We start from the raw sequence: 57,671 nt of genomic DNA, 5'->3' as shown, positions 1-57,671 counted from the left end.
TTTTTAAAAAGGTCCGCAAAAGCATCCCGGTTTTTTATGGGGTGCTTTTTTGCTTTACAAATGGCTCCTGTTTCACCATTGAATGATGATTTCCACGAGAATGAAATGTGTATAATAACAGGACTTTTAAATGATTATCACTTGGAAACATTGGTAAATAAGGCTTTTCCAAGCTAAAAAATCTTTTTTTAGATTTTTTAGAAAAAACTGGTGACAAATTTATACAACGTGTTATATAATACAAACAGGAAATAAAACATCTGTATTATAACATAAAAGAGTTGGAAAGGGTGTGGAGAGGCAATATGATTACGGAAGCAAAAGGCTTACAGATTACAGGCAATATTAAGCCAGGATATGAACAAATACTTACAGCGGAAGCTCTTCAATTCATCGAAAGGATGGAACGGCATTTCGGTGGAAGAAGGGCAGAACTTCTAGAACGGCGGAAAAGCGTTCAGGAAGAACTGAATCAAGGCATGCTTCCTGATTTCCTTGAAGAAACGAAGCATATTCGTGCAAGTGATTGGACGATTGCGCCCCTCCCGAATGATTTGCAGGATCGCAGGGTTGAAATCACTGGACCTGTTGATCGTAAAATGATCATAAATGCCATGAACTCAGGTGCCAATGTATTCATGGCTGACTTTGAAGATGCCAATTCACCCACTTGGGAGAATTGCATCGATGGCCAATTGAATCTGCGCGATGCAATCCGCGGAACCATTTCATTTAAAAATCCAAATGGCAAAGTGTATGAATTAAATGAAAGAACAGCTGTGCTAAAGGTAAGGCCACGCGGCTGGCATTTGGAGGAAAAACATGTCCTTTTGGATGGACAGCCTATATCAGCCAGCATTTTTGACTTTGGACTGTACTTTTACCACAACGCAAAAGCATTGGTTGAAAAACAAAGCGGTCCATACTTTTACTTACCGAAAATGGAAAGCCATCTCGAAGCAAGATTATGGAATGAAATTTTCGTATATGCACAGAACGATTTGAGAATCCCGCAAGGAACCATCAAGGCAACGGTCTTGATAGAAACAATTCTTGCTGCATTCGAAATGGACGAAATTCTGTACGAGCTGAAAGAACATTCGGCAGGCCTGAACTGTGGCCGCTGGGATTATATCTTTAGTTTCCTGAAAAAATTCCGTAACTCGGATGATGTCATTTTCCCAGATCGGCAGCAGGTCACGATGACCGTCCCGAACATGAGGGCGTATTCCTTACTGGCGATCAAAACATGCCACAGCCGTAATGCTCCTGCAATTGGCGGGATGGCCGCACAAATTCCCGTTAAAAATGACCCGGTTAAGAACGATGAGGCTTTTGCGAAAGTTAAGGCAGATAAAGAACGCGAAGCAAGAGACGGTCATGATGGAACATGGGTTGCCCACCCAGGTATGGTAAGCACGGCAAAAGAGGTTTTTGACCTGCTCGTTCCAAAACCGAATCAAATTTTCCGGAAACGGGAAGATGTCCATGTAACAGCACAAGAGTTGCTGGCTGTACCGGAAGGAACGATCACAGAGGCAGGCTTAAGGACGAATATTAATGTAGGCATCCAATATATCGCCTCATGGTTAAGCGGCAGAGGTGCGGCACCTATCAATAACTTAATGGAAGATGCTGCAACCGCTGAAATTTCAAGGGCTCAAGTCTGGCAATGGATCCGTCATCCAAAAGGCATTCTCGAAGATGGCAGGAAAATAACCGAGGAATTATTCCATCAAATCAAAGAAGAAGAATTGGCGGTCATTAAATCGGAAGTAGGGGAAGAAACTTTCAAATCAGGAAAGTTTGAAGAGTCTACTAAACTATTTGAACAATTGATTGAAGCGGATGACTTTGCAGATTTCTTAACTAACGCGGCATATGAAGAATTATCTTAATATTCAAAATATATGATGAATTAGGAGGAAATAATGATGATGAATGAGAGAGCGCAAAAATTACAACAAAGCTGGGAAAATGACTCACGGTGGACTGGTATTAAACGTCCTTATACGGCCGAGGAAGTCATTAAACTGAGAGGTTCCATCGATATTGAACAAACATTGGCACGCCGCGGTTCCGAAAAACTATGGAATCTATTAAAAACAGAGGATTTCATCAATGCATTAGGAGCATTGACCGGTAACCAAGCCATGCAGCAGGTGAAAGCTGGTTTAAAAGCAATCTACTTAAGCGGCTGGCAAGTGGCGGCAGATGCTAACATCGCAGGGCAAATGTACCCTGACCAAAGTTTATATCCAGCCAACTCCGTGCCGCAAGTCGTTAAACGCATTAATCAGACACTTCAGCGTGCAGACCAAATCAGCTTTGCTGAAGGGAAGAATGATATCGATTGGTTCGCTCCAATCGTGGCGGATGCTGAAGCAGGTTTTGGCGGTTCCCTTAACGTCTTTGAATTAATGAAAGGCATGATCGAAGCTGGAGCGGCTGGCGTTCACTTCGAAGACCAGCTTTCTTCCGAGAAAAAATGCGGTCACCTAGGCGGTAAAGTCCTTCTTCCTACCCAAACGGCAGTGCGTAATTTAGTTTCCGCCCGATTGGCAGCAGATGTAATGGGGACACCGACCATTTTGATTGCCCGTACGGATGCTGATGCTGCAGATTTGATCACGGATGATATTGATCCGGTCGATGCACCATTCATCACTGGTGAAAGGACTCCAGAAGGATTCTACCGCACGAATGCAGGTCTTGACCAAGCAATTGCAAGAGGCCTTGCTTATGCGCCATATGCCGACCTTATCTGGTGTGAGACTTCTGAACCTAATCTAGCGGATGCTCGCCGCTTTGCCGAGGCCATCCATGCAGAGTTCCCGGGAAAATTGCTTGCTTACAATTGTTCCCCATCATTTAACTGGAAAGCGAAATTAAGTGATGAAGAGATTGCCAATTATCAAGTGGAATTGGGTAAATTAGGTTATAAATTCCAATTCGTTACACTTGCAGGCTTCCATTCATTGAATCATAGCATGTTCAACCTTGCTCTTGGTTATAAAGAACGCGGCATGGCTGCATACTCTGAACTTCAACAAGCGGAATTCGCTAGTGAGCCGGATGGCTATACAGCAACACGTCATCAGCGTGAAGTGGGAACGGGTTACTTTGATGAAGTGGCACAAGTCGTTTCTGGTGGAACATCATCCACAACAGCACTTGCAGGTTCCACTGAAACAGAACAATTCGAGACGTCAAAATAATTCTAGTTTAAAACCAAAAATCCGCCTTGTACCCGAGGCGGATTTTTAAGTTAAAAAGAGTGAATGCTAATGGAAGTCAGGACCTTAAGTGGTTTTCTTTGTATCCCCGATGATGAAAGTCCATATGGCCTTGAAGACTTTGGCACGCTGAAGTGTATTGAATATGACAAGTACGACAGGTCCGGCAATCAAACCTAGGAAACCGATCAATTTGAATCCGATGAACAAGGCGATGAGAGTGGCAAGCGGATCCAAACCAATACTGGATGAAAGTACTTTTGGCTCTATTAGCTGACGCTGGACAACGACGATTATGTAAAGGACGGATAAACCGATTGCGAGACTTGTATTCCCGGCAATGAATTCAAAGATGATCCAAGGAATGAAAATCGTACCTGTCCCTAAATAGGGAATGATATCGACCAGTCCGCATATCAGGGCAATGGTAATTGAATAATTCACCCCTAAAATGAGAAATCCGATTAAAATCGTGACAGTCGTCAATGAAACAAGAGTGAATTGTGCCCGGATGAACCCGAATAAAGCCCGTTTTAAATCCCTGAATAAACGCTTTGCACCCGCAAAAATCTTATCAGGCAACACTTTTCCGGTCATGCGGCCGAAGGTATCCCAATCTTTGCTGATGAAGAATGTGCCAAGCAAAGTAAAAAGGAGTGCCGTTGCTGTAGTTGGAAACCATCCGATGATTGTGGGGATGTTCTTCAAGAAGGCTTGAATGAAGCCGCTTACTCCCGTCGTGATGGATTCACCGATATTTTGGATATTCTTGAGGATTGTGTCTTGCTGTTCGGTATCCAAATTATTGAACATGGCAGCTATTTGATTATATAAAGGGATGACGGTGGTAGCGATGTATGTTTCTATATAATCCACGATGGTTTCAATGTGTTTCGGGATGACTCCGGCAAGGTAATTGGTCCCTGAAATGATCTCGGTGACCAGTAAGGTGATAAGACCCGCAAATAAAAGGAAAATGAGTAAAAGGGAAACGAATACAGCCAACCCCCGTGGCAGCCGCCCTTTCCTTTCGAAAAAGATGACCAGGGGATTCATCAAGAAAGCGATGATCATGGCAATGATGAATGGATATGTATATTTAGATAAATAAAACAAGGCAATTCCACCTAATATTATCCCTCCGACGACCAGTAAAGAACGAATGAAACGATACATATATACCGGATTCAAGTCATATCCTCCTTCAACCATTAAGTTTGTATTATAATTGTAACGATGATGGAAAAGAAAGGAAAGATTCTTTCATCTTTCGTTTTGAATTTTTTCTGCAGATGCATCGTTCCTTAAATCATTTTTCTCCCAAGAACAAGGGAGTTTGTTATGTTAAAATAACAAAAAACAGAAGGAAGAAGGTGAAGGGATAATGATCAACGGTCCTGTCGTATTTTTAATTCTGCTTGCTGCAATCGGTTGGTTTGGGAAAAATACCTCACTGATCATGGCTGCGGGTTTTCTTTTAAGCATGAAACTGATTGGCCTTGACGCTAAAGTGTTTCCATACCTGGAAGCGAAAGGGATCAACCTGGGTGTCACGATCATCACGATCTCCGTACTCATTCCCATAGCAAACGGAGCGATTGGTTTCAAGGAACTAGGAGACGCGATAAAATCCCCTTATGCCTGGATTGCACTTGCATCCGGAATAGCCGTTGCACTCATAGCAAAAAATGGGATTACACTGCTGTCGCATGATCCGCACATTACCACCGCTCTTGTATTTGGGACGATTCTTGCGGTCGCCTTATTCAAAGGTGTGGCTGTCGGCCCGTTAATCGGGGCAGGAATTGCTTATTTATGCATGCAGATCTTTAATTTTTTTAAATGAAGTGAGAGGCTAAGGGGAGAAAACCCCGTCAGTACTGGAAATGTAAATTTTCTATTTAATGTTTCGTTTATTCTGCTTTGAGACATTTTTTTTGAAAAAAACGATTTTAAACGCATGAATAAAGCAAGAGAATATGTAGCTAATTTTTCTAATAAAATAATAATTTTTTCACATTTTAAGTGCTTTTCATTCCCAAAAAAGTGTTTATTGTTTATAATAATCATGTAACTGCTCTGATTTATTAAAATTGGGATTCAGAATATCATTGATATTTTTGAGGAATCTTAAAAAAAGATGTAGTTATTGAGCAAGCGCTCACTAGGAATAGCTACAAGCATTATTTTTAGAATTTCTTAATTAAAGATTATCGTACATTTTACTATTGTTGGGGTCATATTCTGTGAACGCTTCCAATACAAGATGTATGTCTTCTGCTAAAAAATAGATGGTTGTTTACAATAGCTAATTTCTTGGAAGCGCTACATTTATACGCTAATAGCAAGGGCATAGGGGAATATCTAGGAAAAGGAGAGATTTAGTATGACAGCAACAAAAGGTCTTGAAGGTGTGGTAGCAACAACTTCATCAGTAAGCTCCATTATCGATGACACATTAACGTATGTAGGTTATGACATCGATGATTTGGCTTCGAACGCAACATTCGAGGAAGTAATCTATCTTTTATGGCACGGAGCTCTTCCGAACAAAAGCCAACTAGAAGAATTAACTAAACAACTTGCTGAAAATGCTGAAATTCCAGCTGAAGTGGTTAATCACTTCAAAACATACCCAATTGATAAAGTACATCCAATGGGAGCTCTTCGCACCGCAGTATCTCTTCTTGGTCTTTATGATGAAGAAGCAGATGTAATGAATGAAGAAGCTAACTATCGTAAAGCAATCCGCATCCAAGCAAAAATCCCTACATTGGTAACAACTTTCGCTCGCGTCCGTCAAGGGAAAGAAGCTGTTGCTCCACGTACAGATTTAAGCTTTGCTGCTAACTTCTTATATATGTTAAGCGGTAATGAACCAACGGCAATCGAAGAAGAAGCATTCAACAAGGCATTGGTTCTTCATGCTGACCATGAATTAAACGCTTCTACATTCACTGCACGCGTTTGTGTGGCTACATTAGCTGATATCTATTCTGGTGTAACTGCTGCCATCGGCGCTTTAAAAGGCCCACTTCACGGCGGAGCTAACGAACAAGTCATGAAAATGCTTACAGAAATTGGTTCAGTTGATAACGTTGAGCCATATATCAACGAAAAATTAGCCAATAAAGAAAAAATCATGGGCTTTGGCCACCGTGTATACCGTAAAGGTGATCCTCGTGCTAAACACCTTAAAGAAATGTCACAAAAACTGACTGAACTTACTGGGCAACCTCAATATTATGATATGTCCATCAAAATTCATGAAATCGTAACCGGTCAAAAGAATCTTCCGCCGAACGTGGATTTCTATTCTGCTTCCGTATACCACAGTTTAGGCATCGAGCATGACCTATTTACACCAATCTTTGCTGTAAGCCGTGCTTCAGGCTGGATCGCTCATATCCTTGAGCAATATTCAAACAACCGCCTTATCCGTCCGCGTGCAGAGTATGTTGGACCAGGTATGCAAAAATATGTACCGATTGAAAACCGCTAATTAAAAGTTTTTTCGAAAATCATTTTTTATTTCATCGAATTTGTAGTAAATTAATAGATGTGAGTAAAAAAGGTTAGTGGTTCTGCCTTATTTATTAAGCAGGCCATCTAACCTTTGAATTTGAATCGGAGGTAAGAAACATGACACAAAGCCAAAAAATCACAGTTACTAACGGTGTTCTTAACGTACCAAACAACCCAATCGTTCCTTATATTGAGGGAGACGGAATCGGTCCTGATATCTGGGCTGCAGCATCCCGCGTTTTAGACGCAGCAGTTGAAAAAGCTTACAATGGCGAAAAGAAAATCGAATGGAAAGAAGTTTTAGCTGGACAAAAAGCATTTGACCAAACGGGCGAATGGCTTCCACAAGAAACTCTTGATGTCATTAACGAATATCTAATCGCTATTAAAGGACCTCTTACAACTCCAATCGGTGGCGGTATCCGCTCATTGAACGTTGCATTGCGTCAAGTATTGGACTTATTCGTATGTCTTCGTCCAGTACGTTACTTTGATGGTGTACCTTCACCAGTTAAACGTCCAGAAGACACTGACATGGTCATCTTCCGTGAAAACACTGAAGACATCTATGCTGGTATCGAATATGCAAAAGGTTCTGACGAAGCTAAGAAATTAATCGAATTCCTTCAAAATGAATTCGGTGTTCAAAAAATTCGTTTCCCTGAAACTTCAGGTATCGGAATTAAACCGATTTCCGAAGAAGGAACAAAACGTCTTGTTCGCGCTGCACTTAACTATGCGATCAAAGAAGGCCGTAAATCATTAACGCTTGTTCATAAAGGTAACATCATGAAATTCACTGAAGGTGCATTCAAAACTTGGGGTTATGAAGTTGCAGAACAAGAATTCGCCGATAAAGTGTTCACATGGAACCAATATGACAAAATTAAAGATGCTGAAGGCACTGAAGCTGCTAACAAAGCACAATCTGCTGCTGAAGCTGAAGGCAAAATCATCGTTAAAGATTCCATTGCCGATATCTTCTTACAACAAATCCTGACTCGTCCTAAAGAGTTTGATGTGGTTGCAACAATGAACTTGAACGGAGATTACATTTCTGATGCATTAGCTGCACAAGTTGGCGGAATCGGTATTGCTCCAGGAGCAAACATCAACTACGAAACTGGACACGCCATCTTCGAAGCAACTCACGGAACGGCTCCTAAATATGCTGGTCTTGATAAAGTTAACCCATCTTCAGTTCTTCTTTCAGGCGTTCTTTTACTTGAGCACCTTGGTTGGAACGAAGCTGCAAACAGCATCACTAAATCAGTGGAACAAACAATCGCTTCTAAAGTTGTTACATACGACTTTGCCCGCCTAATGGATGGTGCAACGGAAGTTAAATGTTCTGAGTTCGCTGACGAGCTTATCAAAAACCTTAAATAATTCATTATATGCTTTCTGGAAAAGTGCCTGAACGGGCTGCTTTTCCAGGAGGCTTATATATATTTTCAGAGGATGTTAAAAGTATTCCAAAAGTATTTATATATTTTAAGGAGGAAATAACATGTCTAAACGTAAAAAAATCACAGTTGTAGGTGCTGGATTCACTGGTGCTACAGCAGCATTCCTGGCAGCTCAAAAAGAGCTTGGTGATATCGTTTTAGTTGATATTCCGCAAGCTGAAAACCCTACAAAAGGTAAAGCCCTTGATATGGCGGAAGCAGGACCTGTTCTAGGTTTCGATGCTAACATCATCGGTACATCCGACTATGCAGAAACAGCTGATTCCGACGTGGTGATCATCACTGCAGGAATTGCCCGTAAGCCCGGCATGAGCCGTGACGACTTAGTTCAAACTAACCAAAAAGTTATGAAATCAGTAACTAAAGAAGTCGTTAAATATTCCCCTAATACAACAATCATCGTTTTGACAAACCCTGTAGATGCAATGACTTATACTGTATACAAAGAATCCGGTTTCCCTAAAGAACGCGTTATCGGACAATCAGGTGTACTTGATACAGCTCGTTTCCGCACGTTCGTGGCTCAAGAATTAAACTTATCGGTTAAAGATGTAACTGGATTCGTACTTGGCGGACACGGAGACGATATGGTTCCTCTAGTGCGTTACTCTTATGCAGGCGGAATTCCTTTGGAAAAATTGATCCCTCAAGATCGTTTAGAAGCAATAGTGGCTCGTACCCGCACTGGCGGCGGGGAAATCGTAAACCTTCTAGGAAACGGAAGCGCCTATTATGCACCGGCTGCATCCTTGGTGGAAATGGCTGAAGCGATCCTTAAAGATCAACGTCGCGTTCTTCCGTCAATCGCTTATCTCGAAGGTGAATACGGATTTGAAGGCATTTACCTTGGAGTGCCGACTGTACTTGGTGCAAACGGCATTGAACAAATCATCGAACTTGATTTGACTGAAGGAGAAAAAGCGGCACTTTCAAAATCTGTTGAATCGGTTAAAGCAGTCATGCAAGTCCTTCAATAAAAGATCATAATCGGACTGCCCGGATATTGGAAGAAAAGGCCAAGGCGCCTTATTCCGACTCCGGGCAGTTTTTTAATCCGTTCAAAAGAACCCTGGAGCGTATAATCTACCTGCTGAAGATAGGAATAACTTTATTTCCGTTTTTTTTATGTGTAAATTTCATATAATATTCTTTATAATGGAATTGGATGAGTAGACCAAGAAATTGGTCTTTTGGGTAATACATAATTCAGGAGGATCTAATGTCAAAGAAAATTCTCGTAGTGGATGATGAGCAATCAATAGTTACCTTACTTCAGTACAATTTAGAACAATCAGGCTATACGGTGATCACAGCTTTGGATGGAGAACAAGGGCTGGAGGCTGCCGTGGATATACGACCCGATTTAGTGGTATTGGATTTGATGCTGCCTAAAATGGACGGGCTTGAAGTATGTAAGCAGCTTCGCCAGCAAAAAATCAATATACCGATCTTGATGCTGACAGCTAAGGACGATGAATTTGACAAGGTGCTGGGACTGGAACTGGGGGCGGATGATTACTTGACCAAGCCATTTAGTCCGAGGGAGGTAGTGGCCCGGATTAAAGCCATTTTAAGAAGATCCCAGTTGCAATCGAACGGAAGTGAGTCAAATCAGGAACAGGAAGAGGGTCTCCTGAAATTAGGGGAATTGAAAGTGTTCCCGGAACGATACGAAGCATTCTTTGATGAACAGCAATTAGAATTGACTCCAAAGGAATTTGAATTACTTTTATATTTGGCGAAGAATAAAGGAAGAGTGCTGACCAGGGATCAACTTCTCAGTGCGGTATGGAATTATGATTTCGCGGGAGACTCACGGATCGTCGATGTCCATATTAGCCATCTTCGTGAAAAAATAGAGAAAGATACAAAAAAACCACTCTATATTAAAACGATAAGGGGCTTGGGGTATAAGCTTGAGGAGCCTAAAAAGGAATGACGACCTATCGTAAAAAGCTCTTATATACCCTCATCACTTTGGTGATGGTCGTCCTGATGGCCGTGGGCTTTTTATTAGGGCACTTGTTCAAAAGTTACTATATTAAAACGTTCAATGAGCGTATACAGAACGAAACATTTTTCATTTCTACATATATTAAGGAGCATGGCGGGATCGAGTCCTTTTTGGAAAAAGGGAAGACGGCAAAACTGACACCCCTTTTAGATTCTAATTTAACCATTCTTTCCACGAGTGGGGAAATATTATACGATTCGACATCATCCAATGAAATACTTAAAAGCCATGCCAATGTCCTTCGCAAAATAACTTTGGAAAAAGGGCTTAAGAATGGGGAAGGGTATGAAGTGGTCGAAGGCGAATCGGACCTCCATTATTATTGGAAGACGGTTGAAAAGGACGGCGAGATCGAAGGCTTTGTCGTCCATAGCAATGAAATAGAGGCCATCCATCAAGTGAATAAACAAATGTGGCAAATATTGATCATTTGTTTAGGGGTTGCCTTGATCATCATCCTGATGCTTGCGAGTAAAATCACTTCATATTATACCCGTCCGATCGAAGAGGCGACGATGGCAGCCATTGAACTGGCAAAAGGGAATTACGGAACCCGGACATTCGGGAGGCATTCCGATGAAACGGGAATGCTGACAACTTCCTTGAACATACTGGCGAGGAATCTTCAGGAAACAGAGATAGCTAGGGAAATGAATCAGGATCGTTTGGAAACTCTTGTTGAGAATATCGGTAGCGGGGTCTTGCTGATAGACAGTAAAGGGTATACGACCTTGATCAACCGGGAATTCAAGAAAAGCTTCCGTGTGAACGCTGCTACGTTTTTGTTTCAGGAATATTATTCGGTCATTAAAGACCAGGAAGTGATAGCCATCATCGAAGAGATCTTTCGAACGGAAAAAACGATAAAACGGCAGGTGAAGATACCGCTTGCCATAGAACGAAAGCATTTTGAGATTTACGGCGCTCCAATAATCGGGAATCACGACGAATGGAAGGGGATCCTCCTCATTTTCCATGATATCACCGAATTGAAAAGGCTCGAGCAGATGCGGAAGGATTTCGTGGCCAATGTGTCCCATGAATTGAGGACTCCGATCACTTCCATTAAAGGCTTCTCTGAAACATTGTTAGATGGCGCCTTAAAAGATGAAAAGACCTTAAAGCACTTTTTATCGATTATCTTGAAAGAAAGTGACCGGCTGCAAGAACTCATTCAGGAGCTGCTTAATTTATCCAAAATGGAGCAACAGGAATTCGTTTTAAACGCAGGGGTCGTGGATATTACGAAAGTGCTTGGCGAAATACAAGAGATGCTTATAGGCAAGCTGAAGGAAAAAGAAGTATCCCTTGAAATTAAAACATCACCGGAACCAGTTTTCATTGAAGGGGAATCTGACAGGATCAAACAGGTTTTCATCAATTTGATTACGAACGCATTGACCTATACACCAAATGGCGGCAGGGTCACCGTTGACATCATTGAAAATGAACAGACCGTCGATATTACAGTTCAAGACAATGGGATCGGCATCGAAGAAAAAGAACTGCCAAGGATCTTTGAACGGTTCTACCGGATCGATAAGGCGAGGAGCCGCGATTCAGGAGGAACGGGCATTGGACTGGCAATCGTCAAGCATATAATAGAAGTCCATAAAGGTAAAATCAACGTGGAAAGCACACCTGGAACCGGGACGACTTTTACAGTCACTTTAAATAAAAGCTTAAAAGGGAAAATGTAGCGGGCATTTTATTTACATGTACTTTACAATTCCTTAAAACGGACTTCATAATGCAGGGGTACAATGGTTGTACAACCCCTCATCCAAGGAGTTAAACATTGACAGAGACATAGTCTCTGTTTGATTATTTAGAAGTTCAACCAAAATTTTAAAGCAAAGATGATTGGAACAGGCAGACAAAACTCCTGTAGGAATTGCGTCTAAGCTGCAACAACATTCAAATCGTACAAACCTTAAAAAACTTAGGCAGAGACATGGTCTCTGTCTTTTAATTTTGGCTATATTCCCCGTATACCATTCATCTATCCTATTTTTCTAGGAAAATATTTGATTTTTATGAAACTTTAGGCCCTTTATTGCGTAAATAAGATATAACTGCAAAGAAGGGGTGATACATATCGTTAGCTTAAAAAGGATATATACAATTACAGGACTTGTCTTTCTTATTTTAATTTTGGGTGTAGTTGCGATATCGACCTGGTACACGGTTGATGAATCCGATCAAGCTGTCATAATGACGTTTGGTAAAGTGGAGGAGACGATAACGGAACCAGGACTTCACTTTAAACTGCCTTGGCCAGTTCAATCGGTCGAGAAATTATCCAAAGAAACATTCAGTCTTAAATTTGGATATAAGGAAGAGGATGGAGAGGTGACGGATTACCCGAGTGAGACCAAAATGATTACGGGTGATGAAAATATTGTGCTGGCCGACCTAGTCGTTCAGTGGAAAATCACCGACCCTCCAAAATATCTATACAATGCAGAAGATCCAGAAAAAATATTATACGATACGACTTCTGCTGCATTACGGAGCATAATCGGCAGCACGAAAATCGATGATGCCCTTACATCTGGTAAAGCGCAAATCGAAGCGGATGTACGCGATTTATTGTCACAGCTAATGGAGAAGTATGATGTCGGGATTTCCATATCTGCGGTTAAACTCCAGGACGTGGAGTTACCGAATGAAGAAGTGCGGAAAGCATTTACCAATGTAACGGATGCCCGTGAAACGGCAAATACGAAAATCAACGAAGCGGATAAATATGAAAATAAGCGTATGAATGAAGCGGAAGGGGAAAAAGATGCCATCATTTCACAGGCCAATGGGGATAAAGCTGCGCGTACGGAAGCTGCCCGCGGGGATGTAGCGGTCTTTGAAAAATTACTCAGTGAGTATAAAGGCAATAAGGGGATTACGAAGGACCGTCTAATTATTGAGACCCTTGAGGAAGTATTGCCGAATGCTGAGATTTATATTATGAATGATGATGGAAACACAATGAAGTACTTGCCGCTTCGCTCGCTTGAAAAGGAGGAAACGAAAAAAACTCCTGCCCCTGATGAAGCCGCCATACCTGAAGAAGAAACGAAAAAAGGGAATGCATCGGAAGAAAAAGCGACAGGGGAAGGGGGCACTAAACAATGAGTGGAAAAATAATAGATTTCTCTGAGTTGAAAAAAGGGGATTTTCATTGGAGGGGCTATGTGAGAATCGGCATTTTTCTGATTATTTTCATCGCGCTGCTGCTAATCATCTTCACCAATGTCTATATCGTCAAAGAGGGCGAATACAAGGTCGTCCGCCAATTCGGTGAGGTGGTAAGGATCGATAAGACTCCGGGATTGAAGGCGAAGGTGCCATTCATTCAGAGTATCATGACCTTACCGAAGTATCAGATGACTTCCGATGTTTCCGAAGCGGAAATCAATACGAAAGATAAAAAGCGGATGCTGATCGATAACTATGCAGTTTGGAGAATAGAAGATCCGAAGAAATTGATTACAAATGCAAGGACACTTGAGAATGCCGAAACGAAAATGGAAGAGTTCATCTATTCGGCAGTTCGTTCAGAGCTGGGCCAGCTGAATTATGATGAAATCATCAATGATGAGAAGTCATCCAGGGGAAGTTTAAACGACCGCATAACCGAAAAAGTCAACGATTTGCTGCAAAAGGACAGTTATGGAATCAGCTTGACGGATGTCCGGATCAAGCGGACTGACCTGCCTTCCGAAAACGAAGCATCCGTCTTCAAGAGGATGATTTCCGAGCGGGAATCGAAAGCGCAAGAATACCTGTCCAAAGGTGATGCGAAGAAAAACCGTATCATTGCGGATACCGATCGGAAAGTGAAGGAACTGCTTTCTACTGCGGAGGCTGATGCAGAAGTGATCAGGGCAGAAGGGGAAGGGGAAGCAGCGAAAATCTATAATAAATCGTTTTCCAAAGACCCCGAATTCTATAAACTATACCGGACTCTTGAATCCTACAAGAAAACGATTGGAGATCAAACGGTCATCGTTCTGCCTTCTGATTCCCCTTATGCCAGCTTGTTAATGGGAAATACTAAATAACCTTGATGCCGTCATTTTTCTTTCCGCTTCTACTCATGGTAGAATAGAGAAGGAAAATGAACGGCTTTTTGCGTTTTTATATAGAAGCTATAACTACATAAACCTGTATGACTGGAGGAAGACGGATTTGGATAAAAAGCTAGTGCTCATAGATGGAAACAGCATTGCATACCGTGCGTTTTTTGCGCTTCCACTCTTGAATAATGATAAGGGGGTCCATACGAATTCCGTGTACGGATTCACCATGATGCTCAACCGCATTCTTGAAGAAGAAAAGCCAACGCACATACTTGTGGCATTCGATGCGGGTAAAACGACATTCAGGCATGCATCATTTAAAGAATATAAGGGGGGGCGCCAAAAAACGCCGCCAGAATTATCCGAGCAATTCCCTTTCATTCGGGAGCTGCTTGATTGTTTTCAAATAAAAAGGTATGAACTGGAGAACTACGAAGCCGATGATATTATCGGTACGCTGTCTTTACAAGCGGAAAAAGATGGTTTTGAAGTGAAGGTCATTTCCGGTGATAAGGATTTAACGCAATTATCCTCCCCTAGTACGACAGTTTCCATCACGAAAAAGGGGATTACTGAAATTGAGGAATACACTCCAAAGCATATACATGAAAAATACGGTCTATCCCCTTTGCAAATCATTGATTTAAAAGGGCTGATGGGAGATGCTTCCGACAATATCCCCGGTATTCCGGGTGTTGGTGAAAAGACTGCCCTTAAATTATTGCATCAATTTGAAACGGTTGAAAACCTTCTGCAGTCGATTGATGAGGTAAGCGGACAAAAATTGAAAGAGAAAATTGAAGAACATAAAGACCTGGCCTTATTAAGCAAAGAGCTGGCTACGATAACGAGGGAAGCGCCGCTTGAAGTTTCCGTTAACGAGACCGAGTACACTGGCATGGATCAGGATCGAGTCATCTCATTCTATAAGGAGCTTGGTTTTTCGACTTTACTCGATAAATTGGATGTAACGGAAAGCGCACCGCTTGAACAGGAGAAGATAGAGGTGCACACTGCTGAAATGACAGAAGGAATGTTTGCAGATGAAAGTGCCTTGTATGTTGAAATTTTAGAAGATAATTATCATCGAGCCGACATAATAGGGATCGCCATCAGTAATGAACAAGGTCATTTTTACTTCCATGGAGAGGATGCTCTGAGTTCCGATGCATTTAAATCCTGGGCGGAGGATGAAACAAAAAAGAAAACGGTTTTCGATGCGAAGCGTACGGTCGTGGCACTGCGTCATCGGGGAGTCGAAATAAAAGGCATCGATTTTGATGTGTTTTTGGCATCCTATATCCTTGATCCGGCAGAGTCAGTGGACGAAGTCGCAGAAATCACGAAAACCCAAGGTACTATCCGGCTTGAAACAGATGATGTTTTTTATGGAAAAGGTGCAAAACGCAAAATACCTGAGGAAGCGGAATTGAGGGAGCATATCGCCAGAAAATCGAAGGCGATCTTTTCTCTGAAAGAACCGATGATAGATAAGCTGCAAGAGTTCGAGCAGTATCACCTTTTTACGGAACTGGAGCTGCCATTGTCGATCATCCTGGCAAATATGGAATGGCAGGGAATCAAGGTGGACATAGGCCGACTGAAAAACATGGGACAGGAATTAGCCATTCGCTTAAGAAATATCGAAGCGCGAATTTTCGAATTGGCTGGAGAGGCGTTCAATATCAATTCACCTAAACAGCTTGGGGCCATCCTGTTTGAAAAGTTGGAGCTTCCGGTCATGAAGAAAACCAAAACAGGTTATTCGACTTCGGCCGATGTATTGGAAAAACTGGAGAGCAAGCATGATATCGTTAAGGAAATACTGCTGTATCGCCAGCTTGGTAAGCTGCAATCCACTTACATTGAAGGATTGCTTAAAGTGGTCAATGGCAAAACGGACAAGGTGCACACCCGGTTCAACCAAGCATTGACCCAGACCGGCCGGTTGAGCTCTACAGATCCCAATCTCCAGAATATCCCGATCAGACTGGAAGAAGGAAGGAAAATCAGGCAGGCCTTCATTCCTTCCGAAAAGGATTGGATCATTTTTGCTGCCGACTACTCCCAAATCGAATTACGTGTCCTGGCGCATATCGCCAATGACAGCGGATTGGTGGAAGCATTCCAGGCCGGGATGGACATCCATACAAGGACAGCCATGGACGTATTCCATGTATCGGCAGATCAAGTCACCTCGAACATGAGGCGCCATGCAAAAGCGGTCAACTTCGGAATCGTTTATGGTATAAGTGATTACGGACTATCGCAAAGTCTTGGAATCACGAGAAAAGAAGCTGGAGAGTTCATCGAGAAGTATTTACGAAGCTTTCCAGGTGTTCAGGAATATATGGAAGAAAGCATACATGAGGCCCGTCAAAAAGGATATAGCACGACTCTGATGCAAAGAAGGCGATATATACCTGAGATAACAAGCAGGAATTTCAACATCAGGAGTTTTGCCGAACGGACTGCGATGAACACGCCGATTCAAGGCAGTGCCGCTGATATCATCAAGCTTGCCATGATCAACATGAATAAACGCCTGAAAAGGGAAGGGCTCAAAACGAGAATGCTTCTACAGGTTCATGATGAATTGATTTTTGAAACCCCTCCTGAGGAACTCGAAATCCTTAAAGTGATCGTTCCCGAGGAAATGGAAAATGCCATTGAATTGAACGTGCCCCTTAAAGTGGATTATGCTTTCGGGCCAACATGGTTTGATGCCAAATAATAAAAGATAGGTGATTGCAATGCCAGAACTCCCAGAAGTGGAAACAGTCAGAAGAACGTTAGAGCAGCTCGTACTCGGAAAAGAGATCAAGGAAGTGTCCGTTTTCTGGCCAAAGATCATTAAAGCGCCTGAGCCTGTCGAACAGTTTCAGGATGCCTTAAGGGGGCAGACGATTTCTGCAATAGGCCGTCGGGGCAAATTCCTCATTTTCACCTTGGATGATTATTCGATGGTTTCGCATTTAAGAATGGAAGGGAAATACGGCGTTCATCCAAAAGAAGAGCCGTATGATAAGCATACCCATGTGATCTTCACTTTCACGGATGGCAGTGAACTTCGGTACAGGGATGTCCGGAAATTCGGAACGATGCATCTATTTGCCAAAGGGGAAGAATTTGAACAGTTGCCCCTGTTGCACTTAGGGCCTGAACCGTTATCCGAAGATTTTACTGTCGAGGGGCTTCGTGCGAAGTTGGCAAGAACCAACAGGAAAATCAAGCCCGTTCTCCTTGATCAAACCGTTGTCGTCGGGATTGGGAATATATATGTGGACGAGTCGTTATTCCGTTCCGGTATCCATCCGGAGAGAATGGCATCTTCACTCTCGTTGCAGGAAATCGAAACGTTGCATGCTGAAATCATTGCGACGTTAGGTGAAGCTGTGGAAAAAGGCGGAAGCACGATTCGTTCATACATTAATTCCCAAGGGCAAATCGGCATGTTTCAGTTGGAACTGAATGTTTATGGACGAAAAGGCGAGAACTGCAAAACATGCGGCACGCCACTTGAAAAACTGGTTGTTGCAGGACGCGGCACACATATTTGCCCGTCATGCCAGCCGCTAAAATAGGTCATGTTTTTTCAAACACATCGGATGGGCTCCTTCCATATACTAGGGTAGCAACGAGTAGGGAAGGAGTAATATTCCGATGTGGCTACAAATTATTTTTCTCGCTTTTGCAGTTAGTATTGACGGATTTGGCGTCGGTTTGACATTCGGTATGCGGAAGATGGAAATCCCCTTAAGGTCAATAGCGGTCATCTCATTTTGTTCTGCATTGAGTTTAGGTATAGCGATGGTCATCGGACAATTCATCAGTCAGCTCATATCTATCGGGGCGGCTGAAAAAACAGGCGGCATCATCCTCATTTTTCTTGGTGCCTGGATGGTATACCAGTATTTTAAGCCTGAAAAGGATTTGAAAGATGATAGATATCATGAAAAGATCATCTTTAATTTTGAAATTAAATCACTTGGGGTAGTCATTAATATTTTACAAAAACCATTGAATGCCGATTTTGATAAATCAGGTACGATAACAGGTGTTGAAGCGCTTGTTCTGGGGTTTGCACTTTCGCTGGATGCGTTCGGGGCCGGAGTTGGAGCGGCTATGATCGGGATTTCACCGATCATCCTCGCAGGGTGCATCGCTGTTATGAGTTCGATTTTCATTTGGAGCGGAATTCAAAGCGGAAAATTGCTTTCAAATAATAAAGTTGTCCAGCATTTGACCTTTCTCCCAGGTGTATTATTGATCATCATCGGTTTATTCAAGTTATGATAAGGTTAAAAGGGGGGAGCTTATGGGACAAATCATCGGAATCACCGGAGGCATTGCCAGTGGGAAAAGCACCGTCAGCCTCTATTTACAGGAACTCGGATTCACGATTGTCGATGCAGATCTGGCTTCCCGTGCTGTCGTTGAGCCAGGTGAAGAAGCCTATCACCAAGTTGTGGAGGCATTTGGAGAAGATATCTTATTGACGGATGGGAATATAGATCGCGTAAAGCTTGGATCGATCATATTTAATGATCAAGAAAAGAGATTGCTGTTGAATGGCATCGTGCATCCTGCCGTCAGGAATTGGATGCGGGTGAAAACGGAAGCGGCACTATCATCAGGAGAAGAAACGGTGTTCATGGATATTCCGCTCCTATTCGAAAGCAAGCTGACATTCATGGTGGATAAGACCCTTTTGATCTATGTGGATGAGCAAGTACAATTGAAGCGATTAATGAATAGGAATGGTCTTTCGGAGACGGAGGCACTTGCCAGGATCAATTCGCAAATGCCCTTGGCCGATAAAAAGGCCTTAGCGGATGCCGTCATCGATAATAATGGTGACATTAATGAAACGAAGCGGCAAGTGAAGGCCATACTTAGCGAATGGTATGTCATATAATCATGATAAAAAGAAGAAACCGCCCGGTTTCTTCTTTTTATGTTGAAAAAATAAGAACAATCCGCATTTTTATTAGCACAATTCCTCTGAATTATGTTATACTAATTACATGTGAAAGGTAATAAGTATAACACTAATATTTCTGGAGGGTCCGAACAATGAATTCAAGAATAGCGATTAACGGATTTGGGAGAATTGGAAGAATGGTTTTCCGAAAAGCCATATTAGACGAGAGTTTGGACATTGTTGCCATAAATGCAAGCTATCCAGCTGAAACTTTAGCACACTTACTAAAATATGATACGATACATGGTAAATTCGACGGTATCATTATAGCTGAAGATGATTCACTAGTAGTGAATGGCCGCCGAGTAAAACTAATAAATAACCGCGATCCAAAGCTATTGCCTTGGAAAGAGATGAACATAGATATTGTAATTGAAGCCACTGGCAAATTCAATGATCGTTCTAAAGCGGCTCTTCATTTAGACGCAGGAGCAAAAAGAGTAATATTATCAGCCCCAGGTAAAAATGAAGACGTTACCATTGTAATGGGAGTGAATCAGGAGGTGCTGGAAATTGACAAGCATTTCGTCATATCCAATGCATCTTGTACAACGAACTGCCTTGGACCTGTTGCAAAAGTGCTTGATGAAAAATTCGGCATAAACAACGGTTTAATGACAACGATACATTCTTATACAAATGATCAAAATAATATCGATAACCCGCACAAAGACTTGAGACGTGCCCGTGCCGCTGCGGAAAGCATGATCCCTACGACTACAGGAGCTGCAAAAGCCATCTCACTAGTGTTGCCGCAATTAAAAGGCAAACTTCATGGAATGGCGATACGCGTACCGACACCAAACGTATCTTTAGTCGATCTTGTTGTGGATTTAAACCGTGATGTCACGATTGAAGAAGTGAACCAAGCCTTCATCGATGCTTCAGAAAATGAACTCAAAGGAATCATGGAATTCACGATGGAACCTTTAGTTTCCAGTGATTTCAAAACGAATCCACACTCTGCAATCATCGATGGATTGACAACGATGATGATCGGGGACAGGAAAGTGAAGGTCCTTGCTTGGTATGATAATGAGTGGGGTTACTCCAACCGTGTAGTGGACCTTGTAAAATTGGTTGGCTCCGAGTTGAAAAAAATGTCCGAAGTCGAATTATCAGTAAAATAAAATGAAAAACCCGGGCCTGCTAAAATTTTTAGCGGGCTATTTTTATTTTTTATTGAATTTGAAGCAGTTATAGAAAATGGTGACCTAACGCATACCATACTTTTCTTTTGCATCTGCTCCTGATTTTCCAACTTTCTCAATCACTAGTTCAACCAGAAGCTCTAAGATATGATTATCATGCGTATTTCCGGGTGTTACTATCGTCCCTAACACAAATCCATTGTGTATGATGCCGCATGAAACGAATAGGCAAACTTATTTTGTCCGTTCATCATTCACATAATAGTAGCTACTCTCAGTATCAGTTGAACTGCCCTTAATCTCCTTGGTTTCTTCCTTAAATAGACTGTAGGTAAAAGGAGTTCTATCTTACTGTTAAAACAAAGTTGATTGGAGCGGGTGTTCGAGACTACTGCGCGGAAAGCGAGTGCCCTACGTTCCAATCAACGGCCTAATATACTTTAGACAAACTCAATTATTATTGAGTTTGTCTAAAGTCAGAGCCTGCTAAAATTTTTAGCGGGCTATTTTTCATGCAGTGATCCATCAAATCCCTGCTGCTTTATGGCGCTGAATAAACCGATGACGGAATTTGGTCCACATTGGAACCTTCGCTATATCCCCATTACATATACAGTTTATCTTTCCAAAAATTCAATTTGGAGTTGCAAAAAAAATTCAAACCATATATACTATGAATCGTGAACTTCTTCAAAACGGTTTGCATGATGGCTACTTAAAGGGTTAGGACCTCTTTGGACTAACTTTCCCCCGTGGTAGTTATCAGAACTTATTTTTAAATCATGGTAAGGGGGAAGCTTAATATGGAAACAGCTTACACTATGGAAACAATGGGTAGACATGTCATTTCTGAACTTTGGGGTTGTGACTTTGAAAAACTGAACAATATCGATTTAATTGAAAAGATTTTTGTTGACGCTGCTTTGAAATCAGGTGCAGAGGTACGAGAAGTTGCCTTTCACAAATTTGCTCCACAAGGAGTCAGCGGGGTTGTCATCATTTCTGAATCACACTTAACGATTCACAGTTTTCCAGAACACGGCTATGCGAGCATTGATGTCTATACATGCGGTAACTTGGATCCGAATATTGCGGCAGATTATATTGCAGAAGCTTTGAATGCGCAAACACGTGAAAACATAGAATTACCACGTGGATTAGGTCCTGTACAAATGAAAAAAGCCAATATAAGTGCCCTATAAAAAAATGTATACACAGAGATGCCATGGGTGCATCTCTTTTTTAATGCAATGAATCGGCAGTCTGATTCACTTTATTGGAGAGGATTGCCTTGTAGCACAATGCCCTTGGCAACGGTGCTTCAACGGCAGAACAAAAAGTGCCTGCTGCCGGAAGTTACACTTTTTACTTGTACTGTCCGTTCCTTTTAATATAAGATTAAGATAGAGAAGTAATTCCTTGGGGAACATTTAGATAGGGGAGTCCTACATAAAATACGGAGCTGATAATGATGAAATGCCCATCATGTCAATATAACGGAACAAGAGTGCTCGATTCCAGGCCAGTCGATGAAAGTAAATCGATTCGACGACGCCGTGAATGTGAGGCATGTGGTTTTCGATTCACGACATTTGAAAAGGTGGAGGAAACACCGCTTATTGTAGTGAAAAAGGGCGGGACACGTGAAGAGTTCAGTCGTGATAAAATCCTGCGTGGCTTAATCAGGGCTTGCGAAAAACGTCCGGTTCCCTTGAAAGAACTAGAGCAAATTACCAGTTATGTAGAAAAAGAACTACGCAACCAGGGCATATCGGAAGTGAAAAGCGACAGTGTCGGCGAAATGGTAATGGACAAGCTGGCAGAAGTCGATGAGGTTGCCTATGTAAGGTTCGCATCCGTCTATCGACAATTTAAAGATATCAATGTCTTTATTGATGAACTGAAAGATTTAATAAATAAAGAAAGAAAGTAGAGCTGAAGATTCACTTTGGCTCTTTTTTCACTACATCTTTTGAAAGGTTTGAATGGAGATGTCAATGCATTGGCAAGAATTGCTCCCAGCTGATTCATATTTGGTCTCATCTGCGGGGCTGCTTCATGATTATGATCGGAAAATACTTACCCGACTATATCAACCTCTTATTGGACCTATCTGCATTAGCCTATATATGACGTTATGGAGTGAGTTGGAGGAAAACAGGCTATGGTCGGAAACCTCCTCGCATTATCAATTAATGAATACCATCGGCCTTAAGTTGGGTGATATTTACGAAGCGCGCCTTTTACTTGAAGGAATCGGCCTGTTGAATGTATATAAGAAATCGAAAAATGAAACGAAGGAATTCATTTATGAGTTAAACCCGCCGCTTTCACCCCAGCAGTTTTTCACGGATGGAATGCTGAATATTTACTTATACAAAAAAATCGGTAAAGCTCAATTCAACCGGTTAAAGAGGTTCTTTTGTGATGACCATATCTTAACCGATCAATATGAAGGTGTGACTAAATCTTTTGCGGAAGTATTCTCATCAGATCATTTGGACTCTTTATATGTAACGGATGAAGCGAAAAACGAATGGAAACCGGTGCCTGAACAGCAATACATCGATCGTGCGGAAGGCGTTGAGCCATCGGGGTTTGATGACTTATTCGATTTTGACCTTTTATTTGCCGGGATGAAATCCTCGATCGTGCCGAAAAAGGCTTTTACTCCTAAAATAAAAAGTACGATTGCCAAACTCGCTTTTTTATATGGCATTGATCCGCTGGAAATGCAAAAACTAGTAATGGATGCCGTTTCATTGGATGATGAGATTGACGAGGAATTGCTTAGAAAGGCGGCAAGGGACTGGTACCAGATCGAACGGCAGGCCGATATGCCTTCCCTTGTCAATCGGGTGCAGCCAATTCGTGAACGGACACAAAAAGAAGAACCGAAAACAAAGGAACAAGAGTTAATCCGTCATTTGGAGACGATTTCCCCGAGGGAGCGGCTGATGCAATTGTCTGGCGGTGCAGAGCCGTCAAGCGGTGATTTGAAAGTGGTTGAGGGCGTGATGATCAATCAAAAGCTGAATCCGGGTGTCGTCAATGTCTTGATTGAATATGTCATGCTCAAAACGGATATGAAGTTCACGAAGGGTTATGTGGAAAAGCTGGCAGGCCATTGGGCACGGCTGAAGGTCTCAACAGTCGTCGAGGCGATGGAATTGGCCAAAAATGAACATAGGAAATATCAGGACTGGGCTCAAGGAAGCAGGAATGCTGCGAAGGGCAGCCGGAAAAAGGCGATACGGGAAGAAGTGGTTCCGGAGTGGCTTGAGAAAAAAGAAGAAGCACAGCAGGAGCAGAATGCGGATCAGCCTGAATTGGATGCCCAAAAACGCGAACTTCTGGAGAAATGGAAGCTGTGGAAAGCGGGAGGTGAAATGAACGATGGAAAAGATTAATAGGTCCCTTAATAAATTGGCCAATACAAATCAATTTCAACAGCGTTATGAAAAGCTGAAACAGGAGATTTTTGAAAACGAACAAGTGCGGTTATTCATGAATGCCAACAGCTCGGCGGTCACGAAGGAAATGATTGATAAAAACTTGGGGAAGCTTTATGAGTTCACTTCACAGAGCAATAAGTGTGATAAATGTCCGAGCTTGGATGGCTGCATCAATATGATGCAAGGGTATTATCCTAAATTGGTGGTGCAAGGAAAAGCCCTGAACCTGCATTATGAAGTCTGCCCGAGGAAATTGGCAGAGGATGAAAAGCGGAAACGGGAAAAGCTGATCCGCAGCCTGTATGTACCGAAGGATATTTTAAAGGCCAGCATTGAAGACTTTACCCAAACGGATAATGAAAACAAACGCTTGTCTGTCTTAAGTAAAGCGATGTCGTTCATTATGGAATATGAGCCGGGTAAAAGGCAAAAAGGCTTGTATATATATGGGAAATTTGGTGTTGGGAAAACGTACTTATTAGGTGCGATCGCCAATGAACTTGCAAAAAGGCAAATTTCCTCCCTTATAGTCTATGTACCTGACTATTTGAGGGAACTTAAGGGATCGATAGGTGATAATACAGTCAATGAAAAAATTGAAATGGTGAAAACGGCACCTATCCTCATGCTTGATGATATTGGAGCGGAATCCATGACGAGCTGGGGACGCGATGAGGTTTTTGGTCCGATTTTGCAATTTAGGATGCTGGAAAACCTGCCGACGTTTTTCACTTCGAATTTTGACTTGAATGGCCTGGAGAACCACCTGACCTTTTCACAGCGCGGTGAGAAAGAAGAAGTGAAGGCGGCCCGGGTACTGGAAAGAATTCAATATTTAGCTGAGCCGGTCAAGCTTGATGGCGTGAATCGGAGAAGATGAAGAAAAGTGGTCTCTTAATGGAGGTCACTTTTTTCTTCTTACAAGGCCCATCCTACTTCTAAACACGTCCCCATCCCCATATACATGAAAAAAGAAGCAAGGGGGAAGGGGGGATGTCGTAGTGCAAATTTTGTTTCAAAACGATTCAGAGGCATTGAAATTACTGAATTTCGTTTCTGTCCATCCACTGGGGGCAGAATTTCAAGCATATATTCGATTTATTCCGCAACAAGGCATGCATGTGGATATGACGGAATCTTCAGGTGATGAATGGCTAATTCTGCTTCGTGATGCATTCCATTCTTTTTTATTGGAAGAAAAGACGCTTCCTGTTCTGGAGCAAATTATAGTCGGTAAATTTTTTTATAGGGAACGGGAAGAAATTGAAGCCATCATTGAAATTGCATCATCCATCATCGAGGCGGAAAGAGCCAGGAATCAAGATGGAGCATTCAGTACGGAGAAACGATTGATTGAGGAAGGACTTCAAAGCATCTTGGCTGGAAAGGTATCTTTTTCATTCGATTCTTTTACGACCTTCCGTTTAAAATCGTTTCAGCATACTTTGGAAAAGTATGTCGTCAAGGCGATTGATGAATATAAGCTGGAACAGGACTATCAAAATTTCATTGCTACGCTCCGTGATTGCCTTCAAGGGCAGGAGTCGAAATTAAGAAAGCTTCACCTGGTCAACCGGGACGGTTTTCACTTCTATGATCAGAAATTCAGCAAACTCGACCGTCCAAAAATCAATAGTATGATCGACAGGAGGCTTCTTGCCAAAAGCTCACTTTTTCTCGATACGGTGATACTTGCCCCGCTTTTATCGATTGCTCCTGAAAACTTGTGCATATATACCGATGACAAGGAAGAGGGGCTCATCCAGACCATTTCAAGGATTTTCGAAGAACGGGCGACTATCTTGCCACTTTCGTCATTTTCTATGCAGTTGAATGAACTTTCGTGGAAAAAAGAAAATTAACCTTGATTTTCACCGTATAACAAATTATAATTTCCTACATACTATTAAAAAACTAAAAGTTATGATGAGGACAAGGGTATTCTAGTCGCTGATTATCAGAGAGGGAAGCCAACAGGCTGTAAGCTTCCTATTCGCATGGAACACTTACCACCTTTAAACTTCGGCTCGGAAAGCAGGCATACTGCGAATATGAGCTGACGGGAAGCTGCCGTTACCAAGTTACAAGTGCCATTTTGCCGTGAAAAGCAAGCTGGAACGAGGGTGGAACCGCGGGTTAATGATATTTATTACTAAGCTCGTCCCTGTTTTATACAGGGGCGGGCTTTTTTGTGTTGTAATGGAATCAAAAACCTGTAATTTGTTCGAACAAATAAGAAGGAGTGAAACTGAATGTCAGAACTACTGAAAATATCTTTTCCTGACGGAGCGGTCAAGGAGTTTGCTAAAGGCACAACAACTGAAGACATCGCTGCATCCATCAGTCCTGGTTTAAGGAAAAAATCCATTGCCGGAAAATTCAATGGTGAATTATATGATTTAAAACGTCCGATTGAACAAGATGGTACAATCGAAATCGTCACACAGGACGCAGCGGATGCTCTTGAAGTATTGCGTCACAGTACAGCGCACTTGATGGCACAAGCGATCAAACGTTTGTACAAAAATGCTAAATTCGGCGTAGGGCCAGTCATTGAGGGCGGCTTTTACTATGATATGGATCTGGAGGAATCATTGACTCCTGAAGACCTTCCATTGATTGAAAAAGAAATGAAGAAAATCGTCAACGAAAACTTGGCAATCTCCCGCATCGAAGTGAGTCGTGATGAAGCGATTTCCCGTTTTAAAGAAATCGGCGACGAGTATAAATTGGAGTTGATCGATGCGATTCCTGCCGATCAGCAGGTAACACTTTATGAGCAAGGGGAATTCTTTGACCTATGTCGTGGAATTCATGTTCCATCAACTGGGAAAATCAAAGAATTCAAGCTATTGAGCATCGCTGGAGCATACTGGAGAGGCGATAGCAAAAACAAAATGCTTCAACGCATTTATGGTACGGCTTTCTATAAAAAAGAAGATTTAGCCGAACACCTGCGTTTCCTCGAAGAAGCCAAGGAACGTGACCATCGTAAAATCGGCAAAGAATTGAACTTGTTCATGAGCTCACAAAAAGTGGGGCAAGGGCTGCCGATGTGGTTGCCAAAAGGCGCGACAATTCGCCGTACAATCGAAAGATATATCGTGGACAAGGAAGAACGTTTAGGTTATGACCATGTCTACACACCTGTAATGGGAAGCGTGGACCTTTATAAAACATCCGGACACTGGGATCATTACCAGGACGGCATGTTCCCGGTCATGGAGATGGAAAACGAACAGCTTGTCCTGCGTCCGATGAACTGTCCGCATCACATGATGGTCTATAAAAACAGCATCCACAGCTACCGCGAACTGCCAATCCGGATTGCCGAGCTAGGCTTGATGCACCGCTATGAAATGTCAGGTGCCCTTTCAGGCCTTCAGCGTGTACGTGGGATGACATTGAATGATGCACACATTTTCGTTCGCCCTGACCAAATCAAAGAAGAGTTCAAGCGTGTTGTGAACCTAGTTCTGGAAGTATATAAAGATTTCGATATCAAGGATTATTCATTCCGTCTGTCTTATCGCGATCCTCAGGATACAGAAAAATACTTCGATGATGATGACATGTGGGAAAAAGCGCAAAGCATGTTAAAAGGCGCCATGGATGAGCTTGGGCTTGATTACTTTGAAGCGGAAGGTGAAGCGGCATTCTACGGTCCTAAGCTTGATGTTCAGGTGCGCACTGCCTTAGGGAAAGATGAAACGCTTTCCACTGTTCAGCTTGATTTCTTGCTTCCTGAACGTTTTGACCTTAATTATGTCGGTGAGGACGGCAAGCAGCACCGTCCGGTTGTTATCCACCGCGGCGTCGTTTCCACAATGGAACGTTTTGTCGCTTACTTGATTGAAGAATACAAGGGGGCATTCCCGACTTGGCTTGCACCTATCCAAGCACAAGTGATCCCGGTCTCACCTGAAGTGCACTTGGATTATGCGAAAGAAGTACAGGAAAAGCTTAAAGCGCAAGGCATTCGTGTCGACCTGGATACACGTGACGAGAAAATCGGTTACAAAATCCGTGAAGCGCAAATGCAAAAAATCCCGTATATGCTGGTTGTTGGAGACAATGAAGCCAAAGAAGGCAGCGTGAATGTACGTAAATACGGTGAACAAAAATCCGAAACGATCGCATTTGAAGATTTCGTTTCAGCGATTAAGGCGGAAGTGATCCGTTAATAGCAAAAAGAGGGGCACATATAGTTGTGTCCCTCTTTTTAATCATGGCATGATAAAATGAAACCATCATGTGAAAATATGTACAGCAATGAAAAGGAGGGGCAGCATGAAAAAGAAATTTACTTATCTATTCGGACCGACATTCCTTGTCATCATCATCTTTTTGTTATTGGATGATTATCGACAATATGCCATCGTCCCGGTCCTGTTTTTTTGGATAGCGCTATTTTCTTGGGACGCCATTGAGAAAAAGAAAAAGGCGAAAGAAGACTCTTAACATGTGATGGCTTCGGCCAGTATGGACTGCAACTAAAGGGGGAATGGGGATAAATGGAGATTAGAAAGGCTTCAAGGAAAGACGCGGGTAACTTGGCTGCTCTGTTCAATCATGTAGAAGATTCCGGGTATATGCTGTTTAATCCTGGGGAAAGAAAAGCTACGGCGAAACAAATGGAAAAGCAATTGGAGCAAATCGAAAAAAATCCCCCTTCCATTGTTCTCGTTTCCGCTAGCGGCAATGAGTTGAATGGTTACCTAATCTTATTGGGCAATCAAATGGGCCGAACGAGGCATTCCGCCAAAATCGTCATCGGCATCCATGAAAAGGGTAGAGGAAAAGGCATCGGTACGAAGCTATTTCAGAAAATGGAGGAGCATGCACGGACTAACGAAATACGGCGCCTGGAATTGTCCGTGATTGCAAATAACGCCCCTGCGCTTTCCTTATATCGAAAGATGGGGTTCGAAAAGGAAGGAATAAAGCGGGAATCACTGTTTTTTGATGGAAAGTATCATGATGAATATTTTTTGTCCAAATTACTTTTAAAAACGTATTGTCAAATAACTGAATGTCTGATAATATTAATTTTGTTGTAAAAAACGAATAAATTAGCATTTGACAAGTCATCAGTGTTTATGATATATTTCTAAAGTGAATTGAATACGTGTTTGAGGAAAAGAAGAAGCACCCGCTTCTCACCTGGTTGACGCAAACAATGCAGTTAACAGGTCATGATTTGATTATTTGGATCTTTCTGAATGAGTCTATCAGTGTGGGTGCAACATGCATCCACACTTTTTTATTATGATTATATCCTGTAAGCGAGTTGTGAGCGTGACCGAATTTATTCAAATATTCGTATTCGCCAATATCTTTGGAGGTGGCTAACTATTAGTAAAGACGCGATGGTAAACGAGGGCATCCGAGCCCGTGAAGTTCGTCTTATTGACCAAAACGGAGAACAACTTGGAATTAAAACGAAATTCGAAGCATTGGAAATTGCCGCTCGTGTAAATCTTGATCTAGTTTTAGTTGCTGCAAATGCAAAGCCTCCGGTAGCCCGGATCATGGACTACGGAAAACACCGCTTCGAGCAGCAAAAGAAAGACAAGGAAGCACGTAAAAATCAAAAAGTCATCAGTCTGAAAGAGGTTCGTTTGAGCCCGACGATTGAAGAGCATGATTTCAATACGAAGCTTCGCAACGGTATTAAATTCCTTGAAAAAGGCGATAAAGTAAAAGCTTCTATCCGATTCAAAGGACGTGCCATTACGCATAAGGAAATTGGTCAACGTGTACTCGTTCGTTTTTCTGAAGCATGTAAAGAAGTGGCTACAATCGAGCAACACCCAAAAATGGACGGGCGCAGCATGTTCATTATCTTAGCACCGAAAAACGAAAAGTAATTGTAAAGTAATTTGTAATGAGGAGGAATACCTTATGCCTAAAATGAAAACTCACCGCGGATCTGCTAAACGTTTCAAAAAGACTGGATCCGGCAAACTTAAGCGTTCTAACGCTTACACAAGCCATTTATTTGCTAACAAATCTACTAAGCAAAAGCGTAAGCTTCGCAAAGCTAGCCTTGTAAGCAAAGGTGACTTCAAACGTATTCGTCATATGCTAGACAACATTAAATAAGTTCGATTTATCGAGTTAAATAGGAGGGAAATAACATGCCACGTGTAAAAGGCGGTACTGTTACTCGCAAACGTCGTAAAAAGGTAATAAAATTAGCTAAAGGTTACTATGGCGCGAAACATATTCTTTTCAAAGTAGCTAACCAACAAGTAATGAAGTCAGGAAACTATGCTTTCCGTGACCGTCGTCAAAAGAAACGTGATTTCCGCAAACTTTGGATCACTCGTATCAACGCTGCAGCACGCATCAACGGTCTTTCTTACAGCCGTTTAATGCATGGCCTAAAGCTTGCTGGTATCGAAGTGAACCGCAAAATGCTTGCTGATCTTGCTGTTGCTGACGAACAAGCTTTTGCTCAATTAGCAACTGCTGCTAAACAACAATTAGACAAATAAGTCTGACTGATACAGCCACTCTCTTTTCAAGAGGGTGGCTTTTTACATATTTAAAGGAGGGAATGGAAATGCAAGGAGTATGGTTCATTGCTGCTTATATGATCATCACGAACATCATCGGCTTTGCCTTAATGGGAATCGACAAAAGGAAAGCGCGTAACGGGGAGTACCGGATCAGCGAAAAGACACTTTGGTTTTGGGCAGTCATAGGAGGAGGGACTGGGTCCTTTTTGGGGATGAAGCAATTCCGCCATAAGACGAAGCATGCCGCTTTTAAGTGGGGTCTGCCTATATTGATGATTCTTCAGATAGGCTTATTGATTAAGGTATTCATTCAATTGTAATAAGTAGCACGTATAATGTATATGCTTGTAGAAGCAGCAAAGAGTAGCTGGAGGGAGAGCATGAATGATAAATTGACACTTGTGATGAGCTACGTTCAATCTGGAAGCGTGTTTGCACCGTTGATTTTTATCACTTTTCATTTATTAAGGCAATTTTTATTCATTCCCGTCATTGTGGTTTGCGTGTCTGGAGGAGTATTATTCGGGGCAGCTTTTGGAACCATCTATTCGGTAATCGGTTTGACGCTGTCCAGCATGGCCTTTTATTTCGTGATAGGCAAATTTCCGAAAACAAAGGATAGGCTGCTGCGGCTTAAGAATAAGCTGTTTGGTAACCGAAAGCTGAACAGCCGGCAAATTGCAGTACTCAGGCTAATACCATTCATACACTTTTATTTACTGTCGCTTTGTTTATTGGAATCCAATAAAGGGCTGAAAAATTATTTTTACCTATCCTTCATGACCAATCTTCCTGTAGCATTCGTATACACGGTTTTTGGCCACTATATTGCAGATTTCAGTCCCACGCTGATCGTCATCATTTTATTATCCTTAACCTTATTGATCTATTTATTGAGAGAGAAGCAGACGGTCGTCCCCTGGAAGGAATTTTTTCGTTCAGATGATTAATATAGAGCCTTGAGTCCATTTTCCTCAAGGCTCTTCATTATGCGTGATTTTTTCAATTTTGTAAGAACTCCTTGACCGGGCTCTTCCAATCAATAACGGCATCCGGGTATTGTTTTTTTAAGGCTGCCTCGATTTTCAAGAAATCATTTCGCTTCAAGCCTTTCAGGCCTGCCACTTTTTTAGGCCAAATGAAGATGGAGATGACCTCGAAGGAGCGTTCCGTCGTCCCTAAATACTTTTCCCCTTCAAACATCACCCCGTTGTACGTCAATAAAAAATTCTTTCGTATATTGGCTGTATCGTCGAGCAGAAAGAATTTTTTCTGTTCATGTGCCAGCTCTAATTTTCTTTTCGGATTAAATAGGTATTTAATGACTGTATAGATTAAGAAAATGATGAGAGCCAAAAGAATGAACCGCATGATCAATACCATGGAGATACCTCCTTAAACAGAGTGATTCCCTTTCATTTACGTATGGGTTTTTAATAAGTTTCATTTATTTGATATAATTTAGGGGAAGACGAAGGAAAGAAGTGATGAAAATGAACATAAGTAAATTAATGGAAATGCAGGCGGCTTTGGATGAGCATATACAGTCCAAGCATGATTTGGGTGCGGAAGACTTGGTGGAACGAAAGATACTTGCTCTTTTAGTGGAGCTTGGAGAGCTTGCCAATGAAACAAGATGTTTTAAATTCTGGAGTCTTAAAGGACCCTCTGATAAAGAAACGATTTTGGCTGAATATGTGGATGGCATTCATTTCATTTTGTCACTCGGGATCGAACGGGGTTTTGTACCGGAAGTTCCATCTGCCCTAAAGTTCCATCAGGAGGATTTGACGGTTCAATTTACTTCCATTTACGGCTACATCAGTGAATTTCGCACACAGCTGACAGAGTCATCTTACCAAAAGGTTTTTACTGCGTATTTACATTTAGGGGAGTTGCTCGGATTTTCGGCAGCGGATGTGGAAAAAGCATATGTAAGCAAAAATGAAGTCAATTACGAAAGGCAAAAGCAAGGCTACTGATTGTTTATGAAATCGATTGTCTGTATAATTATTCTTGTAATGTAAGTTATAAGGAGGTAAGGGAATGGCTCAATTGGATGAAACGTTAAAGATGCTTGCTGACTTAACGGATGCTAAAGGCATTGCAGGAAATGAAAGTGAAGTAAGAAAAGTGATGACCGAATACATAACACCATTTGCGGATGAAATATCGACAGATGGCCTGGGAAGTTTGATCGCCAAGAAAACGGGAGATGAAAACGGACCGAAAATCGTCGTTACCGGGCATATGGACGAAGTCGGTTTCATGATCACCCAAATTGATGATAAGGGATTTTTGCGTTTTCAGCCGGTAGGGGGCTGGTGGTCCCAGGTAATGCTGGCCCAGCGCGTGACGATCGTTACGGGTAAAGGTGATATAACGGGCATTATCGGTTCCAAGCCGCCACATATCCTGTCAGCGGAAGCGCGGAAGAAGCCGATTGATATTAAGGATATGTTCATTGATATTGGTGCATCCAGCAAAGAAGAGGTTAAGGAATGGGGCGTCAAGCCGGGGGATATGGTTGTGCCATATTTTGAATTCACGGTTATGAATAATGAAAAGATGCTGCTCGCCAAAGCCTGGGACAATCGAATTGGCTGTGCAATCGCCATTGATGTGCTTAAACAGCTGAAAGACAGCGACCATCCTAACATAGTTTATGGAATTGGCGCAGTGCAAGAAGAGGTCGGCCTGCGTGGCTCCAAAACATCCACATTCAAAATTCAGCCGGATATCGGTTTTGCCGTCGATGTCGGCATTGCTGGTGATACACCGGGGGTTTCCGAAAAAGAAGCGATGAGCAAGATGGGGGAAGGCCCGCAAATCGTCATCTATGATTCATCGATGGTGGCACATAAGGGATTACGCGATTTCGTCACCGACACGGCTGATGAAATGAATATTCCTTATCAATACGAATCGATTCCGGGCGGCGGGACAGATGCCGGCTCCATCCATTTAACGGCAAATGGTGTTCCCGCCCTGGCGATCACGATTGCCACACGCTACATTCATTCACACGCAGCAATGCTTCACAGGGATGATTATGAGAATGCAGTTAAGCTCATTGTCGAAGTGATTAAACGACTCGATCGCGAAGCGGTTGACCGGATCATTTACGAGTAATATAGTAAGTTAAAAATGGAGAGGCCTAATATAGGTCCTCTCCATTTTCTTTTTTCTACTTGTCTTCGACGATTATATAGACGGCTTTGATCGGTCCATGGACGCCGACGACTAGGTCCATTTCGATATCAGCCGAATTGCTCGGCCCTGTTATGAAATTGATGCAGGAAGGAACGACTTCGCCCCGGGTAACCTTTGAACGGATGGCCGCAGCAGCCTGGGTCATTCGCGGAACGATGGTGCTTTTTGGAATGATGGAAACATGGCAGGAAGGAAGGAAGCTGATGGAACGGCCGTGGTCCTTGTCGCTGAACAAGACGACGGTCGCTGATTCTGCTAGTGTCATCTCACTGAATGTGATTCCGATGTTAGCACTTTCTGCTTTTTCGATATTTTCATTCCCGGCTTGGTGATCCCATATATGGACATCATTTTCCTTTAAGATGCCCTCTAACCCATACTCGGTAAATCGACCGTCCTTAGGGATGATCACGGGTCCGTTTCCAAGTTCCTCGATCACCTTTGTTAAGCAATGCACCACTTGCTTGGAGTCGGTAACGTGAAATTGAGTATGCACCCGTTTACATTGCTCCTTCAATTCCGCGACAAGATCATTTTGTGTCGCATGTTTCAAAACTTCTTTTTGGGGGGCGTGCTTCCATTCCGGAACGGAGATGCCTTCCGTAATAGGAGCCCTTCCCAGGTTTTTGGCTATATTGTTTAAAAATGCCCCTTCATTATGGATGGTTCCATTCATGATGGTTTCCCTCCTTTTTCCCGATTTTTGAACCAGTCCCGAAAGCTCTCTTTCCCTGGAGCAGGGAACTCGCGGCTTTCTGTCCAAGTTTTGAGCGGTCCCGGGCCTTTCGAGATGATATCCCCCGTTTTAAAAGGTGACATCGCTGATGGGGCCATTTTGGAGCCGAATTTATAAAGCATAGGCGATGCCGCACCAATCCCAAAGGCCTTCATGGCCATCTTTTCTGAAAACGGCGCCATTTTTTCCTTTTCAACGATGACTTCACGATGCTTCCTCAGTAAATCATGGAGAGGAATCTTTACCGGACAGGCATCTGTACAGGCTGCACAAAGAGTGGAGGCATACGGCAGTTCCTTGAAATCATCATATCCTCCGAGTAAGGGTGAAAGCACAGCGCCGATTGGTCCGGGGTAAATTGAACCATATGAATGACCGCCAACCTGGCGATAGACCGGGCAGACATTTATACAGGCAGCACAGCGAATGCATTGAAGAACGGATTGAAACTCAGTTCCTAAGATGGAGGAGCGTCCATTATCCACGATCACTAGGTGAAACTCCTCGGGTCCGTCTACATCACCTTTATCACGCGGACCGGTAAGTGCGGTGATGTAACTGGTCAATCTTTGACCGACAGCGCTTCTTGTCAATAAGCTGACAAGGACTTCGAATTCATCGAATGTAGGTACAAGCCGTTCCATTCCCATCACGGTGATTTGCGTTTTTGGGAGGGCAGTGACCAAATCGGCATTTCCTTCATTCGTCACCAATCCTATCGAGCCCGTTTCCGCAATCGCAAAATTACAGCCGGTAATGCCCACATCGGCGCTTAAGAAATCTTTCCGCAAAATGCCCCGCACATGGGCGGTAAGCTCTTCCGGTTTTTCGGTTTGCGTATAGGCAAGCTTTTCTTTAAAAACATCCCTGATCTGTTCTTTATTTTTATGGAGCGCAGGTGCGACGATATGGGAAGGGGGATCATGATCATCCACTTGTAAAATGTATTCTCCAAGGTCCGTTTCAACGACATCGAGGCCAACTGCCTCAAGGGTTGCATTCAAATTGATCTCTTCCGTGACCATCGATTTGGATTTAACGACCTTTTTGGCATTCTTTTTTACAATGACATCCTTAATGTAGCCGCTTGCTTGTTCAGCGGTTTCAGCGAAGAAGACATGACCGCCCCTTTTCGAAACGTTTAGGGCAAGCTGGTGCAAATAGAAATCAAGGTTACTGAGCACATGCTGCCGGATTTCTTCCCCAAGGGAACGCCAATCCTCCCAGCTTCCCAATTCATCAACGGCAGTCAGCCGCCGTCCGTGTAATCGTTCTTGGGCACTGGATACGGCCAATCGCATAAAGTCATTATGTATTCCTTCATCCACCCGGTCTTTAAATTTGGCAGAGCTGGTTTTCATAGCCATAAGTTTTTCCCTCCTCGCTTTCTTTAAATGCTATTCAGGACTTCCGCAATGTGAAGGACTTTCACAGGTTGCCCCTTCCTTTGGATCCGTCCGCCGATATTCATCAAACATCCTGCATCCCCGCCGATTAAAAAGTCGGCACCGGTTTCTTCAATATTGCATACCTTCTCCTCGACCATTTGTCCGGAAATGTCACCCATCTTAACCGAAAAGGTCCCCCCGAACCCGCAGCAGTTTTGGGCATCCGGAAGTGGTGTCATTTCCAGCCCCCTGACATGGCTTAATAAAATGGCAGGTGCTTCCTTCACCTTAAGCAGCCGTGTCATATGGCATGAAGTATGATATGTGGCCTTTCCCTTGAGGGTAGCCCCAACGTCGGTCACTTTTAAGACATCCACGATGAATTGGGACAATTCATATGTTTTAGCCGCTAATGATGCCGCTTTCTTTTCCCATACGGCATCACCTTTGAAAAGTACCGGATATTCCTTGAACATCGCTGCACAGGAACCGGAAGGGGTTACGACGTATTCAGCATCCGCGAACGTTTTAATCATCTTTTTCATGGCTTCCTTCGATTCCTTCGTATACCCGCTATTATATGCCGGCTGTCCGCAGCATATCTGGGACTCCGGGAAATCGATCTCACAGCCTAATCTCTCGAGTAGCTCCACTGTCGCTTTGCCGACATTGGATTGAAACAAATCCACTAAACATGTTGCAAAGAGAGTAACTTTCAATCTGAATTCCTCCTTTTTCAAAATAGGTTAACAGGTCATCTGATGACTAGAAAGTGGAAAAAGGAAATGGCTAAGAGAAGATACCAATTTCCAAGATTTTTTAAATGAAGTAATCGTTTTCAAAATAATATATCAATTTAATCCTTTTTTGTATAGGGTATTTTTGAAATTTAAAGGAATATCAATGACTCTTTTGCTGATTTTTTTGGATGATCCGGTCCAGCGATTCCTCGACGCTTTGAAGATGAAACAGCATGGCACTGCGGGCTCCGTCTTCATCCTGTGCCACGATTGCATCATATATCCTGACATGCTGCTGGTAAAGCTGCTTGAGTGTCATCTCTTCGGAATAAAGCGCAGCCCGACGGATATCACGCATCTTTTCCGTCATTAATTCTGAAACATGATTCATCAATGTAATCAGCAGTTCATTTTGTGATGCATTTGCCACGGCAACATGGAAGGAGATATCCGCTTTATCACTAAGTTCTTCATCATCCGAGACCTTTTCCATATTAAAAAGCATGTCCTTAAGTTCGATAAGGTTTTCTTCCGTTCTCTTCTTCGCTGCCACTTCCGCCGTACCGGACTCAAGGATTTTCCGGACTTCCAGTAAATGCTTGATATTGTCTTGATCCATCAAAAGGGCGGCAGACAAGGGGTGGTTCATGATGGCGGGGTCGAAGGTTTTGACGAATGTTCCTTCACCTTGTTTTATTTCAATAAGACCCATTGAACTCAATGCACTTAATGCTTCGCGGATGGCCGGGCGCCCGACTTGGAAATTTTCCGCAAGCTGCTGAATGGAATCCAATTGTTCACCTGGTTTCAGGCTGCCTGACCGAATCATTTCATAAAGTTCATCGCTGACTTCTTCATAAATTTTTTTCGGCTTTATTTTTTTATATACCAAGTAGTAGCACCTCTATTTTCTATGAGTTTCCCTAGTTAATATTATATAACACAAATGATCTTTGACACTTCCAGAAGAGTTAAAAAATCAACAAAAAATAAAAAAAATCTTGATTTTATATTTTCAATCATTTAATTTAAATGAGTATTCATCAAGTCATCTGATGACTTTGAATATTTGAATATGTAAGGGGTTTCAATTAGCGTTTGATTTCTGAATTTTTTTAAAATTTATAGAAAAAGGAGTCGAAATGAATGACATGGACACAAAACTTTACGCCGATCACCGATAATTTAGTTTTATCATCTCTTGCAGCACTCATTCCAATTCTTTACTTCTTCTGGGCGCTTACCATCAAACGCATGAAAGGTTACATGGCAGGTATAACCACGTTGCTTGTAGCTCTTGCAGTGGCTGTATTGATATATGGGATGCCTGCAGGAAAAGCAGTGATGTCCGCTTCACAAGGAGGCGTATATGGGCTGCTCCCAATCGGATGGATAATCATCACTTCCGTATTTTTGTACAAGATGACTGTTAAAAGCGGACAATTCAATATCATTCGTTCTTCTGTGCTTTCGCTTACGGAAGATCGGCGGCTCCAGGCATTATTGGTGGCATTTTCTTTCGGGGCCTTTTTAGAAGGTGCTGCGGGATTTGGAGCACCGGTCGCCATTTCAGCTGCGCTTTTAGTCGGTCTCGGCTTTAACCCGCTATATGCAGCAGGGATTTGTTTGATCGCTAATACCGCTCCGGTAGCGTTCGGGGCGGTTGGAATACCGATCATCGCCATGGAAGGCCCTACTGGCATAGCCGCCATGGAGATTTCCAAAATGGTCGGCCGCCAATTGCCATTCCTTTCGGCTTTCATTCCGCTTTATCTCATTTTAATAATGACCGGGTGGAAAAGGTCGCTTGAGGTCTTGCCGGCAATTTTGGTTTCCGGAATTTCCTTTGCCATCACACAATACTTAAGTTCGAATTTTCTTGGGCCCGAATTACCGGACATCCTTTCCGCGTTAGTGTCACTGTTTGCTTTGGCGATTTTCCTTAAATTCTGGAAACCTAAGACGATCTTTCGCTTTGCATCAGAGGAAACGGCAGCTGCTGTCGAACCATTATATACAGCCGAAGCGGAAACAAAATACACGAAATGGCAGATATTCCATGCTTGGTCACCATTCCTTCTGTTGACGCTTTTCATCACAATATGGGGGATGAACCCAATAAAGCCGGCACTATCCGGACATTATGAAGGCAACAATGTGCTGCTTGGCGGAATCAATGAAATCGGGAAACTATTAACCTTCCAAATCGAAGTGCCAGGTCTGCATAATGAGATAATCGGAAGTAATGGATTGCCGATTGCGGCTTTCTATAAAATAGAACTGCTCGGAGCAGCCGGGACGGCCATTTTACTGGCTGCCATCGTAACGAAGTTCATTGCACACATGTCTTCAAAAGACTTTTATGGCACCTTTGTTGAAGCGATGAAAGAGTTGGCCAAACCAATCTTGATGATTTCTACCGTGGTCGCTTTTGCTTATGTGACGAATGCTTCAGGCATGTCGACAACATTAGGGATGACCCTGGCAAAATCGGGTGATTTATTTCCGTTCTTCGCACCTGTTCTCGGCTGGCTGGGTGTGTTCATTACCGGATCGGATACATCAGCCAACCTCTTATTTGGCAGTCTGCAGAAAGTGACTGCGCTTAAAGTGGGAATGGAACCGGTCCTGGCACTGGCGGCGAACTCTTCTGGAGGGGTCACCGGAAAGATGATTTCCCCCCAATCGATAGCGATAGCTTGTGCTGCCGTAGGATTGGCGGGCAGGGAATCGGAATTATTGAGATTCACGCTTAAACATAGCTTATTTTTATTGCTGCTTGTTTGTGTGATTACCTTCTTGCAAAATGGCGTCCTTTCCTGGATGATTCCATAAGTAGAATGAGGCTCCCTTTTCATCGGGGAGCCTCGAAATATTTTCAAGTCCATTCAAAAAAGGAGGACATATCATGCAATTGGCAGCTGTTGCAGGAAAATTGGTGCATGAGGTTCGAAAACTGATTGATGAGGAGATCATCATTATTGATCATGCCGGCATGATTACCGCCAGCACCGATGGCAGCCGCATTGGATCTTTTCATGAAGGAGCCATCCACGCTTTCAACAATCGTGAGAAATTGATCATCAATAAACAGGATGAAAAAAGTTGGAAAGGAGTGAAGGCAGGGATAAACCTGCCTATTTTCTTTAATCAGGAAGCCGTTTGTGTCATTGGAATTACAGGTGACCCCAAACATGTTTCCCCATATGCGGAACTATTAAAAAAGATGACGGAGATGTTCATTCAGGAAAGTTATCATATTGAACAAGCAGAATCCCAATCACGACTGATGGAATTCTTTGTATTTGAATGGCATCAGCTGCAGACGTTCAATGAGCAATTCCTTCAGAAGGCCAAGTTGCTTGGGGTCGATGTTCATGCGGACCGGATCATCACCCTTGGTGAATTCAAGACTGAGGAAATCATTGAACCTCATGTATGGAGAACGCTTCAGATATTCATAAGACAACAGCATTCCAATGACATCGCAGTACGTTGGGGGAGGAACCAATTCGTCATTCTTTCAATGGCCGATTTCATCGGTTCAAAAAACCAGCAATATAAGAAACTAAGTAAACTGCAAAAAAAGCTGGAAGAGAGTTCGGGCTATAAAGTGTGTGCAGGAGTTAGTTCGCGTGCATCAGGGGCCGCTTTCAGGTCAGCGTTTTTTAAAGCGGAACGTTCCTTGAAAATCACGTCTCCCTCATCGGCGATCATATTTGACGAGGACTTGAAACTTGAGGTCCTTCTTGATGAAGTTACCGCTGAAACTAGACAGGAATATTTATCCCGGACGATTCAGGAGTTGCTTCCTAATGAGGAACTGCTTAAAACCCTTTCCATGTATTTTGCATGTGATCTATCTTTAAAAGAGACCGCTAGAGCCCTGCATATCCATATCAATACCCTCCATTACAGGCTCAAGCGCATAGAGGATTTGACCCGGCTGAATCCTAGGAAGCCAGCCGATTTAGTCACGATGTATCTAGCATTAAGTGTATTGGATAAACATACAAATTAATTCTATGTAAAGCTCAAAACTTTATATGTTCATACATAGAAGGCCGAGTGTTTTTTTTCTTATACTTACATCATATAAAAAATCTAGAATTTCCTATGTTTATATGAGGAGGATGTACATGTTAACAAAGCAGGTTAAGCAGCTACTTCTTGCCATTGTCGGTCAGGAGAATTACGATGACTCGAAAGTGGAATGTCTAGTCCATTCATATGATGCAACGCCTGGGTTTCAAGCGTTGCCGGATGCTGTCATCAAACCGGGCAGCACAGCTGAAGTCGCAGCCATCGTCAAAGTTTGCAACGAATACAATGTTCCGATCGTTCCGCGCGGTTCTGGGACGAATTTAAGCGGAGGCACATGCCCGACAGAGGGGGGGCTTGTCCTTTTATTCAATCGAATGAATTCATTACTTGAAATAGATGAGGAGAACTTAACGGCGACCGTACAGCCTGGGCTCATCACTTTGGACTTGATTTCAGCAGTTGAAGAGAAGGGATTGTTTTATCCGCCGGATCCAAGTTCGATGAAAATCTCCACGATTGGCGGCAACATTAATGAGAATTCTGGTGGACTGCGAGGTTTAAAGTATGGAGTCACCCGTGATTATGTCATCGGGCTTGAAGTCGTCCTTCCGAATGGGGACATCATTCGAACAGGGGGCAAGCTTGCCAAAGATGTAGCCGGATATGATTTAACGAAACTATTTGTCGGATCGGAAGGGACCTTGGGCATCGTTACGGAAGCGACCTTAAAGCTGATTCCAATGCCGGAAACGACTAAGACGATGCTTGCCTTATATCAAGATTTGGATGCTGCAGCCCAGTCAGTGGCCAAGATCATTTCAAATAAGATCATTCCTGTGACATTGGAATTTCTGGATCGGCCGACTTTGATCGTTGTTGAAGACTTTGCGAAAATCGGTTTGCCTACCAATGTGGAAGCCGTCCTGCTGATTGAACAGGATGGTCCGCCTGAAGTGGTGGAACGTGATATGAAAAGGATGGCCGATATCTGTCTAGAGGAAAAGGCGGTTTCCGTGGAAATTGCCGAAACGGAATCTGACGCTGTCGCCTTGAAAACGGCAAGAAGAACAGCACTTTCCGCATTGGCACGCCTCAAGCCGACGACCATTTTGGAAGATGCCACCGTTCCTCGCTCGGAAATTGCCAAAATGGTTAGAGCGATTAATGAGATCGCTGACAAGCATAACGTGGACATTTGCACCTTTGGTCATGCTGGGGACGGGAACCTGCATCCGACATGCATTACCGACGCTCGTGATCATGAGGAAATGGAGAGGGTGGAGCTCGCTTTTGCCGACATTTTTGCCGCGGCTATCGACCTTGGCGGGACGATTACCGGTGAACATGGTGTAGGAGCGATGAAGGCCCCGTATCTTGAATGGAAGCTGAAGAAAGAAGGGATTGATGCCATGAGGGCGATTAAACAGGCTTTCGATCCCAATAACATCATGAATCCCGGCAAAATATTTGCCAAGGAAACCAGGAAAAGGGTGGTGGTTTCTTCATGACGACAGTTCAAGAAAGGGAAACCATTGCCATTCAATTCGCGGAAAAAATGAATGAAGATGAATTGTTGAATTGTATGCGCTGCGGCTTTTGCTTACCCCATTGCCCGACATACATAGAATCGGGGCTGAAGGAATCCCACTCACCAAGGGGCCGGATTGCGCTTATGAAAGCGGTGGCGGATGACGTGATTGAGCCAGATAGGGATGTAGAACGTTCTTTGAGTCTTTGCCTCGGCTGCAGGGCTTGTGAACCTGTGTGCCCTTCAGGTGTGAAATACGGACACCTTCTTGAAGAAGCAAGGGATATCATCCATCAGAATAAAAAACACAGCTTCCCTGTAAAAACGATCCGCAAGGCCGTTTTTAGTGGACTATTCCCGCACCAGGAGCGAATGCAGACCATGACAAATTTGCTTGGCTTCTATCAGAAATCAGGCCTGCAATACATGGCCCGTAAAACGGGAGTCCTCAACATGCTTCCGGATAATTTGGCAGCCATGGAAAAAGTGCTGCCGAAAGTCCCGAAAAAAGCAGAAATGAAAAATAGGCCAACCGAGCTGCCTGCAATCGGAACGCCGCTCAAAAAGGTGGCTTTCTTTTCCGGCTGCTTGATGGATACGATGTTTTTGGAAACGAACAAGGCCACACTAAAGCTTCTTCAGCTGGCCGGATGTGAAATCGTGATACCGAAATCCCAGGCCTGTTGCGGTGCGCTGCATGGTCACAGTGGTGAAAAAGCAGGTGCAAAGCAACTGGCCAAGCGTAACATTGAAGCCTTTGAAACGGAGGAAGTTGATTATATCATTACGAATGCCGGTGGCTGCGGCGCTTTTCTCATAGATTATGATCATCTGCTCCAAGATGAACCGGAATGGCACGACCGTGCAATCTCATTTAAAAATAAGTTGAAAGATATCAGCCAGATCCTTGTTGATTTGCGTTTTCAAGAAAAAGTTCGCCTGAAACTGCCAGCTCAAACCGTAACTTTCCAGGATTCCTGTCACTTACGGAATGTGATGAATACCTCCTCGGCTCCGCGAATCCTTCTTCAATCAATAGAAGGAATCGATTTCAGGGAAATGAAGGATGCCGATCGCTGCTGCGGCTCAGCTGGGATATATAATATTGTTGAATCAGAGATGTCCATGAACATTCTTGACTCTAAAATGGAGCACACGAAATCGACACAGGCCGATATTGTTGTCACGGCAAACCCTGGCTGCCTGTTGCAAATGCAATTGGGGATCGAGCGGGAAAACTTGGGGGAATGCACAAAAGCGGTGCATATCGCGGACCTGCTAATAAAGGCTGTGGCTTTATGATAGAAGAAAAAAAAGAACACAAGCATTATTTGAAAAAACGAAATAGCAGGATTTGGTTAAACATTACATTTTTATAAAGAGGGAAACCCTTGTAAAGCTTGGATTTCAATTAAAAATGCGTTCTATGCTGAGAACAAATTGTAAATGATATAACAAAAATGAAATATGGATTCCTCGTTTACTTAGGAACATGTCGGGTATTGTTTATATATAGCATCCACTAACAGAAACAACAAAACCTAAGGAGGAATGTAAAATGAATAAAACAGTATATGGAGTATATGAATCAAATGCAGAAGTGATCCAAGCAATTAATGCACTTAAGGCAAAGGGTTTTGAGGGGGACGATATTACGGTCGTCGCAGATAAGGAAGAAACATTGGATTTCACGAACCATCAACGTGAAACGGATGTTCACACAATGACGAATGTTCCTAACGACGAATCGTTTATGGACAAGGTGGCACGGTTCTTCATGCCGGAAGACACGGCAGACCTTTCAACAAGATTGGCGAATGCAGGCCTTTCGAATAGTGATGCGGCTGAACATGTCTTTGATGTAGAAAATGGAAAAGTCCTGGTTCTGGTTGAAGAAGGTGAAGGCCATCTTGGAACGGCAAGAGATAAATTCACGACCGGAACAATGGACACTGCCGGTACAAGGCTTGATACTAACTCCACCAACCCACTATATAATGGTACGGAAAAAACCGATGCATTAAATAAAGAAGATGTTTATGGAGTCAACGGACAAGGCCGTGAATTGCCAGAAGATGAAAGGACGCTTAGACTTCGGGAAGAACAGCTGAACATTGACAAAGAAAGAGTTCAGACAGGAGAAGTCGTCATTAATAAAGAAGTAAATGAACAGCATAAAACGATCAATGTCCCTGTTGAACACGAAGAAGTGACAGTTGAGCATAGATCGGTTTCAGGACGTGAAGCGAATCGGGAAACCGGAACCATTGAAGATGGGGAAACATTACGAATCCCGGTTGTTGAAGAAAAACTGGAAGTTTCGAAAAAACCGGTTGTCACCGATGAAATTGTCATCAAGAAACATGCTGTACAAGAAACGGAGCAAGTTCAGGATACTCTTAAAAAGGAAGATATCCAGCTTGATAGTACAGATGAATCGATCGTGAATGAGAAAAAGGCAACTGAACGTAGAACCGACCGCTTCTAAGAGTGAAGGAAATGGCCTGCAGTTTTAAAACTGCAGGCTTCCTTTTGGTTTTTTAGACTGATTAAAGGTCCGAGCTTAGGGAAGGCAAACCTTTTTGTTTAATTGGCACCCATCAGGGTATAAATACACATAAGAAGAAATATCGAAAAAAAGGAGGAGGAATATGCATGGGAAAAACGTTATATGGTGTTTTTAATACGGAAAGAGAAATGATCCAGGCTATACAATCCCTCAAGGAAAAGGGGGTTCATGAAGGGGAAATAACGGTAATGGCTGATAAGAAAGAAGATTTGGATTTCGTTAATGATAAGCATGATCCGGATGTCGAAGTCGTTACTAACTCTAACGAGGAATCCTTCATTGATAAAATGAAACACTTTTTCCTGAACGAGGGTTCTGAAGATATAAGGAACCGTCTAGGTGAGCTAGGGCTTGCCGATAGTGAAGCAACCGCTTATATAAATGAAGTGGAGGCCGGAAAATTCCTCATTCTTTTAGATGAATCGGAAACCGTAACGGCACGTGAGAACATGACTTCCAATCGCATCGAGGATACGGACGCACCTGCAGAGAATCCGCTTAAAACAGGGGTGGTGAACAATCCGGACCCGAACCTTTTTCCGGAAACAACCGCGAATGCCTATCAAACAAGGGAAATGGAAGCACAGCCGGGAAGAAGCGAAGAGCTTCACGGAAATTCCGCCAATATCTATGAAAATGAAGAGCTGGATATGAAGCGAGCTCAAGAAAGGGAAATCTGGGGGAATTCCACAGAAAAATTCAAGAAGCAAAAACCAGGGATTCATGAAGGAACACTGGCAAGCGACCCGTTTGCAGACGATGCTGACAAAAACCTGGACGCTCAAGGATCACTGGATCGGACCGCGGGACCCACAGCGAGCGGACAGCAAGAGGAAGGCTTACAAGATGAATACATCAAAAATCGAATCAAAACCGACAATTTGTAATACCGCAACAAGAGCAGCCTGCATAAGGCTGTTTTTGTTTGTTTACTTAGATTGAAGAAATTTGCGACACTCCTGCCGAAATCACTGGCTAGCTGAGACACGCAGCCGTTTGCTTTGGCTTGTAAGACAGTCGACGGAAAGGGTGTGGAACGTTTTTAATGGCTCTTTTCGTAAAGATTGTTGTTTTTAAAACGAAACTATTTAAGGTTGATTGGAGCGGAAGTGCGAGACTCCTGCGGAAGCAGCGGGACAGGTGAGACCCCACAGGCGTTTACGCCGAGGAGGCTCACCGCCCGCACCAAGGAAAGCGAGCATCTGGAGGGGAAATCAACCACAACTCACTACCTGGTAAATAGCAACAAAGTATGTGAAAACAGCCTTTTTAATAGGACCGCAAGCAACCTTGATTTTCTTAGAGTTTGCTACAGGCTGTTATTTTTAAAAAAACCTTTAGGCAGAGGGTTCCCTTGTTCGTCTCCATAGACTATTTGCTTGTTTATTGATAAAGCTGCAAGGTATAATGACAAAGGAATTTTATTTTAAGTAGAGTAACAAGGAGGGGGAGAAACATGGAAAAAAACGTATATGGTGTTTTTGACTCTAATCCGGAACTACTTGCTGCAATTTCAGACTTAAAAGCAAAAGGCGTAACTGGCACCCAAATGACAGTGGCAGCTGATATAAAAAATTATGTGCAGCTTGGAAATGAACATACGGATATACTGATCATCGCCAATCAGGATAAGGAGGACACTCTTTTTTTGAAAATCTTCCATTACTTCACAGATGAAGGATCTGGAGATTTACGCAGCTTTTTCACGAAATACGGCTACTCTTTTGCTGAGACAAAAGCGATGCTTGAAGAAGTGAAAGCAAAGAAATTCATCTTGCTGCTTGATGAAGAAGTCTCCATCGAAGAACTGAAGGCTGGCGAGGCGAGATTAAAAAAATAACAGCCTTTGAAGGCTGTTATTTTTTTAATCCTGCTTCGAGGGCAGTGATCATTTCCTGTTTTTCCTGCTCGGATGAATTTTGCCAGATGACCTCGAATAATACTCCCAATCCAGGAAGCATTTTTTCCTCGCCATTTTGTATGGCATCGACAATCGTGTCTTCCAGCTGCTCTTGCGTATTTCCAGATACATTTTGGATGATCGCATTACGTAAGTTTAAATTCATAATTATTCCTCCTCTAACACATAATGACTGACATTAATAGCATTTCACAAACTCGCATGCAATATGTATGTGAATTGCGTTATAATAGGAAAATCAGTGTGAAGTTAAAGGAGCGTTTACCCTTGAAATATATCGAATCCGTAAAAAACCCGCAAGTTAAGCAATGGAAAAAACTTTTGACGAAAAAAGAACGAGATAAAACAGGTAAATATTTAGTCGAGGGTTTTCACCTAGTTGAAGAAGCCTTAAAAGAGGAAATCGTCCTGGAAGTGATCATCAATGAAGAAACTGAAATGCCTGCCCATTTTAAGGTGGAAGGCACAGAACTCATTTATGTAAAAAATGATATTATGAAGGCGATTTGCGATACCGAAGCACCGCAGGGAATTGCTGCGGTTTGTGAACAGAAATCAACGAGCATGGCGTCCATCAATCCGGAGAAATTATTGTTGATGGATGCCGTCCAAGATCCTGGGAATATTGGAACGATGATCAGGACAGCGGATGCAGCGGGAATCGATGCGGTCATCCTTGGGGAAGGGTGTGCTGACTTGTATAATCCCAAAGTGGTCCGTTCGACGCAAGGGAGCCTCTTCCATATGCCTGTCATTAAAGGGAACCTATCCGAAATCATCGATGAGCTTAAGCAAAGTGGCACACCGGTTTATGGTACGGCATTAGAAGGGGCATCGCCATTTGAAGAAGTCGAAAAGTCTTCCCGATTTGCCCTGCTGGTCGGTAATGAAGGCCAAGGGGTATCGAAGGAATTACTGGAGAAAACGACTAAAAACCTCTATATTCCCATCTACGGAAAAAGTGAATCTTTGAATGTGGGGATTGCTGCCGGGATTTTAATGTACCATTTACGAAAATCGATTTGAAACGGCCGAAGAATTATAATATAATAAAACAGAATTTTATAATGAAAACAACGATGACAAAGAGTAGTAGCTTAAAGTTAACCATATCCAGGGAGAAAATGCCTTGACTGAAAGCATTTTTATGGCACTGCTTAAGTGAATTCACCTTTCGAGTTGGCATTGGGAAGACAGGATGTCCGAAAAATGTTCCGGTGAAAAGCCGTTATTTTTAATGAAGTGAGTGCAGAAGTTTTTTTGTTTATGCACTAATAAGGGTGGTACCGCGATACATAAACCTCGTCCCTTTAGGGATCGGGGTTTTTTTGTGTTCATTTTTACAAAAGGAAAATAAAGGAGGAAGACATGATGCAGGAACGTTTACTAGAACTGCAGGAAGAAGCGTTGCAAAAAGTTGCCGCCGCTTCCGAATTAAAAGAACTGAATGAAGTCCGTGTTGCTTATTTAGGGAAAAAAGGGCCAATCACTGAGGTATTGCGCGGCATGGGTAAATTATCTGCCGAAGAGCGCCCGAAAATCGGGGCACTAGCCAATGAAGTACGCGAAGCGATCGCAACAAAGATCGAGGAGAAACAAAAAGCGCTTGAAACCGCGGCAGTCAATGCAAAGCTGGCAACTGAAACGATTGACGTCACACTTCCAGGACGTCCGGTAAACAAGGGGAATCTTCACCCATTAACACGAATCGTGGAAGAAATCGAAGACTTATTCATCGGGATGGGTTATACGGTTGCGGAAGGTCCTGAAGTCGAGAGCGACTACTACAACTTCGAGGCACTTAACTTGCCAAAAAGCCATCCGGCACGTGATATGCAGGACTCCTTCTACATCACGGATGAAATCCTGATGCGGACGCACACTTCACCGGTTCAAGCCAGAACGATGGAAAAACATAAAGGTCAAGGCCCTGTTAAAATCATTTGCCCAGGAAAAGTATATCGCCGGGATAACGATGATGCGACACACTCCCATCAATTCCAGCAAATTGAAGGCTTGGTCATCGATGAGAACATCAGCATGAGCGACCTGAAAGGAACGCTAGACGTATTTGCGAAAAAAGTATTCGGGCAAGACCGTGAAATCCGTCTTCGTCCAAGTTTCTTCCCATTTACTGAGCCTTCCGTCGAAGTGGATATTTCTTGTAAGATCTGTAGCGGTAAAGGCTGCAGCGTATGTAAAAAAACAGGCTGGATCGAAGTGCTTGGCGCTGGGATCGTTCATCCGAACGTCCTTGAGATGGCTGGCTTCGATTCCAAGAAATACTCTGGATTCGCATTTGGAATGGGCGTGGAACGGATTGCCATGTTGAAGTACGGTGTGGACGATATCCGTCATTTCTATACGAATGATGTTCGATTCTTAAAACAATTCAACCATCACGAAGCATAAATTTTTATTTTAAAAAGGAGGACCTACCATGTTTGTGTCATATAAATGGTTACAAGATTATGTTGACCTTTCAGGCATCAATGCGACGGAGCTTGCTGACAAAATCACGAAAAGCGGCATTGAGGTTGAAGGGGTGGAAAAGAAAAGTGAAGGGCTAAAAGGGGTCGTCATCGGGCATGTCTTAGAACGTGAACAACATCCAAATGCGGATAAATTGAATAAATGCCAAGTTGATATCGGGGCCGAAAATCCCGTTCAGATCATCTGTGGAGCACCGAATGTCGATAAAGGCCAAAAAGTCGCAGTCGCTACTGTTGGCGCAGTCCTTCCAGGTAATTTCAAAATCAAGAAAGCGAAACTTCGCGGAGAAGAATCGCACGGAATGATTTGCTCGCTTCAAGAATTGGGCTTCGAATCCAAGCTTGTTTCCAAGGATTATGCTACAGGAATCTTCGTCTTCCCTAATGATGTGGAAGTAGGGAAAGATGCATTGGAGGAACTTGGTTTAAGTGATGAAGTTCTGGAACTTGGGCTGACTCCAAACCGCTCCGACGCGCTAAGCATGCTTGGTGTTGCATACGAAGTGGGAGCCATTCTAGGCCGGGAAGTGAAATGGCCGGTAGTCGAGAAAGAAGAGGCAGCTGAAAAAGCAACTGATTATATCAGTGTCAAAGTGGAAGCGAAAGAAGATAACCCGATATACATGGCTAAAATCATCAAGGATGTTAAGATCGGACCCTCACCGCTTTGGATGCAGACTAGGTTGATGTCTGCAGGTATCCGACCTCATAATAATGTGGTGGATATCACGAACTACATTTTACTTGAATACGGCCAACCGCTCCATGCCTTTGATTATGACCGCTTTGGTTCAAAGGAAATCGTCATCCGTAGAGCGAAGGATGCTGAAAAAATCGTAACATTGGATGAAGCGGAACGCACTTTGACACCTGACCATTTAGTGATCACGAATGGCAGTGAGCCAGTTGCGATTGCTGGTGTGATGGGCGGAGCGGATTCCGAAGTCAAAAATGATACGACGAACATCATTATTGAAAGTGCATATTTTGCAGGTACAGTAGTTCGCAAAGCTTCAAAGGACCATGGATTACGCAGTGAAGCCAGTGCCCGCTTTGAAAAAGGCGTCGACCCGGCACGTGTTCGTGAAGCAGGGGAACGTGCTGCACAATTGATTGCACAATATGCAGGGGGAACAGTCTTACAAGGAGCAGCAGAAGTTGACGAATTGTCAATGGAACCTGCGGTCATTAGCATCACGCTTGAAAAAATCAATACACTCCTTGGAACAAGCATGACCGTATCAGTTGTGGAGTCAATCTTCAAACGTCTGCAATTCGGCGTGGAACTTGACAATGAAACATTCACGATCACTGTCCCGACGCGCCGTGGTGATATTAGTATTGAAGCCGATTTAGTCGAAGAGGCTGCACGTTTATATGGATATGATAACATCCCCGTTACACTGCCGATCGGTTCTGCTAACCCAGGACAATTGACAGACTATCAAATTAAACGGCGGAAGGCACGCCGTACACTTGAAGGCGCAGGCCTTTATCAAGCGGTGACCTATTCACTGACAAGCCAGGAAAAAGCGTCCCAATTCGCATTGGAAGCAAGAGAATCCATTCGATTGGCAATGCCAATAAGTGAAGAAAGAAGCCAGCTGCGTTTAAGCATCGTGCCTCAATTGCTGGAAGTCGTCAAATATAACAATGCCCGCCAAATTGATTCACTGGCCCTGTATGAAATCGGTTCGGTATTCTTTAAGCGTGACGAACAAGAACTGCCTGAAGAAAAAGAACATGTTGCTGGAGCAATCACCGGCCTATGGGAGTCACATCTATGGCAGGGTGAAAAGAAACCAGTGGATTTCTTTGTAGCCAAAGGCGTGATCGAAGCATTATTCGACACACTTGGATTAGCTGATCAAATCAGTTACAGCCAAGCGGAAATCAACGACATGCATCCAGGACGGACAGCCGAAGTCCTATTGAATGGTGAAGTAATTGGCTTTATCGGCCAAGTGCACCCAACTGTCCAAAAAGACTTGGATATTAAAGAAACATACATTTTCGAACTTTCCTTAAAAGCATTGGCCGAAGCAGAAGTCGCGCCGATAGCGTACCAAACGATTCCGCGCTATCCATCAACCACACGCGATATCGCGCTCGTTGTGGAACAAGCCACGAAAGCCGGGGACATTCAGGGTATTATTGAAGAAGCCGGCGGCAAACTGCTGAAAGAAGTAAGCATCTTCGACTTATACGAAGGTGAAAGAATGGAGGAAGGCAAGAAATCCATTGCCTACTCACTGAAATACTACGACCCGGAACGTACACTGACGGACGAGGACATTACAAAGGCACATGATAAAGTGCTTGAAGCCGTTAAAGAAAAAGCGGGCGCAGAGCTAAGAGGATAAAACCAAAAAGACAGCTCCCTGAATCATGGGGGCTGTCTTTTTTGATTTTACGAGTAAAAGGTGCAAACTCACGAGTAAAAGGTGCAAACTCACGAGTAAAAGGTGCAAACTCACGAGTAAATGGAGCAAACTCACGAGTAAATGGCGTAAATTCACGAGTAAATGAAGCAAACTCACGAGTAAATGAAGCAAACTCACGAGTAAATGGCGTAAACTCCGGGTAAATCGCACAAACTCACGTGTAAATAGAGTGAATTCACGAGTAAACCGCGCAATTTCACGAGTAAAAGGCGGCTGTTCAGGAAGATCAGCCGCTTTCTTCTATTTATGATATTTCTGTTGATAGAGTCGCTTCGCTTTTTCTGTGTTGGCAAAATGGGTTTTCGTGAATTCGTGTAATGAATCGATTCCCTTTTCGTGAATCAATCTTGCGGCCGCTTCATCTACTGCAAATCCGGCACCTTTAGGGATTTTGAATCCGGCTTTTTCACTCAGCAAGTCAAAGCGTTTGACGAATGCATATCGGGCCAGGATGGATGCGGCTGCCACTCCAAGGTGAATGCCTTCCGCTTTTGTGCATAGATAGGTGGCATTAGCTTGGAATAGTTCTTGACCTTTTAGGTAATTGAAAAATACCTCTGGTTGAGCGAATTGATCAATAAGGACGGCTTCCGCTTGTTCTGGCTGGATTTTTTGCATGAGGTTCTTGATTGCTTGGTTATGGAGGAGTGCCTTCATTTTTCCTTGTGACATTCCCTTTGCCTGAAGCGCATTATATTTCGGGTTGTCGCATGTGAGCAGGCTGAAGGGCACTACATCCTTAATCTGTTTGGCAATGTCGATGATCTGTGGGTCTTTCAGGTTTTTGGAATCCTGGACACCAAGCTCCTTTAATAGAGCGAGTTGCTCCTTCTTGGCATATACGGCTACGACGGTCATCGGGCCGAAATAGTCTCCTGTTCCGACCTCGTCTGAACCAATCACTGACATGGTTCCGATATTTGCAGGCGGCGAATATCGATGGACGTTGACCGATGCAGAGGATGCCGTTTTTTTCTTTGGAGCCGCAGCAGTGGTACCTTTTTGCCATTTTACCGCTTCTATTTCGGCATTCTTACCTTGAAAAAGGACCTTCCCGGATTTATATGCCGTCACCGTGCATAGCGGCGGTTTGGCGGAAAAGATGCTCCCCGGCGGCTGCTTAGCGGCCAAGGATGAAGAATAATGGGACTTCATCGCCTTTATTTGTTCAGGACTGATAAGTAAAACAACATGGGACATAATGGGTTAGCTCCTAACTTCATTTTGTTTAATAGGTAATCTTCTTCCTAAATTCGATATCGTTTGACAAATTATTGAAATTTTAATGCAAGAAATGACGATGTACTCTCTTTCATGACGAAAAACTTCATGATATGATAGAATTAGGATTGTTTAGATTGGGGGCATCATTTTGTCAGACGATAAACGAAATAAAACAACAGTTGATATATACGGACAGCCATATACAATCGTCGGCACAGAAAGCGCAAGTCATATGCGCCTGGTCGCTTCGATGGTTGACGAAAAAATGAGAGAGATCAGGATGAAAAATCCACACTTGGATACAAGCAAGCTAGCGGTGCTAACGGCCGTGAATACCATCCATGAATATATTAAATTAAAAGATGAACTAGACCAGCTTCAACTGGAATTAAAGAGAGAGAAGGACTGAGTACATGCTTGATTTAGCAATTCTGGCCATTCTTTTAATCGGTTTATTAATCGGTTTAAAGCGTGGCTTCATTTTACAAACGGTTCATATGACTGGGTTCATTGTAGCCTTCATCGTCGCCTATGTATTTTACGGAGATCTTGCTCCCAATTTGAAATTATGGATTCCGTTCCCAACGATGGGTGATTCCTCGACCCTTAATATGTTTTTCAATACAGTCGGGCTTGATACGGCGTATTACAATGCAATTGCCTTTGCAATCATTTTCTTTGCTGCCAAGATTCTTTGGCAAATGATAGGATCCATGCTCAATTTCATTACCCATCTACCGATATTAAAGCAGCTGAATCGCTGGGGCGGAGGGATATTGGGTTTTCTCGAAGTCTATCTTATCATGTTTATTATATTATATATAGCTGCCATGCTGCCAATGGATTCCATCCAGAAACCATTAACTGGCTCATTTCTGGCAGAATCGATCGTGAAACATACGCCGTTCCTTTCCGAGCAAGTGAAGGAACTTTGGTTTCATGATGTAAAACAATCTTAATGTCAGTATAAGAGGGCCTGCCTCCCGTGTTCAAAGTCCTGGATTCCTTTACTTTGAACACGGGGGAGGCCCCTTTTTATGTAGAGGCATGTAGCTTCTTTCTATTTGATTCGAAGGTTAAGAACCTGACTGCTTGTACTTTACCTCCAAGAAAGGTATCTTTAAGAAAGTGAACATGGGACACCCTACTAATTTTTTCGGCGGTGAATTAAATGACAATTAATAAAAAAGATATCATTAAACTATTAGAAAAAATTGCAATATATATGGAACTAAAAGGAGAGAACCCGTTTAAGGTTTCAGCTTTCCGAAAGGCAGCGGGCGCCTTGGAAACGGATGACCGGAGCCTGACGGAGATCGAAGATTTTACCGCTTTGAATGGAATCGGGAAAGGAACGGCATCCGTCATCGAAGAGTATATAAATGAAGGGAAATCGACTGTACTTGAAGAGCTTCAGGAGCAGGTGCCAAAAGGATTGATTCCGCTTCTGCAGCTTCAAGGCTTGGGCGGTAAGAAAATTGCCAAGCTTCATAAAGAGCTGCATGTCAAAGATGTGAATGATCTTAAAATCGCCTGTGAGGAAGGCAGGGTCGCGGCGCTTGCCGGTTTCGGCAAAAAAACGGAAGAGAAGATCCTGTCTGCAATTGCCGAGGCGGGTTCAAGGCCCGATCGGCTGCCCCTAGCCTTCATGAGACCGATAGCTGCTGATATTGAAACGGCCCTTGCTAACATGGATTACATCATCCGTTCTTCCAGGGCGGGCAGCATCCGGCGTATGAGGGAAACAATCAAGGACCTCGATTTCATCATTTCGACAGATCATCCCGAAGAGGTTAAGAATCAACTGCTTGCAATAAAAGGGATAAAACAGGTGATTGCGGCCGGTGATACAAAAGTATCGGTCGTGCTTGATTATGAATATGACATTTCTGTCGATTTCCGAATCGTCAAGGATAAGGAATTCATCACGACACTTCATCATTTTACAGGTTCGAAGGATCACAATGTGCGGATGCGCCAGCTTGCTAAAGATCGCGGAGAGAAAATCAGCGAATATGGGGTGGAAGTGACTGAAACCGGTGATGTATTGACGTTTGAAACGGAAGAACAATTTTATAATCATTTTGGCCTTCCTTTCATTCCCCCAGAAATACGTGAAGACGGAACGGAAGTGGAGCATTATGATGCTAATGAACCTCTCATATCTTTAGAGGCCATTAAAGGTGATCTGCATATGCATACCACATGGAGTGATGGTGCTCATACGATTGAAGAAATGATTGAAGCATGCCGTGCAAAAGGGTATCGATATATGGCCATCACCGATCATTCGCAATATCTGAAAGTGGCGAACGGCTTGACCGCTGAACGTTTACGTGAACAAAAACGGATCATCCATGAACTTAATGAAAAATACACTGACTTTACCGTTCTTTCCGGGATAGAGATGGATATACTTCCTGATGGGACACTTGATTATGACGATGAGCTGCTTGCAGAGATGGATTTGGTCATTGCATCGATTCACTCAAGTTTTTCACAGCCTCGGGAAACGATCATGGAGCGCTTAAAAACGGCTCTGAATAATCCGCATGTAGATATCATCGCCCATCCAACGGGAAGGATCATCGGCAGGCGCACCGGATATGATGTGGATATAGAAATGCTGATCGAACTGGCCCGTGAAACGAATACGGCCTTGGAATTGAATGCGAATCCGAACCGATTGGATTTGGCACCTCCGCATCTGCGCAAGGCTCAGGAAGCAGGCGTTCCAATCGTGATCAATACGGATGCCCACAGCATCGACATGCTTGAACATATGCCTGTGGGGGTCTCGTCAGCCAAAAAGGGCTGGATAAAAGAATCCACGGTTCTTAATGCAAGGGATACGGATGGCTTATTGGCGTTTTTAAAGAGAAATGATTAACTATTTGCCCATAAATAAGGAGGAGCTTTAACTCCATGCATAATAAAGCTTTAAAGACATTGGAATTTCATAAAATAAAAGAACAATTGATCTCACACGCATCCTCATCCATAGGAAAAGAAAAGGCGGAGCAATTGATGCCTTCCACGGATTTTGAAGAAGTGTCGAGATGGCAGGAAGAAACAGATGAGGCTGCCAAAATCGTAAGGTTGAAAGGTAACTTGCCATTGGGCGGAATTTTCGATATCCGTCCGCATGCAAAAAGGGCACAGATTGGCGGTATGCTCTCACCGATGGAATTGATGGAACTTGCGAGTACGATTCGTGCCGGCAGGATCTTAAGCCGTTTCTTCGAAGAACTGGCAGAGCAGGAAATTGATGTTCCGCTTTTAGCCGAATATATCGATTCCCTTCATCCATTGATTGATTTGCAGCAGGAAATTACGTATGCAGTAAGCGAACATGGCGAAGTGATGGATTCTGCCAGCGACAAGCTTCGTACCCTAAGAAACCAAATTCGGACGAACGAAAGTCGCGTAAGGGAAAAACTGGAAAGTATGATCCGTTCTTCCAATGCATCAACCATGTTATCCGATGCCATCATCACCATCCGGAATGATCGATTCGTCATCCCGGTAAAACAGGAATACCGTAGTGTGTATGGCGGGATCATTCATGATCAATCATCATCAGGGCAGACGTTGTTCATTGAACCGCAAGCAATCGTTCAGCTGAATAATGTCCTGCAGGAAACCCGAGTGAAGGAAACGCAGGAAATAGAACGGATATTGGTCGAACTATCGGAAAAAGTCGGTGCGTTCACCCCTGAATTGCTTCATAATGTCAAAGTGCTGGCACAAATCGATTTCCTTGTCGCCAAGGCAAAATATGCAAAAGCGATAAAAGGTTCCAAGCCGATTCTGAATAATGAGGGGCGCGTGAAATTATTCAAAGCGAAACACCCGCTCATTCCGAATGATGTCGTCGTGGCCAATGATATTTTTCTTGGTGATGAATTTACGACAATCGTCATCACCGGTCCGAATACAGGTGGTAAGACGGTCACCCTGAAAACGATTGGCCTCTGTACGTTAATGGCCCAGTCCGGTCTGCAGATCCCTGCGCTTGATGGTTCCGAAACGGCTGTGTTTTCCTCTGTTTATGCCGATATAGGCGATGAACAGTCGATTGAACAAAGCTTAAGTACATTTTCTTCGCATATGGTCAATATTGTCGATATCCTTAAGCATGTCGATTATGACAGTCTTGTTTTATTCGATGAGCTTGGAGCGGGAACTGACCCACAGGAAGGTGCAGCTTTGGCCATTTCCATTTTGGATGAAGTGTATAAGCGCGGAGCACGTGTCATTGCAACGACACATTACCCGGAATTAAAAGCGTATGGATATGATCGGGAAGGCGTCATAAATGCAAGCGTCGAATTTAATGTGGAAACCTTGAGTCCCACCTATAAACTTTTAATTGGTGTACCAGGGCGGAGTAATGCGTTTGAAATTTCCAAGCGCCTTGGTTTGGAAGAAAACGTGATCAGCAACGCCCGCGGCCATATCGGTGAGGATACGAATAAAGTTGAAAATATGATAGCGTCCCTTGAAGACAGCCGCAAGAAGGCTGAAGAAGAGGAATTGGAAGCCAAGAATCACCTGAAACAGGCGGAAATTCTTCATAAAGACCTTCAAAAGCAAATTGATGAGTACCATCAAGAACGGGATGCGATGGTTGAAAAGGCAGCAAAAGAGGCAGCGGCAATCGTTGAAAATGCACAAAGGGAAGCGGAAGCGATCATTGCCGACTTACGTAAACTGAGACTTGAAAAGCATGCCGATGTTAAAGAGCATGAACTGATCGATGCAAAAAAACGGCTTGAAGAAGCAGCGCCTAAAGTGAAAAAAACAACAAATAAAGCTGCGAGGCCGCTGGATAAAAGCTTAAAACCTGGAGATGAAGTAAAGGTCGTAAGCTTTGGTCAAAAAGGTCACTTGATTGAGAAGGTCTCAAATAATGAATGGCAGGTTCAGATCGGC

At 43.2% G+C, this 57,671-nt stretch carries 51 protein-coding genes, 2 pseudogenes and 2 other annotated features; of the genes and pseudogenes, 44 read left to right on the top strand and 9 right to left on the bottom strand.

Annotation, left to right across the window (positions count from 1 at the left end; genetic code table 11):
- Positions 1–305: 305 nt before the first annotated feature.
- Positions 306–1,898 carry a malate synthase A gene (gene aceB / locus ACFX4H_RS23405; RefSeq protein ID WP_328138624.1) on the top strand — a complete coding sequence of 531 codons (1,593 nt, stop codon included), beginning with the start codon at positions 306–308 and terminating at the stop codon, positions 1,896–1,898.
- Positions 1,899–1,934: 36 nt separating this feature from the next.
- Positions 1,935–3,218, top strand: coding sequence for an isocitrate lyase (gene aceA / locus ACFX4H_RS23400; protein WP_034309118.1), 1,284 nt, complete (start codon positions 1,935–1,937; stop codon positions 3,216–3,218).
- 84 nt (positions 3,219–3,302) lie between these two features.
- On the opposite strand, the gene ytvI is transcribed toward aceA, so the two are convergent.
- On the bottom strand, positions 3,303–4,427 hold the full coding sequence (ytvI, locus tag ACFX4H_RS23395) for a sporulation integral membrane protein YtvI (protein ID WP_191928790.1): 1,125 nt from the start codon (positions 4,425–4,427) through the stop codon (positions 3,303–3,305).
- Between the two features lie 193 nt (positions 4,428–4,620).
- On the opposite strand from ytvI, the gene ACFX4H_RS23390 reads away from it, so the two are divergent.
- The 13 genes and pseudogenes from ACFX4H_RS23390 (at position 4,621) to ACFX4H_RS23330 (ending at position 20,437) form a co-directional block, all read left to right on the top strand.
- Positions 4,621–5,082, top strand: coding sequence for a DUF441 domain-containing protein (locus ACFX4H_RS23390; protein ID WP_034309113.1), 462 nt, complete (start codon positions 4,621–4,623; stop codon positions 5,080–5,082).
- A 540-nt stretch (positions 5,083–5,622) separates the two neighbouring features.
- On the top strand, positions 5,623–6,738 hold the full coding sequence (citZ, locus tag ACFX4H_RS23385) for a citrate synthase (RefSeq protein WP_034309109.1): 1,116 nt from the start codon (positions 5,623–5,625) through the stop codon (positions 6,736–6,738).
- A gap of 137 nt (positions 6,739–6,875) precedes the next feature.
- A pseudogene (gene icd, locus ACFX4H_RS23380) lies at positions 6,876–8,150 on the top strand (NADP-dependent isocitrate dehydrogenase); the annotation flags it as partial.
- A gap of 121 nt (positions 8,151–8,271) precedes the next feature.
- Positions 8,272–9,207: a malate dehydrogenase gene (gene mdh / locus ACFX4H_RS23375; protein ID WP_034309103.1), complete on the top strand. Its 936-nt coding sequence runs from the start codon at positions 8,272–8,274 to the stop codon at positions 9,205–9,207.
- A 242-nt stretch (positions 9,208–9,449) separates the two neighbouring features.
- Positions 9,450–10,169 carry a response regulator transcription factor gene (locus ACFX4H_RS23370; RefSeq protein WP_249598661.1) on the top strand — a complete coding sequence of 240 codons (720 nt, stop codon included), beginning with the start codon at positions 9,450–9,452 and terminating at the stop codon, positions 10,167–10,169.
- Positions 10,166–11,944, top strand: coding sequence for a two-component system histidine kinase PnpS (gene pnpS / locus ACFX4H_RS23365; RefSeq protein WP_063590459.1), 1,779 nt, complete (start codon positions 10,166–10,168; stop codon positions 11,942–11,944). The genes ACFX4H_RS23370 and pnpS overlap by 4 nt, the downstream gene beginning before the upstream one ends.
- 397 nt (positions 11,945–12,341) lie before the next feature.
- Entirely contained in the window at positions 12,342–13,376 is a 1,035-nt protein-coding gene (gene hflK, locus ACFX4H_RS23360; RefSeq protein WP_048681237.1) for an FtsH protease activity modulator HflK, read from the top strand.
- Positions 13,373–14,305 carry a protease modulator HflC gene (gene hflC, locus ACFX4H_RS23355; protein ID WP_034309097.1) on the top strand — a complete coding sequence of 311 codons (933 nt, stop codon included), beginning with the start codon at positions 13,373–13,375 and terminating at the stop codon, positions 14,303–14,305. The genes hflK and hflC overlap by 4 nt, the downstream gene beginning before the upstream one ends.
- Before the next feature lie 127 nt (positions 14,306–14,432).
- Positions 14,433–17,057: a DNA polymerase I gene (gene polA / locus ACFX4H_RS23350; protein ID WP_034309095.1), complete on the top strand. Its 2,625-nt coding sequence runs from the start codon at positions 14,433–14,435 to the stop codon at positions 17,055–17,057.
- 19 nt (positions 17,058–17,076) lie between these two features.
- Positions 17,077–17,907: a DNA-formamidopyrimidine glycosylase gene (gene mutM, locus ACFX4H_RS23345; RefSeq protein ID WP_034309092.1), complete on the top strand. Its 831-nt coding sequence runs from the start codon at positions 17,077–17,079 to the stop codon at positions 17,905–17,907.
- A gap of 79 nt (positions 17,908–17,986) precedes the next feature.
- On the top strand, positions 17,987–18,619 hold the full coding sequence (gene ytaF / locus ACFX4H_RS23340; protein WP_377436353.1) for a sporulation membrane protein YtaF: 633 nt from the start codon (positions 17,987–17,989) through the stop codon (positions 18,617–18,619).
- 22 nt (positions 18,620–18,641) lie between these two features.
- Positions 18,642–19,241, top strand: coding sequence for a dephospho-CoA kinase (coaE, locus tag ACFX4H_RS23335; protein ID WP_034309088.1), 600 nt, complete (start codon positions 18,642–18,644; stop codon positions 19,239–19,241).
- A gap of 158 nt (positions 19,242–19,399) precedes the next feature.
- The gene (locus ACFX4H_RS23330) at positions 19,400–20,437 is read left to right on the top strand and encodes a glyceraldehyde-3-phosphate dehydrogenase (RefSeq protein WP_034309085.1); all 1,038 of its coding nucleotides are present in this window, start codon (positions 19,400–19,402) and stop codon (positions 20,435–20,437) included.
- Between the two features lie 123 nt (positions 20,438–20,560).
- Here ACFX4H_RS23330 and ACFX4H_RS23325 read toward each other — a convergent pair.
- Positions 20,561–20,776 (bottom strand): annotated as a pseudogene (locus ACFX4H_RS23325) (IS5/IS1182 family transposase); the annotation flags it as partial.
- 503 nt (positions 20,777–21,279) lie between these two features.
- Here ACFX4H_RS23325 and speD point away from each other — a divergent pair.
- The 13 genes from speD (at position 21,280) to ACFX4H_RS23260 (ending at position 31,387) form a co-directional block, all read left to right on the top strand.
- On the top strand, positions 21,280–21,660 hold the full coding sequence (speD, locus tag ACFX4H_RS23320) for an adenosylmethionine decarboxylase (RefSeq protein ID WP_034311443.1): 381 nt from the start codon (positions 21,280–21,282) through the stop codon (positions 21,658–21,660).
- Between the two features lie 269 nt (positions 21,661–21,929).
- Positions 21,930–22,391, top strand: coding sequence for a transcriptional regulator NrdR (gene nrdR / locus ACFX4H_RS23315; RefSeq protein ID WP_034309080.1), 462 nt, complete (start codon positions 21,930–21,932; stop codon positions 22,389–22,391).
- Between the two features lie 64 nt (positions 22,392–22,455).
- Positions 22,456–23,868, top strand: coding sequence for a replication initiation and membrane attachment family protein (locus tag ACFX4H_RS23310; RefSeq protein WP_309138933.1), 1,413 nt, complete (start codon positions 22,456–22,458; stop codon positions 23,866–23,868).
- Positions 23,855–24,793, top strand: coding sequence for a primosomal protein DnaI (dnaI, locus tag ACFX4H_RS23305; protein ID WP_063590462.1), 939 nt, complete (start codon positions 23,855–23,857; stop codon positions 24,791–24,793). Before ACFX4H_RS23310 ends, dnaI begins: the two co-directional genes overlap by 14 nt.
- A gap of 121 nt (positions 24,794–24,914) precedes the next feature.
- Complete coding sequence (gene ytxC / locus ACFX4H_RS23300; protein ID WP_230136773.1) at positions 24,915–25,775, top strand: sporulation protein YtxC; 861 nt, start codon at positions 24,915–24,917, stop codon at positions 25,773–25,775.
- Positions 25,776–26,165: 390 nt separating this feature from the next.
- Positions 26,166–28,097 (top strand): threonine--tRNA ligase, encoded by a 1,932-nt coding sequence (gene thrS, locus ACFX4H_RS23295; protein ID WP_249598656.1) that lies wholly within the window; start codon positions 26,166–26,168, stop codon positions 28,095–28,097.
- A 106-nt stretch (positions 28,098–28,203) separates the two neighbouring features.
- Positions 28,204–28,374: a hypothetical protein gene (locus ACFX4H_RS23290; RefSeq protein WP_161784856.1), complete on the top strand. Its 171-nt coding sequence runs from the start codon at positions 28,204–28,206 to the stop codon at positions 28,372–28,374.
- 53 nt (positions 28,375–28,427) lie between these two features.
- On the top strand, positions 28,428–28,973 hold the full coding sequence (locus ACFX4H_RS23285; protein WP_377436352.1) for a GNAT family N-acetyltransferase: 546 nt from the start codon (positions 28,428–28,430) through the stop codon (positions 28,971–28,973).
- Between the two features lie 74 nt (positions 28,974–29,047).
- Positions 29,048–29,184 (top strand) — a sequence feature (ribosomal protein L20 leader region).
- Positions 29,185–29,282: 98 nt separating this feature from the next.
- Positions 29,283–29,783, top strand: coding sequence for a translation initiation factor IF-3 (gene infC / locus ACFX4H_RS23280; protein WP_034309072.1), 501 nt, complete (start codon positions 29,283–29,285; stop codon positions 29,781–29,783).
- Between the two features lie 34 nt (positions 29,784–29,817).
- Positions 29,818–30,018 carry a 50S ribosomal protein L35 gene (rpmI, locus tag ACFX4H_RS23275; RefSeq protein WP_034309070.1) on the top strand — a complete coding sequence of 67 codons (201 nt, stop codon included), beginning with the start codon at positions 29,818–29,820 and terminating at the stop codon, positions 30,016–30,018.
- Between the two features lie 35 nt (positions 30,019–30,053).
- On the top strand, positions 30,054–30,413 hold the full coding sequence (rplT, locus tag ACFX4H_RS23270; RefSeq protein ID WP_034309067.1) for a 50S ribosomal protein L20: 360 nt from the start codon (positions 30,054–30,056) through the stop codon (positions 30,411–30,413).
- 68 nt (positions 30,414–30,481) lie between these two features.
- Entirely contained in the window at positions 30,482–30,757 is a 276-nt protein-coding gene (locus tag ACFX4H_RS23265; RefSeq protein ID WP_057276692.1) for a DUF1294 domain-containing protein, read from the top strand.
- 60 nt (positions 30,758–30,817) lie between these two features.
- Positions 30,818–31,387 carry a TVP38/TMEM64 family protein gene (locus ACFX4H_RS23260; RefSeq protein ID WP_377436351.1) on the top strand — a complete coding sequence of 190 codons (570 nt, stop codon included), beginning with the start codon at positions 30,818–30,820 and terminating at the stop codon, positions 31,385–31,387.
- Positions 31,388–31,439: 52 nt separating this feature from the next.
- Here ACFX4H_RS23260 and ACFX4H_RS23255 read toward each other — a convergent pair whose 3' ends face one another.
- On the bottom strand, positions 31,440–31,820 hold the full coding sequence (locus tag ACFX4H_RS23255; protein ID WP_034309060.1) for a hypothetical protein: 381 nt from the start codon (positions 31,818–31,820) through the stop codon (positions 31,440–31,442).
- Positions 31,821–31,930: 110 nt separating this feature from the next.
- Between ACFX4H_RS23255 and ACFX4H_RS23250 the strand changes: the two genes are divergently transcribed.
- Both ACFX4H_RS23250 and ACFX4H_RS23245 read left to right on the top strand, forming a co-directional pair.
- The gene (locus ACFX4H_RS23250; RefSeq protein WP_328138637.1) at positions 31,931–32,419 is read left to right on the top strand and encodes a dUTP diphosphatase; all 489 of its coding nucleotides are present in this window, start codon (positions 31,931–31,933) and stop codon (positions 32,417–32,419) included.
- Between the two features lie 64 nt (positions 32,420–32,483).
- Positions 32,484–33,569, top strand: a complete 1,086-nt coding sequence (locus ACFX4H_RS23245; RefSeq protein WP_241634828.1) for a M42 family metallopeptidase — start codon at positions 32,484–32,486, stop codon at positions 33,567–33,569.
- 55 nt (positions 33,570–33,624) lie between these two features.
- Here ACFX4H_RS23245 and ACFX4H_RS23240 read toward each other — a convergent pair whose 3' ends face one another.
- From ACFX4H_RS23240 to ACFX4H_RS23225, 4 genes are all read right to left on the bottom strand, one after another.
- Complete coding sequence (locus tag ACFX4H_RS23240; RefSeq protein WP_217349299.1) at positions 33,625–34,329, bottom strand: LutC/YkgG family protein; 705 nt, start codon at positions 34,327–34,329, stop codon at positions 33,625–33,627.
- Positions 34,323–35,753 carry a LutB/LldF family L-lactate oxidation iron-sulfur protein gene (locus ACFX4H_RS23235; RefSeq protein ID WP_377436350.1) on the bottom strand — a complete coding sequence of 477 codons (1,431 nt, stop codon included), beginning with the start codon at positions 35,751–35,753 and terminating at the stop codon, positions 34,323–34,325. Before ACFX4H_RS23235 ends, ACFX4H_RS23240 begins: the two co-directional genes overlap by 7 nt.
- 23 nt (positions 35,754–35,776) lie before the next feature.
- Positions 35,777–36,493, bottom strand: coding sequence for a (Fe-S)-binding protein (locus ACFX4H_RS23230; RefSeq protein ID WP_057276687.1), 717 nt, complete (start codon positions 36,491–36,493; stop codon positions 35,777–35,779).
- 181 nt (positions 36,494–36,674) lie between these two features.
- A complete protein-coding gene (locus ACFX4H_RS23225) occupies positions 36,675–37,406 on the bottom strand; it encodes a FadR/GntR family transcriptional regulator (protein ID WP_377436349.1) in 732 nt (243 codons plus the stop codon).
- 254 nt (positions 37,407–37,660) lie between these two features.
- Between ACFX4H_RS23225 and ACFX4H_RS23220 the strand changes: the two genes are divergently transcribed.
- The 7 genes from ACFX4H_RS23220 (at position 37,661) to ACFX4H_RS23190 (ending at position 46,495) form a co-directional block, all read left to right on the top strand.
- Positions 37,661–39,349 (top strand): L-lactate permease, encoded by a 1,689-nt coding sequence (locus tag ACFX4H_RS23220; RefSeq protein WP_262871292.1) that lies wholly within the window; start codon positions 37,661–37,663, stop codon positions 39,347–39,349.
- Between the two features lie 73 nt (positions 39,350–39,422).
- Positions 39,423–40,535 (top strand): PucR family transcriptional regulator, encoded by a 1,113-nt coding sequence (locus ACFX4H_RS23215; protein WP_377436348.1) that lies wholly within the window; start codon positions 39,423–39,425, stop codon positions 40,533–40,535.
- A gap of 118 nt (positions 40,536–40,653) precedes the next feature.
- Positions 40,654–42,066, top strand: a complete 1,413-nt coding sequence (gene glcD, locus ACFX4H_RS23210) for a glycolate oxidase subunit GlcD (protein WP_377436347.1) — start codon at positions 40,654–40,656, stop codon at positions 42,064–42,066.
- On the top strand, positions 42,063–43,388 hold the full coding sequence (locus ACFX4H_RS23205) for a (Fe-S)-binding protein (RefSeq protein WP_377436346.1): 1,326 nt from the start codon (positions 42,063–42,065) through the stop codon (positions 43,386–43,388). The genes glcD and ACFX4H_RS23205 overlap by 4 nt, the downstream gene beginning before the upstream one ends.
- 256 nt (positions 43,389–43,644) lie before the next feature.
- On the top strand, positions 43,645–44,574 hold the full coding sequence (locus ACFX4H_RS23200; RefSeq protein WP_034309038.1) for a YsnF/AvaK domain-containing protein: 930 nt from the start codon (positions 43,645–43,647) through the stop codon (positions 44,572–44,574).
- 167 nt (positions 44,575–44,741) lie between these two features.
- Entirely contained in the window at positions 44,742–45,542 is an 801-nt protein-coding gene (locus ACFX4H_RS23195; protein ID WP_377436345.1) for a general stress protein, read from the top strand.
- Between the two features lie 569 nt (positions 45,543–46,111).
- Positions 46,112–46,495 carry a general stress protein gene (locus ACFX4H_RS23190; protein WP_034309034.1) on the top strand — a complete coding sequence of 128 codons (384 nt, stop codon included), beginning with the start codon at positions 46,112–46,114 and terminating at the stop codon, positions 46,493–46,495.
- A gap of 16 nt (positions 46,496–46,511) precedes the next feature.
- Here ACFX4H_RS23190 and sspI read toward each other — a convergent pair whose 3' ends face one another.
- Positions 46,512–46,721: a small acid-soluble spore protein SspI gene (sspI, locus tag ACFX4H_RS23185; protein ID WP_034309032.1), complete on the bottom strand. Its 210-nt coding sequence runs from the start codon at positions 46,719–46,721 to the stop codon at positions 46,512–46,514.
- A gap of 122 nt (positions 46,722–46,843) precedes the next feature.
- Between sspI and ACFX4H_RS23180 the strand changes: the two genes are divergently transcribed.
- The 3 genes from ACFX4H_RS23180 to pheT all read left to right on the top strand — a co-directional run bounded on the left by ACFX4H_RS23180 (position 46,844) and on the right by pheT (position 51,431).
- Complete coding sequence (locus ACFX4H_RS23180; RefSeq protein ID WP_377436344.1) at positions 46,844–47,602, top strand: TrmH family RNA methyltransferase; 759 nt, start codon at positions 46,844–46,846, stop codon at positions 47,600–47,602.
- 44 nt (positions 47,603–47,646) lie between these two features.
- Positions 47,647–47,889: a binding site (T-box leader), on the top strand.
- A gap of 58 nt (positions 47,890–47,947) precedes the next feature.
- On the top strand, positions 47,948–48,988 hold the full coding sequence (gene pheS / locus ACFX4H_RS23175; protein WP_053535889.1) for a phenylalanine--tRNA ligase subunit alpha: 1,041 nt from the start codon (positions 47,948–47,950) through the stop codon (positions 48,986–48,988).
- A 28-nt stretch (positions 48,989–49,016) separates the two neighbouring features.
- Positions 49,017–51,431, top strand: coding sequence for a phenylalanine--tRNA ligase subunit beta (gene pheT / locus ACFX4H_RS23170; protein WP_377436343.1), 2,415 nt, complete (start codon positions 49,017–49,019; stop codon positions 51,429–51,431).
- A 321-nt stretch (positions 51,432–51,752) separates the two neighbouring features.
- On the opposite strand, the gene rnhC is transcribed toward pheT, so the two are convergent.
- Complete coding sequence (gene rnhC, locus ACFX4H_RS23165; RefSeq protein ID WP_063575527.1) at positions 51,753–52,712, bottom strand: ribonuclease HIII; 960 nt, start codon at positions 52,710–52,712, stop codon at positions 51,753–51,755.
- A gap of 172 nt (positions 52,713–52,884) precedes the next feature.
- On the opposite strand from rnhC, the gene zapA reads away from it, so the two are divergent.
- From zapA to ACFX4H_RS23145, 4 genes are all read left to right on the top strand, one after another.
- Complete coding sequence (zapA, locus tag ACFX4H_RS23160; RefSeq protein ID WP_034309021.1) at positions 52,885–53,145, top strand: cell division protein ZapA; 261 nt, start codon at positions 52,885–52,887, stop codon at positions 53,143–53,145.
- A gap of 4 nt (positions 53,146–53,149) precedes the next feature.
- A complete protein-coding gene (locus ACFX4H_RS23155; protein ID WP_034309018.1) occupies positions 53,150–53,695 on the top strand; it encodes a CvpA family protein in 546 nt (181 codons plus the stop codon).
- 212 nt (positions 53,696–53,907) lie between these two features.
- Positions 53,908–55,626, top strand: coding sequence for a DNA polymerase/3'-5' exonuclease PolX (gene polX / locus ACFX4H_RS23150; protein ID WP_063590478.1), 1,719 nt, complete (start codon positions 53,908–53,910; stop codon positions 55,624–55,626).
- Between the two features lie 35 nt (positions 55,627–55,661).
- On the top strand, positions 55,662–57,671 hold a 2,010-nt coding region (locus tag ACFX4H_RS23145), incomplete at its 3' end, for an endonuclease MutS2 (RefSeq protein WP_377436342.1).

The organism is Peribacillus sp. YIM B13477 (assembly GCF_042787955.1).
Lineage (GTDB): Bacteria > Bacillota > Bacilli > Bacillales > DSM-1321 > Peribacillus > Peribacillus frigoritolerans.
The sequence above is the reverse complement of the archived record's forward strand: the minus strand, read 5'-3'. Positions and strand labels throughout refer to the sequence as shown.

Bases quoted from the DNA above. Each gene is read 5' to 3' on its own strand.
- aceB (WP_328138624.1), top strand. From the start codon at position 306: ATGATTACGGAAGCAAAAGGCTTACAGATTACAGGCAATATTAAGCCA.
- aceA (WP_034309118.1), top strand. From the start codon at position 1,935: ATGATGAATGAGAGAGCGCAAAAATTACAACAAAGCTGGGAAAATGAC.
- ACFX4H_RS23390 (WP_034309113.1), top strand. From the start codon at position 4,621: ATGATCAACGGTCCTGTCGTATTTTTAATTCTGCTTGCTGCAATCGGT.
- citZ (WP_034309109.1), top strand. From the start codon at position 5,623: ATGACAGCAACAAAAGGTCTTGAAGGTGTGGTAGCAACAACTTCATCA.
- mdh (WP_034309103.1), top strand. From the start codon at position 8,272: ATGTCTAAACGTAAAAAAATCACAGTTGTAGGTGCTGGATTCACTGGT.
- ACFX4H_RS23370 (WP_249598661.1), top strand. From the start codon at position 9,450: ATGTCAAAGAAAATTCTCGTAGTGGATGATGAGCAATCAATAGTTACC.
- pnpS (WP_063590459.1), top strand. From the start codon at position 10,166: ATGACGACCTATCGTAAAAAGCTCTTATATACCCTCATCACTTTGGTG.
- hflC (WP_034309097.1), top strand. From the start codon at position 13,373: ATGAGTGGAAAAATAATAGATTTCTCTGAGTTGAAAAAAGGGGATTTT.
- mutM (WP_034309092.1), top strand. From the start codon at position 17,077: ATGCCAGAACTCCCAGAAGTGGAAACAGTCAGAAGAACGTTAGAGCAG.
- ytaF (WP_377436353.1), top strand. From the start codon at position 17,987: ATGTGGCTACAAATTATTTTTCTCGCTTTTGCAGTTAGTATTGACGGA.
- coaE (WP_034309088.1), top strand. From the start codon at position 18,642: ATGGGACAAATCATCGGAATCACCGGAGGCATTGCCAGTGGGAAAAGC.
- ACFX4H_RS23330 (WP_034309085.1), top strand. From the start codon at position 19,400: ATGAATTCAAGAATAGCGATTAACGGATTTGGGAGAATTGGAAGAATG.
- speD (WP_034311443.1), top strand. From the start codon at position 21,280: ATGGAAACAATGGGTAGACATGTCATTTCTGAACTTTGGGGTTGTGAC.
- nrdR (WP_034309080.1), top strand. From the start codon at position 21,930: ATGAAATGCCCATCATGTCAATATAACGGAACAAGAGTGCTCGATTCC.
- ACFX4H_RS23310 (WP_309138933.1), top strand. From the start codon at position 22,456: ATGCATTGGCAAGAATTGCTCCCAGCTGATTCATATTTGGTCTCATCT.
- dnaI (WP_063590462.1), top strand. From the start codon at position 23,855: ATGGAAAAGATTAATAGGTCCCTTAATAAATTGGCCAATACAAATCAA.
- thrS (WP_249598656.1), top strand. From the start codon at position 26,166: ATGTCAGAACTACTGAAAATATCTTTTCCTGACGGAGCGGTCAAGGAG.
- ACFX4H_RS23290 (WP_161784856.1), top strand. From the start codon at position 28,204: ATGAAAAAGAAATTTACTTATCTATTCGGACCGACATTCCTTGTCATC.
- ACFX4H_RS23285 (WP_377436352.1), top strand. From the start codon at position 28,428: ATGGAGATTAGAAAGGCTTCAAGGAAAGACGCGGGTAACTTGGCTGCT.
- infC (WP_034309072.1), top strand. From the start codon at position 29,283: ATGGTAAACGAGGGCATCCGAGCCCGTGAAGTTCGTCTTATTGACCAA.
- rpmI (WP_034309070.1), top strand. From the start codon at position 29,818: ATGCCTAAAATGAAAACTCACCGCGGATCTGCTAAACGTTTCAAAAAG.
- rplT (WP_034309067.1), top strand. From the start codon at position 30,054: ATGCCACGTGTAAAAGGCGGTACTGTTACTCGCAAACGTCGTAAAAAG.
- ACFX4H_RS23265 (WP_057276692.1), top strand. From the start codon at position 30,482: ATGCAAGGAGTATGGTTCATTGCTGCTTATATGATCATCACGAACATC.
- ACFX4H_RS23260 (WP_377436351.1), top strand. From the start codon at position 30,818: ATGAATGATAAATTGACACTTGTGATGAGCTACGTTCAATCTGGAAGC.
- ACFX4H_RS23255 (WP_034309060.1), bottom strand. From the start codon at position 31,820: ATGGTATTGATCATGCGGTTCATTCTTTTGGCTCTCATCATTTTCTTA.
- ACFX4H_RS23250 (WP_328138637.1), top strand. From the start codon at position 31,931: ATGAACATAAGTAAATTAATGGAAATGCAGGCGGCTTTGGATGAGCAT.
- ACFX4H_RS23245 (WP_241634828.1), top strand. From the start codon at position 32,484: ATGGCTCAATTGGATGAAACGTTAAAGATGCTTGCTGACTTAACGGAT.
- ACFX4H_RS23235 (WP_377436350.1), bottom strand. From the start codon at position 35,753: ATGGCTATGAAAACCAGCTCTGCCAAATTTAAAGACCGGGTGGATGAA.
- ACFX4H_RS23220 (WP_262871292.1), top strand. From the start codon at position 37,661: ATGACATGGACACAAAACTTTACGCCGATCACCGATAATTTAGTTTTA.
- ACFX4H_RS23215 (WP_377436348.1), top strand. From the start codon at position 39,423: ATGCAATTGGCAGCTGTTGCAGGAAAATTGGTGCATGAGGTTCGAAAA.
- glcD (WP_377436347.1), top strand. From the start codon at position 40,654: ATGTTAACAAAGCAGGTTAAGCAGCTACTTCTTGCCATTGTCGGTCAG.
- ACFX4H_RS23205 (WP_377436346.1), top strand. From the start codon at position 42,063: ATGACGACAGTTCAAGAAAGGGAAACCATTGCCATTCAATTCGCGGAA.
- ACFX4H_RS23200 (WP_034309038.1), top strand. From the start codon at position 43,645: ATGAATAAAACAGTATATGGAGTATATGAATCAAATGCAGAAGTGATC.
- ACFX4H_RS23195 (WP_377436345.1), top strand. From the start codon at position 44,742: ATGGGAAAAACGTTATATGGTGTTTTTAATACGGAAAGAGAAATGATC.
- ACFX4H_RS23190 (WP_034309034.1), top strand. From the start codon at position 46,112: ATGGAAAAAAACGTATATGGTGTTTTTGACTCTAATCCGGAACTACTT.
- sspI (WP_034309032.1), bottom strand. From the start codon at position 46,721: ATGAATTTAAACTTACGTAATGCGATCATCCAAAATGTATCTGGAAAT.
- pheS (WP_053535889.1), top strand. From the start codon at position 47,948: ATGCAGGAACGTTTACTAGAACTGCAGGAAGAAGCGTTGCAAAAAGTT.
- pheT (WP_377436343.1), top strand. From the start codon at position 49,017: ATGTTTGTGTCATATAAATGGTTACAAGATTATGTTGACCTTTCAGGC.
- rnhC (WP_063575527.1), bottom strand. From the start codon at position 52,712: ATGTCCCATGTTGTTTTACTTATCAGTCCTGAACAAATAAAGGCGATG.
- ACFX4H_RS23155 (WP_034309018.1), top strand. From the start codon at position 53,150: ATGCTTGATTTAGCAATTCTGGCCATTCTTTTAATCGGTTTATTAATC.
- polX (WP_063590478.1), top strand. From the start codon at position 53,908: ATGACAATTAATAAAAAAGATATCATTAAACTATTAGAAAAAATTGCA.